Raw genomic sequence first — 45,821 nt, forward strand, 5'->3', positions numbered from 1 at the left:
CCGAGAGCGCAGAGACGCTCTTGCCGAGAGCGCAGAGACGCTCTTGCCGAGAGCGCTGAGACGCTCATACCGAGAGCGCAGAGACGCTCATACCGAGAGCGCAGAAACGCTCTTACCGAGGGCGCAGAGACGCTCTTACCGAGAGCGCAGAGACGCTCATACCGCAGGGCTGATGCATGAAATCACTATGGTGCGAGGGCAAGGTCGTGAAGGAGTATACACCGAAGATAGAAGTATCTACGTCCTAGTCTAGATAGGCCAAGTGAATACCTCCTACCTAGAAGGGTTGAGTATACACGTGTGTACACAACAGTATACCCACGTGTACACAACAGTATACACGCGTGTACACTACCTCGCTCTAAGTATATCCTCTGTAGGGCTCGCTTGTATGTCTATTCCTTGGGGATAATGCCTAGGATCTTTAGTGATGGGCTAAGGCTCTCTGGGATATGAAATAATATTCCTGAAGATCCAAAGGTAGGAGTGTACGAGCGAGATCATGCGTCGGCCCTGGCTCTTACTGAGAGTGCTGAGACGCTCATACCGAGAGCGCAGGTGCACTCCTATAAAGGACGTCCTCGTCACCTATGCTTAGGTGACGAGGACGTCCTTTATAGGGGTGCTGGAGGGATAATTTCCGCTGCGTGAAGGGGTACCTAGTGGGTGCGCTACCTTGGGGCTCATACTCCCGTGTCTAGTACTAGCCCCGAGAGAGCACCCGTCAGTCCCTCGCCTACCTAGGAGAGGAATAGTGGAGTAGGGCTAAGAAAAGTATACGAGAGAGCGCTTGAGGTACGAAAAAGAGGGCCCCCCCAGCCCACGATACACCGAGGTGTAGGGTGAGGGTGGGGGGCTCTACTAGAGGATGGTAGCTAAGGAGTGGATAGCTAGGGGGAGAGGACTAGAAGTCAGCCTCTCCGTCCTGTCCATCGATCTCCCATCCCTCGAACTCTCCCTCGATAGAGAGCTGGAGAAGGAGTGAGAGCGGTGCTGAGAGCTCCAGAGACTCTATGGCGGGGCGGCGATATGTTTCTTTCTTCATGATGCTATATTTTGTCTGAGGGTGAGGAACTAGTCTTGGTCAGGGCGATACTTCTGCTTGAAGAGTACGAGTTCACCCCTCGGTGTGGGGAGCCCACTCGGGACGGGAGCACCAGCGTACCACGACCAGGCGTGCCCCGCCTGCGTACCGAGGGCAAAGAGGGAGATCGTAGCGGGTGTCCCCGTCGCTGTGACCGCAGACTCGGAGAGCCCCGTGACTGGGAAGGCGAGGGTGCGTCTGTCCGCAGCACGCTGCGCCCATCGGCCATGGACATAGTCCACCTGCGAGGAGAGGTCTAGGCTGATCGGGTAGCGAGCGTAGATACCGAGTAGCTTCGGACGCTCCATGATCTCCCCAGCAGCGTACATCTGGGCGAAGTCACGCATCTTCTGCTCATCACCCATCAGAGGCTGATGATTGCCGAGGTAGATGGCTGAGACCTGCACCCTCTGCCTATCGGGCTGGATCTCGAAGACGTAGGCGGTGGTCATGGAGTGGTTCAGCACGGGGTGCCAGGTATTCTCGGCCTGCTTGAGGTAGCTATTCAGCGGATAGTCTGCCTTGTTGGTCTGCTCGGGATAGGACTTCTTGCTCGCCCCTGTGGGGTTCTTACCCCGCTGCTCCGTCTCCCCAGAGGCGAGCATATAGCCCTGCCCTCGGAAGCGGATTAGGAAGAAGTAGAGCTTGCCTGCATTGCTCCCACTACCTGCGATGAGCTCGGAGCGCCAGGGAGCATCGAAGCGATAGAGACGCCCGTCGAACTCGACATAGTCCTTCCCGTCGTTGCTTAGTCCCGTATAGGGGAGGAGTGCCCCTAGCTGGTAGGGAGTGGGGAGTGCCCAGCGGTTGCTCGAGGTGATGTTCTGGATCGTACGGTCCTGATCGAAGAAGGTCGTATTGCGCTGATTGAAGGTAACCAGATGGTCCAGATAGCTGACCTCTTCGTCGCTCGCGATACGGAGCCCGTTGGTATGGCTACCCGTCCAGTAGAGGTGCTTCTGGGTGAAGCCTACGAAGGGACTAAAGTTGTGCTCGCTACTGGGCCCCTTGTGGAAGATGGGACGGATAAGGATCGAGCCATTGATGAGTGTCCCCGGGGTGTAGCTCGTCGGAGCTTTCTTGAAGAAGAGGGAGGTATAGGCACCCCCACGGATGTAGGAGCGAGCGACAGCTCCCTCAGCTACAGGGCTGGTCTTGGTCTCATCGAACCAGAGGTAGGGGCGGTTCTCTAGCGTAGAGGCATCGGGGATCGTCGGCATCCAGATGATATAGCGCCCACGGTCGTCCTTGATCTGGTGCGAGTTCTTCTTGGGGGGGAGGGTCACCTCCTCAGAGACAAAGGGCCAATTGAAGTCCTGAGAGTCGTAGATGTAGGAGGTGAGGGGATCGGGTGCTGTGGGGGTGAGGACGGTGCCCTTGGGGATCCAGCTCTTGCCAGCTCTGAGGGTCAGCCCCTTGATGGTGAGGGTGGAGTTCTCTAGCTGGTTCTCTATGCTGAACATCGCTACGTAGCCTAGGGGCTTAAAGAGGTCTGTCGGCTTACCCTCCCTCCTATTGGAGACGAAGGTGCCATCCCCATTGTATGATACGGTGGTCTCGAGCATGTAGGGGAGGCTGACCTTCCCATCCTTGAGCTCATCCACCGTGTGGATCTTGTCTGGACGATCGAGGGTGAAGGTCGTGTGGCTGAAGTCGTGCCCCGAGACGACATTGTTCAGTGTGAAGGTATTGCCATCCCCGAGGATGAAGGCACGCAGCTTGTACTCCCCAGTGGTCTTGGGTAGGGCGGACCAGATCGTCCCCTCACCCTTGAAGGAGAGCTTCTTGGTGTCGTCATCATAGGTGAAGAGCTGGCGTTTGCCAGAGATGATGCTGTTGCCTTGGTAGATGTAGACGAAGACGTAGACGGACTCGTTGTGACGGAGCCAGGGCGTCCACTTCCTGCCCTTCATGTCGTAGCGGAGTCCGCGTGCACCCTCCCCCTCGATGATGGGCTCTTGGAAGGAGGCGGGTAGCTCTAGGTCGAAGCGTACAGCCGTAGGCTCGGTAGTCTGCCTCTCGGTAGGCTGAGGGCGTTGCTCGATGTCTCTTCCCCCCTCCTTAGTACAAGCAGCGAGGAGGGTAAGAGCAAAGAAGGATAATAAGATCTTCTTCATTCTTTAGATATAGTTTTTATTGGTTATATAGGTGCCTTCCGTCCGCTATAAAGGGGGCGGTGTGGCTTCACAGAAAGTGTGCGTGATAGTCCTTGATGAATGTGACATTCCCTAATATACAGGGGGGCATAATTCGCTTTGCAATCTCTAGGTAGTCATCCCCAACCCCAGAATATAGAGGTCTCTGAGACGCTACCACGACGCTAAGATAGGCATTAAAACTGTAAAAAGGAATACGGAGCCCCCACGTACAGAGGCCTAGGGGAGGTATCTACCCACCTCAGACTGCAAGGACCTTGCTCGAGGGAGTCTGGGCGGAGAGCACACCTCCAGCGGTGAATCTTGAGTGGGGGACAGTGTTTCCCACGAAGGGTAACATCCAGCTACCAGTGCTGACAGCCCCCGATCCCCCCATATTCCCTAATCCCTCCCTAGAAAAGATGAAGCCCCTCAGGGATACACAGACTAGGGGGGAGTGTGTCGGTGTGACCCTAAAGAGGCTTCGTGCTGGATAGCTGATGTGTTGGCGAGAGTGGGTGGGCTTAGTAAACCTGAATGATGCGGATGAGCTCGGCTTGGAGGTGGCTATTCAGCTGCTGGCGAAGGGTATTTAGCCTCAGGTTAAGCTCCTGCCGTGCGATCGGGGAGGTCGTACGGATACGCAGTACACCATCGTCGATACGGGCTTCGCCTACCCAGCGAGAGAGCGAGCCGAGGAGGATGGGGAGGTGATCCAGCGCACGGTGCTCTAGGAGCTGCTCGTACATCTCGGGGTCTTCGTCCCAGAGGTTGGCCAGTGCCTCACGGAAGTCAATGGTCTCACTTCGCTTCATCTGCTTGCTCGGCGATTAGGTGGAGTGCACCCTCGACGACCTCAAAGAGTCGGTAGTCCCTTCCCCAGCTACCGACCAGCTCGTCTAGGTGCTCTCTATTGGTGTCGGTGATAAAGATTTGCCCGAAGTCACTCCCGCCGACGAGATGAATAATTCGTGCGACACGCTCGGCATCGAGCTTGTCGAAGATGTCGTCCAGCAGGAGTAGGGGACGCTCGGGGTTGGTCTCTGAGAGGAGGGTGTATTGGGCGAACTTGAGCGCTAGGAGGTAGGTCTTGTTTTGCCCTTCGGAGCCGATACGACGTATGAGTTCCCCATCCAGGAGCATCAGCAGATCATCCCGATGTAGACCTACGCTGGTATGCCCTAGGATACGATCCCGCTCTCGGCTCTCACGCAGTAGGTCGACGATATGCCCCTCGGTGCTCTCCAGCGGAGAGAGGTAGCTGAGGCTCACCTGCTCCTGCCCACCACTGATCGCAGTATAGTAACGCTGGAAGAGAGGGACAAACTGCTCGACGAAGCGCTTTCGCCTATCGTAGATGATCGGGGAGACTTGCTCCAGCTGGAGGTCAAGTACGTCGAGTACGCTGGGTGAGGGGGTGGAGGGAGCCTTGAGGAGCGTATTGCGCTGCTCTAGGACCCGATGATACTGCGCCAAGGCTGCCATATAGACGCTATCCTGCTGGGAGAGCTGACGATCGACGAAGCGTCTGCGCTCCTCACTCCCCCCTAGGATTAGCTGGTAGTCCTGTGGGGAGGCGATCACGAGGGGGAAGGCTCCGATATGCTCGCTGAGGCGCGTGTACTCCTTGCGGTTGCGCTTGAGCACCTTCCTTGCACCCGGTCGTATCTGCAGCAGTAGGTGTCGCTCATCGCCATGATCACTCTGGTAGGTGCCCTCCAGCAGTGCTCGCTCCTGCCCACGTCTGACCGCTAGGGAGTCGGTGATAGAGAGGTGGCTCTTGGTGAAGGAGAGGTAGTGTAGGGCATCGAGCATATTGGTCTTGCCCATGCCGTTGAGACCGATGAAGCAGTTCACCTTGGGCGAGAAGTCACAGCTAGCGGTGACTATGCTCTTGAAGTCGATCAGGTGGAGTCGGGTAAGTATCACGGTGGTCGGTGCTCGTTAGTGTGAGGCTTGGGAGGCTCCCCCTGCCATCTGCTCCTTGGTGGAGAGCATCCCACAGGCGGCCGAGATGTCCTCCCCTCGGGAGGTACGTATGGTCGTTAAATAGCCCCGGGCCTCGAGCCAACCCTTGAAGCGCTCCATACCCTGAGCCGTCAGGGGCCGCAGGGGTACTCCTGGGATCTGGTGGAAGGGGATGAGATTGATCCTACACGGGATGCCACGCAGGAGCCGTGCTAGCTCCTCGGCATGCTGGAGACTATCATTGATCCCCTCAAAGACGATGTACTCAAAGGAGACACGGCGCTGCCCCGTGAAGTCTGCCTCACGGATCATACGCAGCGTGTCCTCTAGGGGCATTCCCCCCTCGGCGGGCATGAGCTCAAGGCGCCCCTCGTGGAAGGGGTTGTGCAGGCTCACGGCTAGGTGACAAGTCGTCTCGCCGAGGAACCGCTCCAGCCCACGACGCACCCCGACGGTGGACAGAGTGAGGCGCTTGGGTGACCAGCCGAGTCCCCACGAAGCCGTCATCACCGAGATGCTGGAGAGGACGTTGGTAGCATTATCCAGAGGCTCACCCATACCCATGTAGACGATGTTGGTTAGCTTGGGGGACTCCTCGACAGAGAGTACTTGGTTGATGATCTCACCTGCGGAGAGGTTGCCACGGAAGCCCTGCTTGCCCGTCATGCAGAAGAGGCAGTCCATCTTGCACCCTACCTGAGAGGAGATACAGAGCGTAGCCCGATCCTTCTCAGGGATGTAGACCGCCTCGACGAGTCCACCAGAGCGCACCCGGAAGAGATACTTACGTGTACCGTCACGGGATAGTTCGCTCGTGATCGGCAGGCTACGCCCTACCTCGAAGTGCTCCGAGAGTAGGAGGCGATTGGCCTTAGAGATGTTCGTCATCTCATCGATCTCGCTCACACGCTTGTCGTAGAGCCATCCTGCTATCTGCCGAGCAGTGAAGCGGGGCATACCGAGCTCGGCGGTGACAGTGGTAAGTTCCTCGAGAGTCAAGCCGAGTAGGATGCGCTTCTGTGGGGTTGGGGTCATCGTCCTTAGTGGGTGGGTGAAAGTGATCTTATTAAGAAAGGCTGTCCTAAGGGAATAAGCCCTAGGACAGCCTTTGTATAACTAATGTCGGAGCGAAAGAGTTCGCCCTCTAGTGAGATACCGCCTCTAGGGGCGATGTCACGGAGCGGGTAGGGCGGGACTAGTAGAAGCGAGCTCTATTGTCCTGTATCTTCAGACGCTGGATGTAGTCAGCGAAGACACGATAGCCATACTGGCGAGCGAGCCCAGCCTCCTGCTGCTGGAACTGAGCCTTGGCAGCGACCTTGTCTACTGGGGTCTTAGCTACGGGCTGTAGGACCATCACCTCGGTGTTGTTCGCTGCGAAGGGCTTGGAGAGCTGACCGACGGGCGTCGTCATCGCGATCCCGTTAAAGGTAGCTGGCTCACTGCCACGCACGACGTAGCTAACATCGACGAGGGTATCGACCTTGGACTGTAGGTCAGCAGCGTAGGCATCGAGGCTCGTGAGCTTCTTTGCCTCTAGGCTCTTGGCGAGGTGCTCAGCCTTCTTCTGCCCAGAGAGGTAGGCGAAGATCTCATCCTTGACCGCCGAGAGAGGAGCGAAGCCTGCGGGGATATGCTTCCCTACGGCTGGGATCACGAGGTAGTCAGTGCCACAGGTGTAGAGCTTGGGGCTGACCTCACCATCCTTAGCATTGATCGCCCAGCTGACGATCTGGCGAGAGCTGGGGACCTGACCGAGCATGGGGCTCTGTGTGGTCACGAGGACGTCACGAGAGACGTTGAAGCCCTCCTTCTGTGCCTTCTGTGCCATAGCTTCGAAGCCTCCGCCTTCGCCGAGGATCTTGTTCATCGCACTATACTTGGCATTGTAGGTGTCGGGGGAGAAGGTCGCAGGGATCGAGAGGAAAGCGACCTGGTACTTCTCTACAGCAGGCTGTGCATTCTCTGCCTTCACGAGGATGGAGAGAGGAGCCTGGCCGAGACGTACGACAGTGCCGACGGGTACCTGATAGAGGGTGTCAAGCTTGAGGCCAGAATTGGCACCGAGCTGATAGAGCATGTGCTCGGAGAAGGTGCTATCCTCCGTACCGAAGCGGTTGGGTATAGAGATGAGCCCGCCCCGACCTGCGGTCTGTGGGTCGATGCTGTGCTTCCGGGCTAGTTCGGCGAAGCTCGCACCCCCGTTGAGGGCACTGAGGAGGCTATCGGTCTGGGTCTTGAGGCTGTCGTTGAGGATGATCATACGGACAGAGAGCGCCGCCGTAGAGCTCTTCTTGCCGACGAGCTTAGCGATCTCGTAGCGGTCGTTGACGAGCTGTGGGTCTAGGACAGCACCGACCTCAGCGCCCTTGACGAAGGCGACCTGCTCAGCACCTAGACCTAGCTCATCGAGCTCGGCACCCGTGAGGTAGACCGGGCTGAAGTACTTGCTGGAGGTAGCGTAGGCACGTAGGGTGCTCTCGATGTTGGAGGCGGTAGCCTGACGTAGCTCTTCCACGGCCTTGGTCTTCTCCTGCTCGGCAGCCTTGTAGTCTGCCTGCGAGGGGACGACCTGCAGGCTGATGTAGCTGACCTCAGTGAGTGGGTACTGCATGCGGTAGAAGTCCTTGTGGCTATCATAGTACTTCTGTACCTCGGCATCGCTTGGCTTAGCCGTAGAGTCGGCGATCATCGCCGAGGAGGTACGTACGAGAGCTACGGTACGGGTCTCGTTGCCGAGAGCGAGCTCACGGTCTAGGTCGTTCAGCTTATAGGTACGGGAGAGCAGCGTCCCGAGCTTCTGCTGTAGACGCTGTGTGCGGATCTGCTCCTGCAGTAGGGTGAACTGCGACTGCATCGCACGTAGCTGCTGGCGCTGATCCTGAGGGGCTGCCTGGATCTGCTTGTCGGAGAGCTGGCGGATGAACTCATTGACCTGCTTCTCGTCTGTCGTCCCAAAGAACTGGGAGGCCAGCGGAGAGGGGGAGATCCCCTTGCCTACGAGTAGGGCATAGAGCTCGTCATCCGAGACGCTCAGTCCGATGGCGCCTGAGACCTTCTCTAGTGCATACTCCGAGAGGTACTGCTGTGCGAGTTGGTTATTGAGCTGCATGCGCTGCTCATCGGTTAGCTGACCTTGTGCCTCAGACTGTGCCTGGAGCTGCTCTAGGCGTGCGCTGTAGTCTTGGATCGAAATGTCCTTCCCATCGATAGATAGGGCGACCTGCTCATTCTTGCTCCAGAAGGTGCGCCCACTGGTAAAGAGGTCACCGATGACAAAGCCTGCCAAGGCTATCCCAATGATGACAACGAGCATGACCGAGTGGCTACGGATCTTCTCTAATACTGCCATTGTATCTGATTACCTATAATTATATAAGAGTGTTTATACTCAATTCTTTGAGCCACAAAGATACAAACACTCTAACGAATAGGCAAGATATGAAAAGGCAAGAGATCCTATTATGCCCCGTCCTTTGTCCGATCCCCCTATAGTCCCCTTCCGAAGCCTGCGTAGGCTGTCCTCCCAGAGAGCCGTCGTGGCGGGCATTCTGAGAGCCCATCTACGAACACGTAATGACCTCTGGTGCGGACTCGATATGTTCGCCCTCGTCACCTTACGTAGGTGACGAGGGCGAACATTATATGTCCTCTAGTGCGCTCTCGGTATGTCCTCTAGCCCCCTCTCGAGGAGCAAGATACAGAGGTCGTTAGGGGAGGGCGGTGATGCCTGCCTCCTATGGGTTGTACTCCTCCCAGATCGCCCCCCCAGACAGATCACTATAATAATAATGATACGCGCGCACGAGAGAGCAAGGGGGAGCTGTGGGAGAGGTCCGACGCATGAAATCACCCCAGTGCGAGGGCAAAGTAGTCAAGGAGCATACTCCGAAGATAGAGGTATCTGTATCCTAGCTGTATCCATACCCAGCGTATACCTACTACTTAGGAGAGGTGAGTATACACGTGTGTACACAACTGTATACCCACGTGTACACAACAGTATACACGCGTGTACACTACCTCGCTCTAAGTATGTCCCCGTAGGATCTCATATTTAGTTCTCCTCGGGACCAACGTCTAGACACTCTAGGGGATACGCCTAAGGCTCCCTAGGACATGAAATAATATCCCCAAAGAGCCAAAGAATGGAGTGTGCGAAGGAGATCATGTGTCGCCTCTAACCTACGATGGTCTTTTGATGTTCAAGATCCTACTCTTAGAGATCTGGTATGGATTGAATGACTACGAGGTTCAGGAACGCATCAACGACTTCTTGCCTTTTAGTGAATCTCTTGGTGACGACCTCGGCTAATGCTACCGACACGGTTGTATTACCCGAACCGCTATGGAGAGAAAGAGATTTACTAAATTAGCGTAGAGGTAATACCTGATGGGTTTTCCTCCTACTACAATTAATTTATATGATGATTACAAGAGATCAACTCGGTTCTTGGGCCAATACGCCAGAGTCAAAATTAAACTTTCCATATCTTATCTCAAGGCTGATAAGAGCGACTACCGCTAAGGACACTAAGGTTAATATTCCCTGGGGTAGTGCCACCTATATAGGGGGATGGGATGGTATTGTAGATAGTAAGGAGAAGACTAGATACGTCCCCGAAGGAATATCCTTGTGGGAGCTCGGTACAAATCAAGATCCTCAGAGTAAAGCAAATGCTGACTATGAGAAGCGTACAGGTGATCCTCTTGGATATAATCCTCTGGATGCTACATTCGTCTTTGTCACTCCAAGGACATGGACGAAGAAGGAAGAGTGGGTTAGTCAGAAGAAAGAGGAGAAGACGTGGAAGGATGTAATCGTCTATGATGGGATAAGCTTAGAGCAGTGGCTTGATGAAGCTCCAGCTGTATCCCGATGGTTCGCATCTCAGGGGTATGCTGATGGAATTATAACGGCAGATGAGCATTGGAAAGAGTGGTCTTGCTTAGGGCAATTGGAACTAACGCCAGATTGTGTACTTGCTGGTAGAGACACAGCAAGGGAAGCGTTGATAAAGCGATTGGAGGAGGAGCCAAGTATCATAGTGGTAAGAGCATCGACTAAGAGCGAGGCGATTGCCTTTATCCTCGCTACGATGAAGTCTAGTGATTCTGAGGTGTCCGGTCGATTCTTTTCCACAACACTTATTATCGACCAAGAGGATCGTTTCCGAAGTGTCAGCTCGTCGACGCAGCATGCTCTGAACCTGATTGTTCGCTTCGATAGCGCCGAACCTTTTGGTGTGGCTACGAGGGAAGGGCATCGTGTCTTAGTCCCATTAGGAGCAGATGTTGAGTTTAGTCAAGATCCTATCACACTGCCAGCAGTAGATAGAGAAGCCCTCATTGAAGCTTTAGAAGCAAGTGGGCTATCAAGATCCAAAGCCTCTACGCTTACGAAAGAATCGGGGCACGACATCACGATCCTTAAGAAGCTCCTGGGCTTTCCTAGCTATGGTGCAACTTGGGTGAAAACTCAAACGATTCGAGAGATAATACCAGCACTCCTCCTCGGTCGATGGGATGAGAGCTACTCTGGGGATATAGAGCTTTTAGAGAAGCTCTCTGAAACGAGCTATGCTAAATATAAGGAGGTGTTAGCCAAATGGCTTCATCTCCCAGAGTCACCTCTGAAGAGAATCGGTGAGACGTGGAGATTAACCTCACCTCTAGACTTGTGGAGGAGTATATCTGCCCACTTAGTCGATCAAGATTTCCAGCTTTTAGAAGAGTGCTTTGTTCAGGCCTATCATTCAGGGAATCCAGTCCTAGAATCCCAGCTCGATCTACCAGACTACATCACTGAAAAGAGGACGTATTCAAACTGGGTAAGAGAGGGCTTAGTTCAGTCTTTGATCCTGATGTCAATACCTCAGGTCGGAGTTAGCCGAAGTGATCTACAGAGCTGGGTAGATAAGATTATTAGAGATCTATTATCAAATGCTCGTGGTGAAATATGGGTCTCCATAAATAGGGAGCTTCCACTTATTGCCGAAGCATCTCCTCAGAGTTTCCTTCAACATGTAAGTATCTCCCTTTCCCATCAAAGTCCCGAGATTATGGATATGTTCGAGGAAAAGCCAGGGTTTGTTGTTCCCGTGGCTTCTCATACAGGTCTATTATGGGCGCTAGAAGAGCTAGCTTGGATGCCGTCGTATTTTAGGAATGCATGCCTCCTCCTATATAAACTGGCGATGCTGGATCCAGGGGGAAGTTTATCTAATAGACCCCTAAATAGCCTAACGGAAATATTTAAAGCTTGGCATTATCAAACGTTAGCTCCTTTCGCAGAGAGGGTCAAGGTGCTGAGGGAGATGCTTCCTAAGAATATCGATGTCTCATGGAAGCTCTTGAAGAGTTTGTTGCCAAGCTTTTCTTCTGAGGTAGCTTTCCCCACGTATAGGATGCGCTGGCGAATGTTCTGGGAGAAAGCAGATCTAACCTACACGGATGAAGAACGGTTTGATATGTACTCGGAAGTGGTAGATATGCTTATCGGTCTGTGTGATGGTGATGAGACCAGATTCTCTGATCTCATCGAAGCTGCACCATACTGTATGCCTTGGGATCGGGAGCGGATATTAACGTGGGCTCAAGAGACTGTGGGTAATATTGAGCATAAGAAGGGGCTAGCATGGCATATCCTACGTGGAATTTTAAATAGGCACAAGCAACATCCCGATACAGAATGGGCATTGAAGAAGGATGACTTATCGCCTTTTGAACAGCTTTATAGTCAACTATATCCTAAGGATGGGCTGGTAAGGAATGTATGGTTATTCAATGAAGATTGTCATACTCAAATGATAGATCCAGCTACCGCAGTTCCCTTGGCTGTGGATGGGCATAAAGAAATAGAGGAGCAAGTCGCTACTAGCCGAGAGCGTGCAGTGGAGGAACTCTGGGAAGAGCTAGGGTTGGAGAAGATTTTAGCGTTGAGGCTAGAGGTTAAGCATCCTTGGGATTTGGGCGAGGCCCTGGCTAAGGTGATAGAGGATGAGCAAGACCTGCAGTGTGTATGGCAGTGTCTAGAGGATGACACTCCTCATATTGCTTTTGCTCATGGATTTATCTCCCAGAAGCTACGATGTGAAGAGCTCTGCTGGATACAAACATTAGTGTACGAGCTATTGGAGAATGGATATAGTGATAGAGCTGTGGCCAATGCCCTTGTGGTAGCACGTTCGGGGCAGGAGTTGTGGCATTATATTGACTCCCTTCGCGACGGAATACAACGAGAGTATTGGCTGAGAATGAATTCCTATTTTCATGGTCTCACGGATGAAGACATTATCGTAGGAATAAATAAGTTGCTCCAGTATCGGAGGTTTAGTTTTGCTGTGGAGGTCGCTTGGTTTCATCGAACTCTTATTCCTAGTGGTATGTTAGTTGAGGTATTAAAGAGGTCGGGAACAGAAGAATCTCAAGAACCGAACTGTCAGGTTCCTTATGCGATAGAGGGTATATTTGGAGTGCTCAACAAGAGAGAGGATGTTGCAAAGGAGACTCTCCTCGAGTTAGAGACTTTATACTTGCCTCTACTTACACGTGTAGGAGCTCAAGTAGGAGTACCTCATTTGGAAGAAGAATTAGCCATCAATCCTGAGTCTTTTATTCAACTTCTAAAGTGGCTCTACAAACCCAAGGATGAAGATCGACAGCGAAAGGAACAGGAGGGCTTATCCGAGGAGCAACTACAGAATGCGGCTAGAAGAGCTGATCTGATGCTTGGGGCTTGGAAGAAGATTCCAGGCATGCAGGAAAATGGTACGATTGATGAGACTGAGCTGAGGGATTGGATTAAGGCAGCTAGGGCTTTAGCAGAGGAGTGTGATCGGCTAGAAGCCGCAGATATACATATTGGGCAACTGCTAGCAAAGTACCCTGAGGATTCACCAAACTGGCCAGCGAGGACGATATTCCAAGTGATAGAAGATATCAACACTGAACAACTAAAGAAGGGGTATTCGAACGGTATGTTCAATAAGGGAGGGGTGACTATTCGGGGAGCTTCCGATGGTGGAGGTATTGAAGGGGATCGAGCAGAATACTTTGGAGAGCTAGCTTCAAGCCTGATGTGTGACTACCCCAATGTGGCTAGGATCTTCCAGCGGTTACAAGATGAGTATCGGGCACTAGCCAATGGATATGATGAAGAAGCACACCGAAGGAAGCTAGATGCCTAGCTTGGAAAGACTCAACGTTTATATTGAAGCTTCATGATATGTCGATAGGATATTTTGCAGAATGAGGATATATTGCTACCTTTGTGGCGCATTTGGGAGGATACCCTAAGTGAAATCTGTGGAAAGGAGAGGTGCTCGAGTGGTTGAAGAGGCACGCCTGGAAAGTGTGTAAACGCCAAAAGCGTTTCGCGGGTTCGAATCCCGCCCTCTCCGCAAAGAGGCTTCAAAGTGACTGCGAAATGGTCGTCATAGAAGCCTTCAAAACAAGAGAAAATCGTTGTAAGACATGGCCTTACAACGATTTTTCTTTGTATGCAGTCCATAGACCTGACGGCTTACCCCTAGGGTCTAATCGTTACCAATCGATCAAATGCTGCTATGGAAACTGCTACACAAATCGGGGGGTAGCGATTTGTAAGTAAGTAACTTTGTAGCACGTGCTACACTAGGGAATGATGCATCATGGGACAATTGTTCAAGGTATCCTGCTACCTATGCTCCAACTACGAGAACAAAGAAGGCAAGTCGCCCGTCATGCCACGGATCTTCCACGGAGGAGCGATGAGCAATCTTGACTCCACGAAGATCCATGTAGGCAAGGCTCAGTGGGACAGCAAGACTAGCCAACAGATGGGATGCTCCTAGGATGCTCCTCAAAAGTCCTCTTTTCCTTCAGTTCTTAGAGCTATTTAATAGCCGTCTCTTCGTTAATATCTGCTAGCTGAGAGTGGATCCAACTCGCTATATCATTTGCCACGGTTCTAATACTCCCCCTTCCTCTGCGAACCAACGGAAGAACATAGTAAGCGGATCTTCATCATCTAAGAGTTTATCATAGCTCATCGTAGAGTTAAGTTTACCAGTCTTAGGCTCATAGGTTATCCTTAGACTAGAGGGAACTTCTCTTCCATCATCTTGAAAGCTTGCTTGTATTTCCTGAGCGATCGCATTACCATTAGAGTTCAATCTCCTCTGATTCTCGTCAGAGACATCAATTTGTTGTGAGGTAACATATTCATTAAGCTTAGACTTGAGTGATAGGCACCCGTTAATCTTGAAAAATACCAAGTATTGCACTGATCGTTCAAGAGAGAGGTAGATATAGATACAGTCTATATCCGAACTATATCCCGTATACTCCAATGCGTTGTGTAGAGCATCTTCTATGAGATGCGTAAAATTCTTGTCAAAGTCCTTTGTTGCCATATTGATTGTTGGGGATGCTTACCGTCTCATAGAGTCCTCCATCAATTCTCCCAGTTGGGAAGCGTTAGACTCTGCTCTCTAGGTGGCATTACTATTTGTCAGTTGCGCATAATGTCAATTTCCGATATAGGACTACCAATCTTTTCTAATGAGTGGACGGACTTACCCGTTGGTAGATGCGTACCTCATCGTAGGCGTGAGCGATCATTCGATCATCAACAATATGCACGGAGTCGATATCCCAACCACCCCAGAGGTCGTGCCAAACAAACTCTTCCGTCTGCACATCGAAGGCCGCAAGGAAGAAGATTCCCGAGACCCGTACCGAGACGTAGAAGATCCCTTCATGTAGCAAGAGGCTCGTATACTCTGCGCTATACTCCTTCCCTTCGTAGACAAAGCGATCCCTCCGTACATTACAGAGCATGCGCCCAGCCTCGAAGTCAAATACAGTATAGTAACTGTTGAATAAGGAATATCCTAGCGACCCCTTGATAAACATCTTAGGTAGTGCCTCATCTTTCCTCTCGAGCACTTTTCCCGTAGCTACATCTATACGATGTAGGTGCTCTTGGGTCGTCACCCACAGATCGGAGCCGTAGAAGTTGATGAAGTCAATTTCCCCAGGTACGACCCCATTGTACCAAAGGGAATAGCCACGACCACTCTCAGAAAAGTCTAGCCGATAGACCTCTTCCAGTCCTTGTCCGTCCTTATCTCGCATAGCAACCAACTGGCTCTGACCCTCACAAGTAAAGAAGTGGAGACCACGGTGGCTACCCTCGTGGAAGAATACTCCCTCAAGGGGGAATGGACCTAAGTCTTGACATTCATGGGCGGAAAGGTCATACCGCAGTTGGCTCTCATTGATTAGGTAGAGCCACCTCCCTGCTCGGGCGGTATAAAAGGAGTTATTGACATTCGTGATAGTTTGCTTTAGTTCTCCATCTATCGAGAAGACATTAACGATCGTCTTGTACTCGGAGTCTTCATCATAGTGGACAAACCATAGACCTTGTCGCAGATAGATCCACCACGACAGCTCACTATGGGTAAAGGGGATTATCTGCTCGACTTGCTCCTCTAGCGAGTAGGAAAAGACAGCACTATTCCTCTTATAGTCCCGGAGGTATAGCACCCCATGATCTACCCAGACTTCATTGGCTGGGAAACTTGTGATTAGCTTGTACATCAATCAATAATTTCGAATATTACATTGAGTACTTACGGCTTATCTTGTGACCACTGAGGGCCCACTTGACCCTCTTGCTCAGAATCATCACCGCTAGACCCTGTGGACAAATCTATCCGCTGGTAGATGCGTACCTCGTCGTGGGAGTGGGCGATCATTCGGTCACCGATAATATGCACGGAGTCGATATCCCAACCGCCCCAGAGGTCGTGCCAAACAAACTCCTCCGTCTGCACATCGAAGGCCGCTAGGAAGAAGATTCCCGACACCCGCACCGAGACGTAGAAGATCCCTTCGTGTAACAAGAGGCCATTAGTCTGAGCGCTATACTCCTTCCCTTCATGAGTAAACCTATCTAAGCGTCCCTCATAGAGCATCTGCCCAGCCTTGAAGTCGAATATCTTGTAGAAGCTGGCAAAGATAGAGTAGCCAAGATCCCCACAATGAGACATCTTTGGTAGTATCATCTCTTCTTGTACCTCTAAGGACTTTCCTGTCTCTATCTCTACTCGGTGCAGGCGCTCGTAGGTCGTTACCCATAAGTCTGTGCCGTAGAAGTTGATGAAGTAAATTTCTCCAGACTCTACTTTATTGCTATATATTGAATAGCATCGATCACTCTCGGCAAAGTCCAGACGATAGACTTCCTCCAGGCCTTGGCCATCCTCATCTCGCATAGCCACCAGCTGGCTCTTCCCTTGACAGGTGAAGAAGTGTAGACCACGGTAGCTTCCCTTATAGAAGAAGGGATCTTCTAGTGGAAATGAACCTAAGTCTTGATACTCATGAGTAGAGAAGTCATAGCTAATGACACGACGTTCATCTACTAAATAAAACCGAGGTTCTCCTTCGATAGCTACCTTGTCGAAGTAGCCATCTATATCTGTTATGAGCTGCTTACGTTCGCCGTCTAATGTGCAAATATCTAGCAAGGTCTCCGACGGTGTCCCCACCTCATGATAGATTAGCCATAAGCCTTGAAAAAGAACAGCTGTTCCCACATCTTCTTTGTGTGGGAATGGGAGCGCATCGCCTATTACTCCATCCAAGGAACAGGGGTGAACAGACCATCTCCCTTGAGGGATGGACTTAATTAAGAAGAGTCGCCCCTCATATACTACGACCCGAATGGCATTGAGCCGTGATATTACTTCGTACATAGTTAGATTATATCAGAGCCTTGATGACGTTCCTCTTGAGCTCTTCCCTACTCATCTTGTGACCACTGAAGACCCACTTGACCTTCTTGCTCAGAATCATCACCGCTAGACCCAGTGGTCGGACTTACCCGCTGGTAAATGCGTACCTCGTCATAGGAGTGGGCGATCATTCGGTCACCGATGATATGCACAGAGTCGATATCCCAACCGCCCCAGAGGTCGTGCCAAACAAACTCCTCCGTCTGCACATCGAAGGCCGCAAGGAAGAAGATCCCCGACACCCGCACCGAGACGTAGAAGATCCCTTCATGTAGCAAGAGGCTCGTATACTCTGCGCTATACTCCTTTCCTTCGTAGACAAAGTTATCCCTTCGCTCGTCACAGAGCATGCGCCCAGCCTCAAAGTCAAATACTGTATAGTAGCTGCCGAACAAGGAGTATCCTAGTGTCCCCTTGATAAACATCTTAGGTAGCGTCTCATCTTTCCTCTCGAGCACCTTTCCCGTAGCTACATCTATCCGATGTAAGTGCTTTTGGGTCGTCACCCACAGATCGGAGCCGTAGAAGTTGATGAAGTCAATTTCCCCAGGTACGACCCCATTGTACCAAAGGGAATAGCCACGACCACTCTCAGAAAAGTCTAGCCGATAGACCTCTTCCAGTCCTTGTCCGTCCTTATCTCGCATAGCAACCAACTGGCTCTGACCCTCACAAGTAAAGAAGTGGAGACCACGGTGGCTACCCTCGTGGAAGAATACTCCCTCAAGGGGGAATGGACCTAAGTCTTGACATTCATGGGCGGAAAGGTCATACCGCAGTTGGCTCTCATTGATTAGGTAGAGCCACCTCCCTGCTCGGGCGGTATAAAAGGAGTTATTGACATTCGTGATAGTTTGCTTTAGTTCTCCATCTATCGAGAAGACATTAACGATCGTCTTGTACTCGGAGTCTTCATCATAGTGGACAAACCATAGACCTTGTCGCAGATAGATCCACCACGACAGCTCACTATGGGTAAAGGGGATTATCTGCTCGACTTGCTCCTCTAGCGAGTAGGAAAAGACAGCACTATTCCTCTTATAGTCCCGGAGGTATAGCACCCCATGATCTACCCAGACTTCATTGGCTGGGAAACTTGTGATTAGCTTGTACATCAATCAATAATTTCGAATATTACATTGAGTACTTACGGCTTATCTTGTGACCACTGAGGGCCCACTTGACCCTCTTGCTCAGAATCATCACCGCTAGACCCTGTGGACAAATCTATCCGCTGGTAGATGCGTACCTCGTCGTGGGAGTGGGCGATCATTCGGTCACCGATAATATGCACGGAGTCGATATCCCAACCGCCCCAGAGGTCGTGCCAAACAAACTCCTCCGTCTGCACATCGAAGGCCGCAAGGAAGAAGATCCCCGACACCCGCACCGAGACGTAGAAGATCCCTTCATGTAGCAAGAGGCTCGTATACTCTGCGCTATACTCCTTCCCTTCGTAGACAAAGCGATCCCTCCGTACATTACAGAGCATGCGCCCAGCCTCGAAGTCAAATACAGTATAGTAACTGTTGAATAAGGAATATCCTAGCGACCCCTTGATAAACATCTTAGGTAGTGCCTCATCTTTCCTCTCGAGCACTTTTCCCGTAGCTACATCTATACGATGTAGGTGCTCTTGGGTCGTCACCCACAGATCGGAGCCGTAGAAGTTGATGAAGTCAATTTCCCCAGGTACGACCCCATTGTACCAAAGGGAATAGCCACGACCACTCTCAGAAAAGTCTAGCCGATAGACCTCTTCCAGTCCTTGTCCGTCCTTATCTCGCATAGCAACCAACTGGCTCTGACCCTCACAAGTAAAGAAGTGGAGACCACGGTGGCTACCCTCGTGGAAGAATACTCCCTCAAGGGGGAATGGACCTAAGTCTTGACATTCATGGGCGGAAAGGTCATACCGCAGTTGGCTCTCATTGATTAGGTAGAGCCACCTCCCTGCTCGGGCGGTATAAAAGGAGTTATTGACATTCGTGATAGTTTGCTTTAGTTCTCCATCTATCGAGAAGACATTAACGATCGTCTTGTACTCGGAGTCTTCATCATAGTGGACAAACCATAGACCTTGTCGCAGATAGATCCACCACGACAGCTCACTATGGGCGAAGGGGATTACCTGCTCGACTCGCTCCTCTAGCGAGTGGGAAAAGACGGCACTATCCCTCTTATAGTCCCGGAGGTATAGCACCCCATGATCTACCCAGACTTCATCGGCCGGGCAACTTGTAATTAGCTTGTACATCAATCAAATATCGAAGCTTACATTGAGTACTTACGGCTTACCTTGTGACCACTGAAGACCCACTTGACCCTCTTGCTCAGAATCATCACCGCTAGACCCTGTGGCCGGACTTACCCGCTGGTAGATGCGTACCTCATCGTAGGCGTGAGCGATCATTCGATCATCAACAATATGCACGGAGTCGATATCCCAACCACCCCAGAGGTCGTGCCAAACAAACTCTTCCGTCTGCACATCGAAGGCCGCAAGGAAGAAGATTCCCGAGACCCGTACCGAGACGTAGAAGATCCCTTCATGTAGCAAGAGGCTCGTATACTCTGCGCTATACTCCTTCCCTTCGTAGACAAAGCGATCCCTCCGTACATTACAGAGCATGCGCCCAGCCTCGAAGTCAAATACAGTATAGTAACTGTTGAATAAGGAATATCCTAGCGACCCCTTGATAAACATCTTAGGTAGTGCCTCATCTTTCCTCTCGAGCACTTTTCCCGTAGCTACATCTATACGATGTAGGTGCTCTTGGGTCGTCACCCACAGATCGGAGCCGTAGAAGTTGATGAAGTCAATTTCCCCAGGTACGACCCCATTGTACCAAAGGGAATAGCCACGACCACTCTCAGAAAAGTCTAGCCGATAGACCTCTTCCAGTCCTTGTCCGTCCTTATCTCGCATAGCAACCAACTGGCTCTGACCCTCACAAGTAAAGAAGTGGAGACCACGGTGGCTACCCTCGTGGAAGAATACTCCCTCAAGGGGGAATGGACCTAAGTCTTGACATTCATGGGCGGAAAGGTCATACCGCAGTTGGCTCTCATTGATTAGGTAGAGCCACCTCCCTGCTCGGGCGGTATAAAAGGAGTTATTGACATTCGTGATAGTTTGCTTTAGTTCTCCATCTATCGAGAAGACATTAACGATCGTCTTGTACTCGGAGTCTTCATCATAGTGGACAAACCATAGACCTTGTCGCAGATAGATCCACCACGACAGCTCACTATGGGCGAAGGGGATTACCTGCTCGACTCGCTCCTCTAGCGAGTGGGAAAAGACGGCACTATCCCTCTTATAGTCCCGGAGGTATAGCACCCCATGATCTACCCAGACTTCATCGGCCGGGCAACTTGTAATTAGCTTGTACATCAATCAAATATCGAAGCTTACATTGAGTACTTACGGCTTACCTTGTGACCACTGAAGACCCACTTGACCCTCTTGCTCAGAATCATCACCGCTAGACCCTGTGGCCGGACTTACCCGCTGGTAGATGCGTACCTCATCGTAGGCGTGAGCGATCATTCGATCATCAACAATATGCACGGAGTCGATATCCCAACCACCCCAGAGGTCGTGCCAAACAAACTCTTCCGTCTGCACATCGAAGGCCGCAAGGAAGAAGATTCCCGAGACCCGTACCGAGACGTAGAAGATCCCTTCATGTAGCAAGAGGCTCGTATACTCTGCGCTATACTCCTTCCCTTCGTAGACAAAGCGATCCCTCCGTACATTACAGAGCATGCGCCCAGCCTCGAAGTCAAATACAGTATAGTAACTGTTGAATAAGGAATATCCTAGCGACCCCTTGATAAACATCTTAGGTAGTGCCTCATCTTTCCTCTCGAGCACTTTTCCCGTAGCTACATCTATACGATGTAGGTGCTCTTGGGTCGTCACCCACAGATCGGAGCCGTAGAAGTTGATGAAGTCAATTTCCCCAGGTACGACCCCATTGTGCCAAAGGGAATAGCCACGACCGCTCTCGGAGAAGTCCAACCGATAGACCTCCTCTAGCCCTTGTCCGTCCTTATCTCGCATAGCAACCAGTTGGCTCTTCTTATCACTGATGAAGAAGTGAAGACCACGGTGGCTACCCTTGTAGAAGAAAGCTCTCTCAAGAGGAAAGGCACCTAAGTCTTGATACTCATGGGTGGAGAGGTTATATCTAATTAGATGCTTGTCTACCAAATAGACCCAGAAAGAATCTTCGGTTGGAAGCATATCGAAATAAGTTGCCACATCCATGATGGATTGTTTTAGCTCCCCATCGAGCGAGAATATATTCATAGTCCCCGCCAGAGGTGATTTCTTTGCATAATGGACGAACCACAGACTTTTATGTAGCTCGGGGATCTTGGCATAGGGACTATACAGGAACTGGAGCCTCTCTAGGCAGACACCATCCAAAGAGTATCAGTGGGTATTGTAAGTACGCTTTTTGTTGGTCGTCGTAATGAAAATAGAGTCCTCATAGATCTCCATCCATACGGCTCGCATTCGTTTAATTAACTGATACATCATTCTATATTATCGAAGATCGAATTAAAGACTTTAGCCTCTCAGAGAATATGACTTGGTACAGTTACTCTCGGTGGACAACACCTTGGGGTCACTCCTTGGGGTGCTGGTAGCACTCGATGTCTTGCTGGAGGTGCTCTCGGAAGGCGGGAAACTCCTTGTCCGTATACTCTAGGGTACGCTCCCGAGCCAGAAGAGGGATGCGGTCTAGGCGGATGAGCTGGTCGTACTCTCCGAACTTCGGGTAGTCCACCCAGAGCTTCTCCAGCTCCTCCGCTGAGATCGGGGGATGCTTCGTTCGGATCACCTCAGAAGTTCCATTATACTCCTCTCCTTGATAGATGACAGATGAGCACCCTCCTTCGTGGGTATATGTGAAGTCCGTACGTCGCATCTTTTCTGTCGTCCCTGGATAACATTCGAATAAGAAGATTGCTTTTAGGAACAACTTCCCCTTATGCTCGCTATCAGACCGATATTGAAAGGTCAGGAAGTCAGCATAGTTATCTTGTAGGAAGTCGAGCCCAAAGTACCCCACATTGGACTCCATCGCGCAGTAGGGACTATCATCATCGTTGAGGATCGTGGCGAAGTAGACCTCCTGATTCTCGTGGGCTTCGCGGGAGGCCAGCTCCAGCAGCCCCTCCTTCTTCTTACGACGCGAGTAGCGCGTTTTGTTGTAGCGATCCATGTTATACAAGGAATCCTCTTCACTCTGCAAGCACTCATAGGGAGCATTCCAGGCTCTTAATGTTAGTTTCATTTCTTTATACTATATATCTTTCCGTTAGTATCTCTAATCTTGATTTTCTCCTTCTCTGCATAGCGTAACACGCTTTCAGGTACAGGCTCCTTCTGCACCGGCACCTCAAGGATCATCCTTCCTTTGAGAATATTCCCTCCATTCTCTTCAAAGATTCCAACATTAGCTCCCACTCGATTGGAGGGGACATCTGCAATCACCGCTCCAGGCGAGTACTTATCCGCTAGCTCTTTTAGGTAGTGGATAGCTGTCTCTTTGGAGATTTCACTGAGCTGGGTACACTTGCGAGAGACTATTTCCCCCATTCTTGGGTTATATGAGTCTAACCGCACATACTGATACTTGGTAGAGGACTTTCCTGCAGCTCTCTTCCCCGCCTTGGGGGACTCTAGATATACTTCATTGTAGGGGTAGAAGGGTGCACGCTCCTTGTTAAAGGCGATACCCTCTAGGATTTGCTTGATCCATGCTCTCCGTTCTTTTGTGTCCTTAAGATCAAGCAACTCATCGATAAGCTCTGGATTAGCGGCTAGTTCATGCCGGAGGGCCTCATCGGCTACATCGAGTTGTTGAAGGAGCTTCTCCTGGGCAGACTCCTTGAGTGCCTTAAACCGAGGATGGCTGGATACACTTCCGTATACCTCATGTGAGCGACGCTGGAGTTGCATCAGCCTTTTCTCGGAGACGGCTTCGATGTGGGGGATGGAAGCATTTCCTCTCGCCAGCTTGAACAGCTTAGCATCTTCCCCGAGCGGTAGCTTAAGGGTTTTGATGCTGGTAGGCCCGACGAGTAGGAGTGACGCTGCGTTCAGCGAGGCATTAGTGTAATCTCCTCGTAGGGAACTGTAGAATACATTGAGGATGTCAGGTGCTGTATCTAGCCCCACAAAGCCAAGGACAACCGAGGCCAGATCAAGTGTATTATAGACTGGCTGATCTATATATCGGGCAAGGAACCAATCCGTCTTGTCCGTGAAACTATGTTCCGCCCGGAAGGTGAAACCTGATCGAACACTGGCATTCAGTCTCTCCAGCACATTCTCATAGGCGTACTGTAGTAGGTAAGCCTGGTAGTTCTTGATCCCCTTGCCATTATCCGCCTCCAGATACTGTTCTCGGTAGTGGATGGGCATACGCACTTCATGGAGCTCGTACTGCGTCAGGTCGTCAGCTTTCTTGGAGTAGGTAAGCAGTGCTGAAGCATAGTATTCCTCGAGCCATCGCTCATTCTCTGAGGAGCTAAATCCCTCAGGGATAATCCCCTCTCGCTGCCCTGTCGTACGGATCCCCTCTCGCTCATTGTATTGTTGGATGATGGTTGCCAGCGTGTCTACACCTTTCTGGAGATAGGGGATGACCGACACATTGTAGGGATAGCCACTGACAGCTTCCCCCTTGTGGTTATCGACAAAGATCGATATAGCGCGTGAGGCATTGAAGTAGCCACGATAGGTCGTCGTCTTCTTGGCCGTGTGTGTGAATAGGTCTAAGACAAAGTCCCGAACACTACGCCCCAAAGCCTCCTGCTGAGCAGGATTATGATCAGTCCGTAGCCCATGGATATTGACCGAAGCGTTTGCTCCAGTGGCCACACCGATCATGTGTAGCACGCGACCGCTCCGCCCTAGGGATTGTAGTCCAATATAGGGTACTGTGACGAGGATATCCCTATCCCCTAAGCCCGCTCGCACAAAGACCTTGAGGGCAAGCTTGTTCCACTCCTTTTGGTCTAGGGATACCGTCCCGACCTCTGTCTGCACAACAATGAAGCGAGAGGCGTTACGCTGAGCATAAGTCACTAGCTTGTCCTTTAGTACTTCGCCCAAGAAATTCTTCTCCCTCCCGAATCGAGAGACTTCATCGGTGAGTGCTCGGACGACTGGCTCCTGCTCGGATAGAGGAGTAGTATTCTGGGTAAGCGATTTCCTGGCAAAGTCTATATGCCTGAGACTCGCCTGGTCTATAGAGAAGAGCCTTCGATCAAGCACCCTCGGGGGGAGCTCCGATCCACACCCAAAGTCAGCCTCGCTGAGCTTATAGATATGTCCTCCGAGCGTGATGGTACGGACCGAAGCATCTACTTTGATGGAGAGTCGATCTCCACTAGCAGTCTGTATCGGATAGAGGATTGTATCCTGCCTAGATAGGAATCTGTAGCCTGCAAACTTGCCTCCCCGCTCTGTAGTCTGATAGTGTCGTCCCCCGATAGAGAAGGAGGCAATGCTACCATGTACGGCAGGATGTGCGGAGCTATCATCATAGAATACTCCCCGGATGACGGCACCCGCAGGTAAGCGAAACGCACTACCATCTGGCGCTGTAAGAGCCTTGCCACTCTCTATAATCAGCGTGGATAGCTCGGGGGGGATACAAGCGATTAGGCTCTTTTTATGCTTTAGCTTCTCCTCCTCGGCTTTATCTGCTGCGGTGAAGACGGCCGGATTAGAAATGACATTCCACTGGAAGGCTACAAGCTCCTTGCCTGTGGCGTAGTCCATCAGATTGCGCGTCTGACCCTGACTCTTCGACCCGCCGTACTCATCATCGAAGGTGTGCTGTAGCGTGAAGAGCCCGTGCCCGAGCTCGTGGGCGATGGTATAGCCTAGGTCGGACGTCCCCCCATTGGGGCTATTCCCCGAGAAGATGTACCCGAAGCGGCTCCGACGGGGCATCTCACCGAGCAGACTCTGAGGCTTATCCTCCAGCCCCTGCGCTGCATCGACGACGAAGAGGTAGAGGCCATCTAGCGTACCGGAGAGCTGGCTGTAGGCCTTCTTCAGGTAGTCCATCTCGGCACTCTCCTTCACCTCACGCACCCGACCGAAGAAGCTCTTGCCTACGATGCTGAGCTTGCGGTCTCCGTCCCGATCCCAACTGTAGTCCCCACGCATGCGCTCATCCACTTCGACGTCGAAGTGAATACCCACTGGGTTGTAGATACTATTCAGCTCCCGCTCTATCTGTGCCTTGTCGAGCTTGGTATCGCTGATAGGTACTAGGGTCAGCTTATGACGCTGCTGAGCATAGCTCGCCACACGGAGCTTGCCCAAGACCTCCCCCTCATAGACGGCAAAGACCTCATAGCTCTCCCCCGACGACACGGAGGGTAGGCGCACACTCCAGCGCTTGCTCGACGCATCGTAGCTAGCAGGTAGAGCCGTACTCCTCGGCTCAGAGGCAAAGCGAACCCTCTGTGGGTCGATAGCCTTACTCCCCGTGTATTCTGCCGTGACCACATCCTGCTTCCCCTCGGGGATCAGCTTCCATGGGGCAATATAGTCCTTGGCAAAAGGCTTGTAGAAGCGATCGAGCTTGACGGACTCCTGATACCAAGACACGCTCCCAGGGTCAAAGGCATACCTTCCCCCCTGCCCGCTGAAGCGTATCTGTCCATACTTCTTCGATAGGGCTTCACTATCGAAGTCGCCCATCCGCTCTACACGCTCCGACTGGAGGGTAACCTTCCCGTGGGTGGAGGACGTATCGGTTCCTTCATCTGTAGATGGTACCACAGGTTGGATCCGATAGCTATTCCCCTCCTTGTCCGTGACCAGCAGTGGGAAGACGCTCTTGTACTCCTCGCCCTCAGGGAGCTGGAGGCCTATGCGCTGAGCATTGCCTGCAGCATCCTGGACCGTCAGCGTCCCCGTCTCAGGGTCAAAGTGGAACTGTGGGCTCTCGGGTAGGGTGAAGCTAAGCTGCTTCTCTCTGAGGCGTAGGGTCGCAGGGCGCAAGTCCCTCCCTCCATCGTCGATATAGTCGGTGTTGGCTATCGTCCCTCGCTTCTCGTCATAGGAGGCTTCGACCAAGCCATCGATCTGGTACTTGTCCACATTGATGCGTAGGCGGTCGAAGCGTAGGGCTATGGGGGCATCGATGAGGGTTTTGAGGCGGGTCTTCCCCTTCCCCGAATACCAACCATCACCCAGAGCGGTGACTTCGGTAATGGTCATGGGATAGTCGCCCCCGATCGTCACGACATCACCAGCTCGGATACCCAGATGGGGCTCTCCTCGGAGATCCGTACGCACGGGCTCCTTACCACAGTCTGCTAGGAGGGCTTCGTTCTGCTTGCTCAGCGTAAACTCTCGCACGTCGGAGAAGACGGGGCGGTCGCTCGTGCAGCGAGTCCCCACACGCCACTCATACGTCCAGCCGGGCTTGAGCTGAGCCAGCGTTAGGCGCTCATCTACAGTCTCGGTGCGTGCCCATTCGTAGACGTTCAGCTTGGTCTTGGGGCGACACTCCACCACGTAGCCCGTTGTCCCCACGACCTTGCCCCAGGATAGATCGACCTTAGCATAGCGCGTCTGAGCTCGGAGTCCCCGAGGGGCATCACACTGGTCATTGAGGTAGAACCAACTGACCTCACTCAGGCCTCCGTGCTCAAACATCCCGACCTCCTCTACCCCGGAGCGCACCAAGGCACGCACCTGCCAAGCATAGCGACGATTGGGGAGGAGGGGAGGGTCAAGGTGCGTATAGCTGAGGCTCGTGCTCCGTGTATGGGTGCGGAAGATCTCTTGCCCGTAGGCGAAGGCCGACTGAGGAGCCGCGCCGTTGTCGGGGAGCTCCTTGAGGACAAACTCGTACTCTGTGCCACTGAGGCCTTGATGGCGAGGAGTCCACTGGAAGCGCAGGAAGAGGGGATCACGAAGGACGACCTCGGCATCCCGCTCGGGGAGGTTCAGGAAGGGAGGCTTCTTGACGTCGAGGTAGGCACGTGCTGTATGCCAGTCGGAGAGTGGACGCCCCGTATAGTAGTCGATGACCTGGAGCTGGAGCTCGGCATAGCCACTAGGTAGCCGTCCCTGCTCTAGCCGTCCTGTCATCTGTAGGTGCTGAGGCTGGAGATAGGGGGCGAGATCGACGCCCGTTAGGCGAAGGGGGACGCTGGTCTGTAGCTCGAGCTGAGGATAGCTGACGTCCTCTCGGCTCCTTGCTGTGAAGCTACCGGACTTGATCTGTAGGCGAAGCTTGGCATAGAGCAAGGGCTGCTGCAGGTCACGGTTTAGGAGTGTGACGATCAAGCGGTCACGACTCCCCGTGCTGTAGTCCGCTAGGTAGGGACTCTGAGGTGCTGGCCACTGAACTGTCGCATGAATAGGATAGTACTGTCCGAAGAGCCGACCACTGACACCCAAACAGACTGTCAGTAGGAGCACGAAAAGACGGAGACTATGCCTGAGACGATACATGCAACTATTGTTATTGAGCTTTATAGCCTATTGAACTGATTATGGGGAGCCGGAGATCGATCCGAGCTCTCACCCACGAGCCATCGGCTTACGAAGTGCCCACGGGCGGGGCTTTGGAGTTGCCAAAGTTAGCTCTTTCAGCGGAGATTGCGGTAGGAGCGCTGGGGAGGGAATGCGGGCTTGCTGAGGGAGGTGCATACCACTGCTCGTTCAGGGTGCGAACTGATCTTTTTCTAAAAGTACTTGTAATCATTTCTCTACGCACACTTATGCCCTTATACAAAGTTACTCATTGTCGAGCATGGTGCAGAGTACGTCCCGATGTCCAGGATACTCTCCGACCCTTGAATGGGAGGGCTTGAGGGCTCGCTTATTCCCTCCCCCATGCTTCTCCCAAATTCGTTTCCCCCCTCGTTGCCTTCGGGGAAAGGCTCCGCCTTAGCCCTGGGGAAGGTGCTCCCTAGAGAGCTCTGCCGGGGTCATACTTAGAGCGCAGTTGTGTACACGTGGGTACACAAGTGTATACACGTGGGTATACTAGAGTGTACACACGTGTACACTTTACCCTCCTAGAGAGTGGGTATATACTCGGTAGACCCACTCCTTGCGAGTGGATACTTCTCGCTTCAGTTCGTGCCCCGCGACTACTTTGCCCCCGCTGCCTAGCCACTCATTCATACGCCTACTCTGTAGCCCGTCGTAGGCTCCGCATGAGCTCCGAGGGTATTTCTTATCTTTGCACGGATATACTACACGGTACAATGAGAGTTTGACTAAAAGAAAATAGAAAGAAAGAATGTCTGAGATGCATAAGATCAAGGCTGCCGTCGTCGGCTATGGGAATATCGGTCGCTATGCCGTAGAGGCTCTGGAGGCTGCTGCCGACTTCGAGCTCGTAGGTGTCGTACGTAGAGACCCCTCGCAGGTCCCTCTGGAGCTCCGCCCCTATCCTGTGGTACGCTCTATCGAGGAGCTTGGGGCGGTCGATGTCGCCCTGCTCTGCACGCCTACACGTCTCGTCGAGCAGACGGCCCTCGGGATCTTAGCTCAGGGGATACGTACCGTAGATAGCTTCGATATCCATACCGATATCCTCTCCCTACGTCGTACGCTCGGGGAGGCTGCCCGTCAGCATGGCACCGTCTCGGTGATTGCTTCGGGGTGGGACCCCGGGAGTGACTCGGTCGTACGTACCCTCATGGAGGCTATCGTACCACGGGGGATCACGTATACCAACTTCGGCCCAGGGATGAGTATGGGACATACGGTGGCCGTCAAGGCGATCGCAGGGGTCAAGCGTGCCCTCTCGATGACTATCCCCACGGGTACAGGTATCCACCGCCGTATGGTCTATATCGAGCTGGAGAAGGGCTACCAAGCCCCCGACGTCATCGCTGCGATCAAGGCAGACGAATACTTCGCTCACGATGAGACCCACGTCACCGTCGTGGAGGACGTCGATGCCCTCATAGATATGGGGCATGGGGTAGAGATGACCCGCAAGGGGGTCTCGGGCAAGACGCAGAATCAGCTCCTCTCCTTCAACATGAAGATCAATAACCCAGCCCTGACAGCGCAGATCCTCGTAGCGGTCGCACGAGCCTCGATGCGTCAGAGCCCTGGGTGCTATACGCTACAGGAGATCCCCGTGATCGACCTCCTCCCCGGGGAGCGAGAGCAGTGGATCGGGAAGCTCTGTTAGCCGGATAAACAACATCAATCATACTAGAGACACATGACACTAGCTGCTATTACGTGGGATGTCGATCCCGTGATCTTCGAGATCTTCGGGCGAGGTATCCGTTGGTATGGGCTCTTCTTTGCCCTAGGGCTCCTGATCCTGGGGCCAATGATCGAGGGACGCATTTGGAAGCGAGAGAAGCTTAACCCCGAGTGGATGAACTCCCTCTTCGTCTATGTCGTCCTCGGGACCATCCTCGGAGCACGTCTAGGGCATGTGCTCTTCTACGATCCCTCCTACTATCTAGCGAACCCCTCCAAGATCTTCGCCGTCTGGGAAGGGGGGCTAGCGAGCCACGGGGGGACGATAGGGATCATCGTCGCCGTATGGATCTACTCGAGACGTGTCACGAAGCGCTCGATGCTCTGGACGCTTGACCGTCTAGCTGTCCCTACGGGGCTAGCAGCAGCGCTCATTCGTCTGGGGAACCTAATGAATAGTGAGATCTTCGGTAGGCCGACAGACCTTCCCTGGGGCTTTGTCTTTCCCCGAGCCTCAGAGTTTGCTGGCTATGCCGAGAAGGGGCTGACGATCCCTGCCTGTCACCCGACACAGATCTATGAGGCTGTAGCCTACCTCCTCGTCTTCGCCCTCTGTATGTACCTCTACTGGGGACGAGATGCAGCCCGTCGTTACCCGGGGCTCATCCTCGGGTACTTCCTCCTCGGGGTCTTCGGCTTCCGCCTCTTCGTCGAGAGTATCAAGAATGTCCAGGAGTCCTGGGAGATCGGCCTCGTCCAGCACTATGGGCTCAACATGGGTCAGTTCCTCAGCATCCCCTTCATCCTAGCTGGCCTAGGCTTGATCATCTACGCCTACCGCCATCCAGTAGACCCGAGCTCGACATCACACCAATGAACGAATAAGTCCCCCAGCACCGGAGTGGAGAGGGTGCTCCCTCCCTCCGTGCGCTAGGGCAATTATACCTATACAATATATATACACGCTATGTACCAAGTCCCTCAGGTCTGTGACTCCATCTACTATGTGGGTGTGAATGACCGCATGAAGGCGCTCTTTGAGAATATGTGGAGCCTGCCGAGTGGAGTCGCTTACAATTCCTATCTGATCGTCGATGAGTGCACGACGCTCATCGATACGGTGGATGTCTGCTACTCCGATATCTTCTTTCACAAGCTTGACCTTGTGCTCAAGGGGCGTCCCCTCGACTACCTCATCGTGAACCATATGGAGCCCGACCATGGTGGATCTATCGGTCTGCTCCGTAAGCGCTACCCTCAGATGCAGATCGTGGGGAACAAGAAGACCTTCGATATGCTTCGGGGCTTCCACGGGATCACGGAGGGACTCCACGAGGTCAAGAGTGGAGATGCCCTGCGTATTGGACGGCACGAGTTCTCCTTCCTCATGGCCCCTATGGTGCACTGGCCCGAGGTGATGTTCACCTACGAGCAGACGAGTCGTACGCTCTTTACAGCCGATGCCTTCGGCGCCTTTGGTGCACTGGATGGGATCCTCTTCGATAGCCAGCTGGCGGATCGTTCGGCCTACTTCAGAGAGATGCGTCGCTACTACGCCACGGTGATTGGGAAGTATGGGGGCTTCGTACAGAAGGCTCTGGCTAACATGCAGCGTCAGGGGCTAGACGTAGACTTCGTCTGTCCCACACACGGTGTCGTATGGACGAAGGAGGGCTTCGGTGAGTCGCTCGCTCTCTACGAGCGACTCTCTCGCTTCGCTAGTGAGCCAGGTGCTGTCGTCCTCTACGGCTCTATGTATGGCAATACCGAGCAGCTGGCCGATGTGATCGCCCAGAGTCTCGCGGCTCATGGTGTCGAGCAGGTCGTCTGCCACAATGTGAGTAAGTCTGATCCCTCTGTGATCCTCAGTGACATCTTCCGCTACCGAGGACTCATCATCGGGAGTCCTACCTACTGCGGGGAGCTCTTCTCCCCGATCGAACACCTCCTACAGCTCATCCGTATCCGAGACGTCAAGGATAGGCTCTATGCAGCCTTCGGCTCGTACACATGGGCTCCAGGGTCGGTTAAGCGTCTGCTCCCCTTCGCCGAGGAGATGAAGTGGGAGCTCGTCGGTGAGGCTGTCGAGCTGAAGATGTCCGACCTGGGTACGGTACTAGATGCCGGATGGAGCCTCGGGCAGGCAATGGCCGAGCGGATCAAGGCCTCAAGCTCCCCAGACAGTATATAATAGATATAGCGAATCCATAATCAACAACTATCCTCATGCGTCTTATCATCCAACCCGACTATAGTGGCATCTCTCAGTGGGCAGCCGACTACGTCGTCCAGCGTATCCTGGAGGCTCAGCCTACAGCCTCCCGTCCCTTCGTGCTAGGCCTGCCTACGGGCTCCTCGCCCCTGGGCATGTATCAGACTCTGGTCGAGGCCTACCGAGCAGGCCGTGTCTCCTTCGAGCACGTCATCACCTTCAATATGGACGAGTATGTGGGCATCCCCAAGGATCACCCCCAGAGCTACCACAGCTTCATGTGGACGAACTTCTTCTCCCATATTGACATCAAGCCCAAGCACGTGCATATCCTCAATGGCAATGCCCCCGACCTTGTGGCCGAGTGTGCCGCCTACGAGGCTGCTATAGAGGCCGTGGGGGGGATCGACCTCTTCCTCGGGGGGATCGGCCCCGATGGACACATCGCCTTCAACGAGCCTGGCTCCTCACTCTCCTCACGCACCCGCATCAAGACCCTCACGACGGATACGATCATCGCCAATAGTCGCTTCTTCGACGGGGATGTGAACCAAGTGCCTAAGACTGCCCTCACCGTAGGCGTCGGCACCGTGATGGCAGCCCGTGAGGTGCTTGTCCTCGTCAATGGTCATGGCAAGGCTCGTGCGCTCCAGCAGGCCGTAGAGGGCTCGGTGAACCAGATGTGGACGATCACTGCACTCCAGCTCCACCCCAAGGGGATCATCGTCTGCGATGAAGCCGCTTGTATCGAGCTCAAGGTGGGTACCTATAGATACTTCAAGGACATCGAGCGTCTCTAGTCCTTCGGTAGATCTGCTGACCCTCTTGTTAGCTCTTTTTTATAGAGGCTGTATCTTATTCGGGGATACAGCCTCTACTTTTAATTATTTAATAAGGTTAGGAACAAATACTTGACCACGAAATGTCAAGCTCACTTGGCATTTAACCGTCTAATACTTACCTTTGCTCTACAGCTTAGGAGATCGTCTTTCCTGAGCCCCAATAGACCTATAGACTGCACTAACGAACGGCTCTCTCACAGTATGAGACCCCTCCTGATCTCCCCCTCGGCCCTAGCTCTGCTCTCGGGCATCCTCCCGCTCCACGCACAGCAGGATGAGTCGCCCCGCCCCAACGTCCTACTCATCTATGCAGACGACCTAGGCTACGCGGACCTCGGGTGCTATGGAGCGAAGAACGTGCAGACCCCCAATATCGACCGCCTTGCTCGTCAGGGAGTGCGCTTCACCAACGCCTACGCTGCAGCTGCCACCAGTACCCCCTCCCGCTATGGGATGCTCACGGGACAGTACGCTTGGCGTAGGGAGGGGACAGATGTTGCACCCGGGAATGCAGGGATGATTATTCGTCCTGAGCAGTATACCCTAGCTGATCTCTTCCACGAGGCAGGCTATGCTACGGCGGCCTTTGGCAAGTGGCATCTGGGGCTAGGTGATAAGACGGGGACACAGGACTGGAATGGGCTCATCAGCCCTAGCCTAGGTGATCTCGGCTTCGACTACTCCTACATCATGGCGGCTACGGCGGATCGTGTCCCCTGCGTCTTCATCGAGGACGGGAGGGTCGCGAACTATGATCCGACAGCGCCGATCGAGGTCAGCTACCGCAAGCCCTTCGAAGGCGAGCCGACGGGGAAGAGTCATCCGGAGCTCCTCTACAACCTACGCTCCAGCCACGGGCACGATATGTCCATCGTCAATGGGATCGGGCGTATCGGCTATATGAAGGGTGGGGGAGGAGCCCTCTGGAGAGATGAGAACATAGCTGACTCTATCGTCACACATGCTATCACCTTCATAGAGAGGCATCAGTCCGAGCATCGAGATCAGCCCTTCTTTGTCTACCTAGCTACGAACGATATCCATGTCCCGCGCTTCCCTCATCCTCGCTTCCGAGGGCAGAGTAGGATGGGGCTCCGAGGGGATGCCATCGCCCAGCTGGACTGGACGGTGGGGGAGGTGCTCCGAGCACTAGACAGCCTAGGGCTCACGGAGCATACCCTAGTCCTCTTCTCTAGTGACAACGGCGGGGTGATCGATGATGGCTACCAAGATCAGGCCGAGGAGCTCCTGCAGGGGCATAACCCCTCGGGGATCTATCGGGGGTATAAGTACAGTGCGTTCGAGGGTGGGACACGTATCCCTGCGATCGTCCGCTGGCCGGGGCATGTACGTGGGGCACAGCCCTCGTCAGCACTGGTGAGCCAAGTGGACTGGATCGCCTCCTTCGCCGAGCTCCTGGACGTTAAGCTCCCCGAGGGAGCTGCCTCCGACAGTCGTGCACAGCTCGCCTCCTGGCTCGGACACTCATCCCAGGGACGTCCGTGGATACTCCAGCAGGCTGCCGACAAGACCCTCAGCCTACGCAACGAGCGGTGGAAGTGCATCGCCCCCTCTACCCACGGCCCGATGATCACCTGGGGACCAAAGATAGAGACGGGGTACCTACCGACCCCTCAGCTCTATGATATGAAGCGGGATCCTCGGGAGCGAACGAACGTCGCCGACCGCCATCCTGACCTCATCCACTACTTTCAGTCCCTAGAGGCGCGCATACGTGCCGGGCGGGAATAAGTAGGATACACGATACATACACGATACACCGACATATAGCAGCATACAACATACGACGCTCACTACTACTTACTACACTTCACTACTAAACTCTCACACAGTATGGATGCACTTGATATCGTCAAAGGCTTCAATGAGATCCTCTGGAACCACTTCCTGATGTACGTCCTCCTCGGCGTCGGGATCTTCTACTCTGTCTATCTGGGATTTCCCCAGATCCGTCACTTTCGCCTGGCCTTCCGCTATGCCTTTCGTCCCTCCACGGGGATGAAGGAGGTCGAGGGAGGGCCCAAGGTCAATTCTTTCCAGGCTCTAGCCACAGCCGTAGCCGCGCAGGTCGGTACGGGGAACGTAGCTGGGGTCGCTACGGCTATCGCCATGGGGGGGATGGGATCCGTCTTCTGGATGTGGATCTCTGCTTTCCTCGGCATGGGGACGATCTTCTCTGAGGCGGTGCTCGCACAGAAGTATCGTAGGGTCTACGGCTCCGACATCGTCGGGGGGCCCGCCTACTATATCCACCAAGGACTCAAGACGAAGAAGCTAGCTGTCTTCTACTCCATCGCCATGATCATCGCTACGGGCTTCATCGGGTCCATGGTGCAGGCCAATTCCATCTCACTCGCTATCACCACCGCTGTCGACGTCCAGCCCTGGATCATCGGGGGGACTATCGCCCTACTCGTCGGGCTTGTCATCATGGGGGGGCAGCAGCGTATCACCTCGGTGGCTGAGCTTGTCGTACCCTTTATGGCGGTCGCCTATATCCTTGGGTCAGTTATCATCATGGTGATGTGTGCCGATAAGCTCCCTGAGGTCTTTACTGGGATCTTCTCCGAGGCCTTCTCGACCAAGGCTGCTGCTGGGGGAGCTGTAGGTACGGTGATGAAGTACGCTATCCGCTATGGGGTCGCTCGTGGGCTCTTCTCCAACGAGGCCGGTATGGGTACTACCCCACACGCACATGCCCTGGCAGAGGTCAAGGACCCCTCGGTACAGGGCTTCGTCGCCATGTCTGGGGTCTTCATCACGCTCCTCATCTGTACCTCTACAGCACTTGTGATCCTACTCACAGGAGCCTTCGCAGATACGAGCCTTCAGTCGGTAGAAATTACGCAGACGGCCTTTAACCAGACCTTCGGCAAGGCTGGGGTGATCTTCCTCGCTGTCTGTCTGCTCTTCTTCGCCTTCACGACGATCATCGGATGGTACATCTTCGGAGAGATGAACATCAAGTATCTCTTTGGAAAGAAGGGGGTCTATCCCTTCCGTGCCATCGTCCTCTGCTTCGTCTTCATGGGGTCGCTCTTCGCTGCGAACCTAGTGTGGGAGCTAGCAGATACCTTCAATGGGTTCATGATCATCCCTAATATCATCGCTATCGTATACCTCTCACCACAGGTCAAGAAGACCTACAAGGAGTTCCTACGTAAGCGTAAGGCTGGCCAGCTCTAGCCCCGTATCGCTCAAAAGTAGATAGGCGCACTATCCGGATGATGGATGGTGCGCCTATCTATATTTAGATGCTTCGCAAGGAGGGGGCGAGACTGAGTGTCTCCTGCTACCCAGTGAGGGTTGCTAGTCCACCTCGAACTGATCTAGGTAGAGGTTCGTCCCGTCCCAGACGGCATAGGAATTGTACTGTAGCCAGTCGCCTAGGATGAGGATGCGCTTATCTCCCTTGAGTGCTAGATCTAGGAGTAGATGTCTGTGCCCGAAGAGGTAGTAATCGACCTCAGGGTGTCGCTCGGAGTGATACTTGGCAAAGCGTACGAGGAGCTCTTGCTCGACCCCGAAGTAGTCATTGTGGTAGGCATGGGGAATCCTCCCGTGGGTACGCCGAGCCATCCCTCTACGGCGGCTACGTAGGGAGCAGCTGAGGGCAAAGCCCACAGTCCAGCGTGGGTGGATCGCTCCATAGAGTAGGCGAGCTAGGGGATTGCGAAAGAGCTTGTAGAGGAACTTATTGGAGAACTTCTGCGCACAGTACTCCTTGTCACCATGGGCTAGGCGAAAGGTCTTGCCTAGGAGCTCCACTGTGAGTGCATCATGGTGGATGATCGCCCCGACTTCCTGAGCGAGGTAGTCCCTGAACCACACATCGTGGTTGCCCGCGAAGAAGTGAATCTCCACCCCTCGGTCGTGCATCAGAGCGACTTGCCCGAGGAAGCGTACGTGCCCCTGGGGGACTACAGCCTTGTACTCAAACCAGTAGTCAAACATATCGCCCAGGAAGTATACCGCCCTAGCCTCTGGCTCTATACTCTGTAGCCAGCGGACTAGTCGGCACTCCACGGCTCGGGGATCTTCGTGATACCCTGATCCTAGGTGTGCATCGCTAGTGAAGAAGATCTTAGTGCGCTCCATCTCTCTGCTTATGCTACAGGAAGCCAAGCTCTAGCATGGCCTCCTCACTCATCATATCCTTGTTCCACTCAGGGTCGAAGGTTAGCTGTATATCCACGCCCGTTACCCCCTCGACATCCTCCACCTTGAGTCGCACATCCTCTAGGATGAAGTCAGCCGCAGGGCAGTTGGGGGCGGTAAGGGTCATCGTGATGGTCACATGCTTGTCGTCGGTGAGCTCGACGCAGTAGATGAGCCCCAGATCATAGACATTCACTGGGATCTCGGGGTCGTACACCGTACGCAGGACGGAGACTATATCTTCCTCTATACGGAGGTATTCGTTTTCGTCGGACATATATCTAGTAGTATTGATACGTTTTATCTATAGGTAACTATTGAGTGGGGCTAATGGTTGAGCCCGAAAGTCCTGAGCGGGCCGAGTCACAGGACAGGTTAGTCGGGAGGGGGCTACCGATGGGGATCTCGGCCACTAGCCTCTGTGGGGACTGAGCTCGTCAGAAGTGAGCCGACTTCGTACTAATAGCAGGGATTTAGATATATTTAGGTATCTTTGTCTTGCAGGAATGCGTAGAACAATATAAATAGAAACAATATTCTATAAGATATGAAGAAGCTAGGTTTTATCTTGAGCGCACTACTCCTCTTCGTCGGAGTCGTCATCGCTCAGAACGGAAAGGGTGCTGTGATTACCTCCTCAGCCCCAGAGTTCGACTTTGGAATTATCAAGGAAGCTAATGGCAAGGTCTCCCATACCTTCGTCATCCGTAATACAGGGGATGCCCCCTTGGTCATCACGCGTGTCGCTACTCCCTGTGCCTGCACGACACCCGAGTACAGCCGTGAGCCGATCGCTCCGGGTAAGGACGGGAAGATCACGGTGACCTACAATCCCGCAGGTCGCCCAGGTCCCTTCTACAAGAACATCGCTATCTATAGCAACGGGAAGGACGGCGCATTCACCCTCCGCATCAAGGGAACGGTCGAGTAGCCCCGCTCCTCCTGTCCTTACTCTACCGGGGTAAGTGATTAAGGGAGACAGCTCTAGCCTATGTGCTGGAGCTGTCTCCCTTTTTGTTAGGTCGGTGGCTAAGCAAAATACCTATGGATAGGTAGTGTGTTTCTAGGTAAATAGCTGTACTTTTGTATACTAAATCTTTTAAAGAAGTCAATGAGTAGTATTCCTTTCGATCTGACTAAGATCAAGGCGTTTGTCCTAGACATGGATGGCGTAGTCAGCGCCACAGTCAGTCCTATAGGACCAGACGGGATGCCGATGCGTACCGTCAATGTCAAGGACGGCTATGCGATGCAGTACGCCGTCAAGCAGGGCTATACCATCGCTATCATCTCGGGGGGAGCAAGCGAGGCGATGGAGCGACGCTTCCGACAGCTCGGTGTAGCCTATATCTACATGCGTATCTCGGACAAGGCTGCTCAGCTCGACGTCCTCTGCCAGGAGTCTGGCCTCTCCCCCGACGAGATCGCCTACATCGGGGACGACATCCCTGATATCACGATCATGCAGCGTGTGGCTCTGCCCTGTGCCCCTGCCGACGCGGCTCCTGAGGTGAAGTCCGTAGCACGCTACATCTCCCTCTGTGACGGGGGCTATGGGGTGGTGCGGGACGTCATTGAGCAGACTCTTCGGGCAAATGGTCGCTGGTCACTCTCAGCAGGCTTCGGTTGGTAAGTCAAGGGAAGGAATACAATATCGCTAGATCTAGGTATATAAGGTATGTGGGAGCACCTAGCACACTATAGGATCATCCTGGGGTCTCAGTCCCCTCGGAGGGTAGAGCTCCTACGAGGGCTAGACCTAGACTTCGAGCAGCATAGTCTGCCCGACATTGACGAGTCCTACCCCGAGGGACTCCCTCTGCAGGAGATCCCCCGCTACATCGCCACAAGGAAGGCCGAGGCCTACTATACCTCCCTACGTGAGGATACCCTGCTCATCACGGCCGACACCCTCGTCTTCGCAGAGGGTGAGGTGCTCGGCAAGCCTAAGACGCAGGAGGAGGCAGCTGCGATGCTCCACCGCCTCTCTGGCCGAAGGCACTACGTCACGACCGGGGTCTCTATCCGCACCTCGCAGCACGACCTATCCTTTGCTGATACGGCAGCAGTCGATTTCCTTCCCCTCTCATCGCAGGAGATCGATTACTACGTCCAGCGCTACTCGCCTCTGGACAAGGCGGGTGCCTATGGGATACAGGAGTGGATCGGCTACGTGGCCATCTCTCGCATCGAGGGCTCGTTCTACACCGTGATGGGACTGCCCGTACACTTAGTCAGCAAATACCTCAAGACATTATAGATAATTACAGATACATGTTTACACAGATAGTAGGAGGACGCATCTACACGCCCTCAGGATGGATCGATGGGGGCTCAGTCCTCATCGAGGGAACGAAGATACGGGCTATCCTCAACTCTGATATTCCTATCGAGGATGCTTATCGGATCGATGCCCGTGGATCCTATATTATACCGGGGGGAGTCGAGACACACGTCCACGGGGCTGCTGGTGCGGACTTTATGGATGGTACTATAGACGCCTTCCGCACAGCTGCCGACTACCACCTACAGAATGGTACTACGACGATCTTCCCCACACTCTCTACCTCCAGCTACGAGACGATCATGAAGGGGATCGAGTGTACCGAGGCACTCATGCCCGACCCAGAGTCCTCCGTCGAAGGGCTACACCTAGAGGGTCCCTACTTCTCCGTCAAGATGGCTGGGGCGCAGCTCCCCGAGCTCATCCGCATAGCACGTCCAGAGGAGTATACCAAGATCATGGCACGAGGGCAGGGGATCATCCGGCGCTGGGATGCAGCCCCCGAGATAGAGGGCACGCTGGAGTTTGGTCGCTACGTCCGTGAGCGTGGTGTCGTGACCGCCATAGCCCATACCGAGGCTGGGGAGAAGGAGATCAAGGAGGCCTGGGAGCATGGCTATACCCTCGCTACCCACTTCTATAATGCGATGAAGGTCTCCCACAAGAAAGGGGTCTACAAGATGCCTGGTGCCGTGGAGACAATCCTAGATATGCCCGACTTCGATATCGAGGTCATCTGCGACGGGATCCATGTGCCCCCACTGATGGTGCACCTAGCCTACGCTACCAAGGGGCGTGAACGGATGGCTCTGACGACAGATGCGCTCCTCTATACAGGGACGCCCCCAGACTTCAAGGATCCGACAGGACATGCGATCGTAGAGGATGGCGTGTGCAAGCTCTCCGACCATTCGGCTCTAGCTGGGAGCATTGCGACGATGGATCTCCTCATCCGCACGGCGGTCAAGCGGGCTCGTATTCCCCTGATCGATGCTGTCTATATGGCTTCGGCGACACCTGCTCGTATTATGGGTATTCAGGATACGAAGGGTGCCCTAGAGGCTGGAAAGGATGCCGATATTCTCTTCCTCGACGAAGACCTAGAGCTACGCTTCGTGATGCATCGTGGGCGTGTCGTGCGTGGCGAGGAATATCTCTCCTAGCCTTCCCGTCAGAGACTCACAATAATATAGTTCTTACTAGGGGCTACACTACAGGCTTAGCTGTAGTGTAGCCCCTAGCGTATATATAGGGTTAGAGTCTGGGACTACTCTGATGATGAGACCATTGCGCAAGCTGACCTCTTTACTGCTTGCGCAATGGTCTCTTCTTGTTGAGTAGTGTGCGAATACCTCGCCAGTCAACGCAAGCGCTGATCTGTCGAAGGAACGAGTGCTTCATGCGGTCGCGACGCACCTGCGTATAAACTTGCAGGAAGCTCGGAGCGGATTCGGTTTGTTTGGTAGGTATAGCTTTCGACTATTTCAGTCATGAAAATACTAAAGATCACTGGTATACGAAATAGCCAAAATCCTAAACTCCCTTGAAATGCCGTACAATGGTCTCAAGTAGAACAACTAAGCTATGAGGATCTTGAAAGAGAAATAGATCTGAGCGTATCATATATACTTTCCTTTCCTACTAATGATATCATTGTCTATTCTGATAAAAAGCACCTCCTCAAAGAGCCCCTTTGCTGATAGAACAACATTAGGCAACAATGATTTCAACGGGTTACACGGCACCTTTAGCCTGATACTTCTCCCAATGAGAGGAGTTCCTGAATGTCACTATATCCCCTGCAAACAGGATCTTTCCTCCATGTTTACCCTTTCCTGGTCCAAGCTCCAAGACATAATCTACCCCTGATAGCCCTAGTACGGAATGCTCAACCAAGATGATCGTGGCTCCTTGGTCTGAGATCTTGCGAAACAAGCGCATCAAGCTCACCGCATCAGCTCTGCCAAGTCCCTTGAGCGGTTCATCAAAAATAAAGGTCCTCCCCTTCATCTTTTTATTTAATGCCTTAATAAGCTTCAAACGTTGGGACTCTCCTCCAGATAGTGTGTCTGTTGTACGAGACAGGCTTAGATAGCCCAGACCAAGAGATACTATACACTCTAGCACGGCTTGGACTTTAGGGTGATTCTGAAATATTCCTAACTCTATCAACTGATGCACTGGAAGCGTGAGCAAGTCACGAAAATTTAACCCTCGATATTCTAGTGATAGAGTTTCCTCATTATATCTCATCCCAGAACAATCCTCACAGATGACATCTACAATCGTTGTCGAGAAATCTAGGCTATATCGAATAACTCCCTTACCTCCGCATCTTTGACATTGGCATTCTGGGTTGGACAAGCTCAAGGGGCGAGATAAGGAATTACTTTTCGCATAAATCTGGCGTAGCTCTGTAGAGACTTCACTATAGGAGGCTAGAGTAGAAGCCTTAGTTCCTCGTAATACCTTCTGCGAAATATACTCTGTTTTCTCTCTAAGCTGAGAAAGCTGACGAGAAAGCGTCGTCTTACCCGATCCAGAGACACCATAAATGCCCGTAATACGTCCCTCTGGAATATCAACAGAGACATCTATAAGGTTATTTGCTGATATATGACTATAAGTCGTATAAGAATTACAGGCTCGCAGTCCAAACTCAACATCACAAGAATAGTTGGGTAAAGCATCCACAAGATTACCCCCATAAGCCCCAGCTCCAGGTCCCAAATAAATCGTCCGGTCTGTCTGTTCCAAGAAGTAAGGATTATGCTCAACCATAAGAATCGTATTACCCCGTTGCTGCAGCTCTTTGAGATCCTGAAGGACTGAATCATACTCCGAAACATGCAAGCTAGCAGAGGGCTCATCAACTATATAGAGGATATCACTAAGCTTAGCCGATATAATCCGAGTAAGTTGCACTCGCTGTAACTCACCGCCTGATAGCGTCGGGATACTACGATTTAGGCTAAGGTAGCCTAAATCACTCTTCACAAGTCGCTGTGCCACTTCTTGAATTCTATGAAGTAGGCGACGTAGTTCAGGGATAGTCTCCGAGAGTAATGATTTCGCTAAAAATTCAGATAGTTCATCCAGTTCAAGTGCATAAAGATCCCCTATAGAAAAACCTCGATAACGATAGCTCAGCACTTTCTCTGAAAAGCGCTTTCCTTGACAATGTGAACAAGGCAAAAGAATCTGTACCGATTCCAACTTCTTGGCTGAAGATATGTGGGCATGATCCCTCTCCAAGGATTGAACTTGTTCAAGATACCCCACATAGTAAAAGGAGTGCGTACGCATCTTACCGCCAAGCTTATAGCGTACCTGATACTTTTGATCTGATTGACCATGTAAAAGCTGGTTTTTCTGTGCTGGAGCAAGTTCTCTGAAGGGTATATCACAGGGGATGCCACTTATTTCCGCATACTTGAGTAGCAAAGCCTGATCATGTGGACTAGAAAGTAAAACAAATGGTCGCTCAAGCAAAGTACGCGTCTCATCGATTAGAGCCTTGGGATCTATTTGTCTCACTACCCCAAGTCCTTCACAAAAGGGACAGGAATTACCTGGGTTATTGATTGTAAATAGACTAGGGCTCATCTCTGATATAATAGAGTACAACAGGCGAAACTCTCGATCTACATGCAGGAAACTAGCAAGCAAGGAACGGGGATTGACATTCTGGTTATCTTGCTTTAAGGCAATCGTAGGCTTGATATGTTCATAACTTTCAATTTCATAGTCCTTATAGATGCCTTGATTTTGGTTATTTATTTTCCCCCACTCTTCCTGGGCGATAGCGTACACTGTCCCATAGGCAAGCGAAGTCTTACCAGAGCCACTAGGACCTGACACACCGACAAAGCTATGTTCTTCAAGGAGAAGATCTATCCCTTTAAGATTATGGGTTTGTATCCCCTGGTAGCTGATAATATTGTCCTTCTGTGCCACAGTATATACAGTTTCGACATCGTTTAAACGGGATAGTCGTAAAGTTCATCTCTCTAAGAGTAAACTCAGTTCGATTGTTCGCCATACAATAGTGTCCTATCCCAGATAAAAACTTGAAAGCTTCATTACTTGTGATAGATGCTGAGAGGGCTGATAATGGAGGGAAGCTACCGATCTTACGTTTTGGATTATCTAAACGTGTAATATTACTCGTATCAATTACATTTAGCTCTTCTAGTTCCATTCGGAAGCATTCTACACAAGCCGTTTCTCCAGGAATAATAATCTGTCCAATGAGCGTTTGGTGTAGATTATATCCTCCCCCGACACAATGCGCTATACCATGAGCCATAGCATAGTCACCCACAATCCTACTCGTCTCATCAACTGTAGGGTGATCTGCACAGTTAATGATCAGATCAACTACAACAGGATGACGGTCAAAGAACCCTTCATCAAGGACATCTTTTACGACCTCAATATCAAGTGTCTGATCTTTAGTCCAAAGGTAATCTCGGAAAGCTTCAACCTTGGAGCAACCCACATCTTCATAGCCAAATCCAATTTGCCGATGAAGATTTGAAAGTTCCACAAGGTCTGGATCGACAAGGGTAAAGTGCCTTACTCCTGACATCATCAGCGACTGAGTGACCCAGGTACCTACAGCCCCTAAGCCAATAATCAACACATGTGATGAGGACAGGCGATCAAAAGCCTGAATCACCTGGCTAGTTGAAGATACATAGTTTTCCAAGAAAGCATACACACGCTTATGTCTGAGATAGGACTCAGGATAGGTACAATCTACTTCTATCAAGATATGCTCTCTCTTCAATAGAGAAAATAGCTCCAAGATGGGGGCTAAATTAGACTCTTTCAATCCCTCATGCTCCATCCATTCCTCCACGGTCTTTAGACCATCGAGCGAAAAAAGCAATGGGCTAATCTCTGGATGGATCTTTAAGCTAAGTGCAGTCCTAATATCCGAACGAAAGAACTCTGTACGCTCCTCCGTCGTCACAACAGCCACCGTAGGGCGAAGCTTGAGCTTGCTATAGCGATCCACAGCTAGGGCAAGTGGGGTTTCTTGGGACATTAAGGTAATTAATCTTTAACGATTCAAATAGGCACTCACCTCTACCATAAGAGTGGGCTTGATCAGGGGCAGCTAAATAGTCTAGGATGGTTATTACAGCATAGCTAATAGAGAATAAGGCCATAGAAGCTAATCCCCCGACCTCGTAATCTTCCAGAGATGTCTGGGACCCAAGTGAAGCTGGTGCACTAGCCACATTGTAGCGAGGCTTCCATCCCTCAAGGCTTGCACTGAAATAACTCAAATAGCAATCCACGCAAGGAGTCTTACCAGGAATGATTAGCTCTCCGGTGCTCATTAAATGTGCATCAAAACCTCCAGCTACAAAGAGGGGGATATTGAGAGCCAAGCACCTACGCCCTACAGTAGCACTCGTATAGCCAATATAAGGCTCATCCATGGTATTTACCACTAAGTCACAACCTTGAAGAAAAGTGCCGATATCTGTATCATAGGACACCTGAGCCACATGACATTCAACCCGTAGTGAGGGATCTATCTCAAGTAGGTGATCCGCTAAAGCGTCCACCTTACTTTTACCTATATCTGAGTTAGCATAGGTATAATGACGCTCAACATTATAGGCCTGCACATAAGTATGATCCACCAAGACGAGACTACGTACACCTGCCATAGCTAACTGAAGTGCAATACCGCTACCAATAGCTCCAACTCCGAAGATTGCTACTCGGCTAGATTGTAGCTTTTTCTGAGTAAGGTATCCTCCATCCGAATAGGATGACCCAAAGAATGCGATTTGTCTGTCATATCGCACCTTGTCTTCCGAAGCTAATAGATTCTCAGATGAGACAACTTGAGCAATATCTTGGAGAATACGCCGGTCATAGAGATAGTTTACAAAAGGTTGAAGATTGGCAGCCTCTATTCCGAGTCGAATAGCCAGCTCATTAACACTAGAAATGCCATCTACAGAAGCAACAAAACGTATCAGGAGACCTGATACGTTTATGATGACACGCTGGCGTGTGGTAACAAAATAGAATTCGAGTCTGTGGTCTCCTATCTTGTATATATCGACAGAGGGATTGAGTCGGTAAATAGTGCTTGCATTATGCTCCATGAAGCCTAGTACTGCACCACACCGGCATTGAGCTCAAGGAAGGCGCCCCATTGCTCAACATTAGCGGGTTCATTATTACGTGTACACACACGCGTGCAACAGTCACTACGATTGCCACTACAGCCACCCGTGTAAGCTAGGAGCATTTCATCCGAGATCACCTCGAAACTAAAGTCTAGAGTGTTGTTCATTTGTTTATAATTTTAGCTTGTGAATTTTGAGCCTTATCTGATTACCAGTTGCCCTGATCTTCTATTTCCTGTGCATACTCATTCATCCAATAGGATTGCTCTTGGGCATCCTCTTTTAGGTCGGATTCCAATTGCCATTCGCCATCTACAAAATACTCCATTTCATCTTCTTCCTCATTATAGCGAGAGTCGCTATAAGGGAAACCATAAATTTCTTTCTCGTCCATGCTTATTATCTATTTATTAGTAAGACTTTTATTGTATTGAGACCTACTCTGAATACAGGTCAAAGTTACAATATTCTCTGTATATTCCAACTCCCGCATAAAATTGCCCTGAGCCTTGCTCTATAGCAAATTACACACTACAATGGGAGCATTGCGCAAATGGTAGCAAGCTTTTCGCATTGAGAGGCGGTCCATCCGTCCTCCTCGAAGATAGGTGATCAAGGATAAAAGAGACCATTGCACGGCATTTCAAGGGAGTTCGGGATTTTGGCTATTTCGTATACCAGTGATCTTTAGTATCTTCATGACTGAAATAGTCGAAAGCTATGCCTGCCAAACAAACCGAATCCGCTCCGAGCTTCCTGCAAGTTTATACGCAGGTGCTTCGCGACCGCATGAAGCACTCGTTCCTTCGACAGATCAGCGCTTGCCTTGACTGGCGAGGTATTCGCACACTACTCAACAAGAAGTATACAAAGACCCAGAACGCCACAGGTAATCCAGCCTATGATGCCTTGATGATGTTCAAGATCCTACTGCTTCAGAC

35 protein-coding genes, 1 tRNA gene and 1 pseudogene are annotated in these 45,821 nt (G+C 52.1%); 15 read left to right on the forward strand and 22 right to left on the reverse strand.

Features of this window, described 5'->3' with window-relative positions:
- Positions 1-253: hypothetical protein (locus QZ170_RS04680; protein WP_297177863.1), on the forward strand; the 253-nt coding region annotated here is incomplete at its 5' end.
- A 651-nt stretch (positions 254-904) separates the two neighbouring features.
- Here the strand turns inward: QZ170_RS04680 and QZ170_RS04685 are convergent.
- From QZ170_RS04685 to QZ170_RS04710, 6 genes are all read right to left on the reverse strand, one after another.
- Positions 905-1,045, reverse strand: coding sequence for a hypothetical protein (locus QZ170_RS04685; protein ID WP_297177866.1), 141 nt, complete (start codon positions 1,043-1,045; stop codon positions 905-907).
- Positions 1,046-1,074: 29 nt separating this feature from the next.
- On the reverse strand, positions 1,075-3,201 hold the full coding sequence (locus QZ170_RS04690) for a hypothetical protein (RefSeq protein ID WP_297177869.1): 2,127 nt from the start codon (positions 3,199-3,201) through the stop codon (positions 1,075-1,077).
- A 542-nt stretch (positions 3,202-3,743) separates the two neighbouring features.
- Complete coding sequence (locus QZ170_RS04695) at positions 3,744-4,034, reverse strand: DciA family protein (RefSeq protein ID WP_297177872.1); 291 nt, start codon at positions 4,032-4,034, stop codon at positions 3,744-3,746.
- Positions 4,021-5,148 carry a DNA replication/repair protein RecF gene (locus QZ170_RS04700; RefSeq protein WP_297177875.1) on the reverse strand — a complete coding sequence of 376 codons (1,128 nt, stop codon included), beginning with the start codon at positions 5,146-5,148 and terminating at the stop codon, positions 4,021-4,023. Before QZ170_RS04700 ends, QZ170_RS04695 begins: the two co-directional genes overlap by 14 nt.
- 15 nt (positions 5,149-5,163) lie before the next feature.
- Complete coding sequence (gene rlmN / locus QZ170_RS04705) at positions 5,164-6,222, reverse strand: 23S rRNA (adenine(2503)-C(2))-methyltransferase RlmN (RefSeq protein WP_297177878.1); 1,059 nt, start codon at positions 6,220-6,222, stop codon at positions 5,164-5,166.
- Between the two features lie 160 nt (positions 6,223-6,382).
- Positions 6,383-8,539 carry a peptidylprolyl isomerase gene (locus tag QZ170_RS04710; protein WP_297177882.1) on the reverse strand — a complete coding sequence of 719 codons (2,157 nt, stop codon included), beginning with the start codon at positions 8,537-8,539 and terminating at the stop codon, positions 6,383-6,385.
- A 1,072-nt stretch (positions 8,540-9,611) separates the two neighbouring features.
- Between QZ170_RS04710 and QZ170_RS04715 the strand changes: the two genes are divergently transcribed.
- The 3 genes from QZ170_RS04715 (at position 9,612) to QZ170_RS04725 (ending at position 14,021) form a co-directional block, all read left to right on the forward strand.
- A complete protein-coding gene (locus tag QZ170_RS04715) occupies positions 9,612-13,376 on the forward strand; it encodes a hypothetical protein (RefSeq protein ID WP_297177885.1) in 3,765 nt (1,254 codons plus the stop codon).
- Positions 13,377-13,501: 125 nt separating this feature from the next.
- Positions 13,502-13,589: transfer RNA gene (locus QZ170_RS04720), tRNA-Ser, on the forward strand.
- A 249-nt stretch (positions 13,590-13,838) separates the two neighbouring features.
- Entirely contained in the window at positions 13,839-14,021 is a 183-nt protein-coding gene (locus QZ170_RS04725) for a hypothetical protein (protein WP_297177888.1), read from the forward strand.
- Between the two features lie 96 nt (positions 14,022-14,117).
- Here QZ170_RS04725 and QZ170_RS04730 read toward each other — a convergent pair whose 3' ends face one another.
- The 9 genes from QZ170_RS04730 to QZ170_RS04770 all read right to left on the reverse strand — a co-directional run bounded on the left by QZ170_RS04730 (position 14,118) and on the right by QZ170_RS04770 (position 27,483).
- Positions 14,118-14,582, reverse strand: a complete 465-nt coding sequence (locus tag QZ170_RS04730) for a hypothetical protein (protein ID WP_297177891.1) — start codon at positions 14,580-14,582, stop codon at positions 14,118-14,120.
- Positions 14,583-14,727: 145 nt separating this feature from the next.
- Positions 14,728-15,774 (reverse strand): hypothetical protein, encoded by a 1,047-nt coding sequence (locus QZ170_RS04735; RefSeq protein ID WP_297177894.1) that lies wholly within the window; start codon positions 15,772-15,774, stop codon positions 14,728-14,730.
- A 32-nt stretch (positions 15,775-15,806) separates the two neighbouring features.
- Positions 15,807-16,706 carry a hypothetical protein gene (locus tag QZ170_RS04740; RefSeq protein WP_297177897.1) on the reverse strand — a complete coding sequence of 300 codons (900 nt, stop codon included), beginning with the start codon at positions 16,704-16,706 and terminating at the stop codon, positions 15,807-15,809.
- A 275-nt stretch (positions 16,707-16,981) separates the two neighbouring features.
- The gene (locus tag QZ170_RS04745; RefSeq protein WP_297177900.1) at positions 16,982-18,088 is read right to left on the reverse strand and encodes a hypothetical protein; all 1,107 of its coding nucleotides are present in this window, start codon (positions 18,086-18,088) and stop codon (positions 16,982-16,984) included.
- 32 nt (positions 18,089-18,120) lie between these two features.
- Positions 18,121-19,230 (reverse strand): hypothetical protein, encoded by a 1,110-nt coding sequence (locus tag QZ170_RS04750; RefSeq protein ID WP_297177903.1) that lies wholly within the window; start codon positions 19,228-19,230, stop codon positions 18,121-18,123.
- Positions 19,231-19,260: 30 nt separating this feature from the next.
- Complete coding sequence (locus QZ170_RS04755) at positions 19,261-20,370, reverse strand: hypothetical protein (protein WP_297177906.1); 1,110 nt, start codon at positions 20,368-20,370, stop codon at positions 19,261-19,263.
- A 30-nt stretch (positions 20,371-20,400) separates the two neighbouring features.
- Positions 20,401-21,225 carry a hypothetical protein gene (locus QZ170_RS04760; protein ID WP_297177909.1) on the reverse strand — a complete coding sequence of 275 codons (825 nt, stop codon included), beginning with the start codon at positions 21,223-21,225 and terminating at the stop codon, positions 20,401-20,403.
- A gap of 388 nt (positions 21,226-21,613) precedes the next feature.
- Positions 21,614-22,285 carry a hypothetical protein gene (locus QZ170_RS04765; RefSeq protein WP_297177912.1) on the reverse strand — a complete coding sequence of 224 codons (672 nt, stop codon included), beginning with the start codon at positions 22,283-22,285 and terminating at the stop codon, positions 21,614-21,616.
- Positions 22,282-27,483 (reverse strand): hypothetical protein, encoded by a 5,202-nt coding sequence (locus tag QZ170_RS04770; RefSeq protein WP_297177915.1) that lies wholly within the window; start codon positions 27,481-27,483, stop codon positions 22,282-22,284. The genes QZ170_RS04765 and QZ170_RS04770 overlap by 4 nt, the downstream gene beginning before the upstream one ends.
- 805 nt (positions 27,484-28,288) lie before the next feature.
- On the opposite strand from QZ170_RS04770, the gene QZ170_RS04775 reads away from it, so the two are divergent.
- The 6 genes from QZ170_RS04775 (at position 28,289) to QZ170_RS04800 (ending at position 35,466) form a co-directional block, all read left to right on the forward strand.
- Positions 28,289-29,185 (forward strand): diaminopimelate dehydrogenase, encoded by an 897-nt coding sequence (locus QZ170_RS04775; protein WP_297177965.1) that lies wholly within the window; start codon positions 28,289-28,291, stop codon positions 29,183-29,185.
- Positions 29,186-29,218: 33 nt separating this feature from the next.
- Positions 29,219-30,082 carry a prolipoprotein diacylglyceryl transferase gene (gene lgt, locus QZ170_RS04780; RefSeq protein ID WP_297177918.1) on the forward strand — a complete coding sequence of 288 codons (864 nt, stop codon included), beginning with the start codon at positions 29,219-29,221 and terminating at the stop codon, positions 30,080-30,082.
- 90 nt (positions 30,083-30,172) lie between these two features.
- Positions 30,173-31,396 carry an FprA family A-type flavoprotein gene (locus tag QZ170_RS04785; protein WP_297177921.1) on the forward strand — a complete coding sequence of 408 codons (1,224 nt, stop codon included), beginning with the start codon at positions 30,173-30,175 and terminating at the stop codon, positions 31,394-31,396.
- 35 nt (positions 31,397-31,431) lie between these two features.
- Complete coding sequence (nagB, locus tag QZ170_RS04790; RefSeq protein WP_297177924.1) at positions 31,432-32,217, forward strand: glucosamine-6-phosphate deaminase; 786 nt, start codon at positions 31,432-31,434, stop codon at positions 32,215-32,217.
- A gap of 243 nt (positions 32,218-32,460) precedes the next feature.
- Complete coding sequence (locus tag QZ170_RS04795; RefSeq protein ID WP_297177927.1) at positions 32,461-34,011, forward strand: arylsulfatase; 1,551 nt, start codon at positions 32,461-32,463, stop codon at positions 34,009-34,011.
- 102 nt (positions 34,012-34,113) lie between these two features.
- On the forward strand, positions 34,114-35,466 hold the full coding sequence (locus tag QZ170_RS04800; RefSeq protein ID WP_297177930.1) for a sodium:alanine symporter family protein: 1,353 nt from the start codon (positions 34,114-34,116) through the stop codon (positions 35,464-35,466).
- Between the two features lie 123 nt (positions 35,467-35,589).
- On the opposite strand, the gene QZ170_RS04805 is transcribed toward QZ170_RS04800, so the two are convergent.
- On the reverse strand, positions 35,590-36,378 hold the full coding sequence (locus QZ170_RS04805; protein ID WP_297177933.1) for a UDP-2,3-diacylglucosamine diphosphatase: 789 nt from the start codon (positions 36,376-36,378) through the stop codon (positions 35,590-35,592).
- Between the two features lie 13 nt (positions 36,379-36,391).
- Positions 36,392-36,715 (reverse strand): iron-sulfur cluster assembly protein, encoded by a 324-nt coding sequence (locus QZ170_RS04810; protein ID WP_297177936.1) that lies wholly within the window; start codon positions 36,713-36,715, stop codon positions 36,392-36,394.
- A 270-nt stretch (positions 36,716-36,985) separates the two neighbouring features.
- Between QZ170_RS04810 and QZ170_RS04815 the strand changes: the two genes are divergently transcribed.
- The 4 genes from QZ170_RS04815 (at position 36,986) to nagA (ending at position 39,885) form a co-directional block, all read left to right on the forward strand.
- Positions 36,986-37,369, forward strand: a complete 384-nt coding sequence (locus QZ170_RS04815; protein WP_297177939.1) for a DUF1573 domain-containing protein — start codon at positions 36,986-36,988, stop codon at positions 37,367-37,369.
- A gap of 180 nt (positions 37,370-37,549) precedes the next feature.
- The gene (locus tag QZ170_RS04820; protein WP_297177941.1) at positions 37,550-38,071 is read left to right on the forward strand and encodes an HAD hydrolase family protein; all 522 of its coding nucleotides are present in this window, start codon (positions 37,550-37,552) and stop codon (positions 38,069-38,071) included.
- A 45-nt stretch (positions 38,072-38,116) separates the two neighbouring features.
- On the forward strand, positions 38,117-38,698 hold the full coding sequence (locus tag QZ170_RS04825; RefSeq protein WP_297177946.1) for a Maf family nucleotide pyrophosphatase: 582 nt from the start codon (positions 38,117-38,119) through the stop codon (positions 38,696-38,698).
- Positions 38,699-38,712: 14 nt separating this feature from the next.
- Complete coding sequence (gene nagA, locus QZ170_RS04830) at positions 38,713-39,885, forward strand: N-acetylglucosamine-6-phosphate deacetylase (protein ID WP_297177949.1); 1,173 nt, start codon at positions 38,713-38,715, stop codon at positions 39,883-39,885.
- A gap of 571 nt (positions 39,886-40,456) precedes the next feature.
- On the opposite strand, the gene QZ170_RS04835 is transcribed toward nagA, so the two are convergent.
- The 5 genes from QZ170_RS04835 to QZ170_RS04855 are packed head-to-tail and all read right to left on the reverse strand — an operon-like array spanning position 40,457 to position 45,274.
- Entirely contained in the window at positions 40,457-42,679 is a 2,223-nt protein-coding gene (locus QZ170_RS04835; protein WP_297177952.1) for an ATP-binding cassette domain-containing protein, read from the reverse strand.
- Positions 42,630-43,775: a ThiF family adenylyltransferase gene (locus QZ170_RS04840; protein WP_297177953.1), complete on the reverse strand. Its 1,146-nt coding sequence runs from the start codon at positions 43,773-43,775 to the stop codon at positions 42,630-42,632. Before QZ170_RS04840 ends, QZ170_RS04835 begins: the two co-directional genes overlap by 50 nt.
- On the reverse strand, positions 43,732-44,856 hold the full coding sequence (locus QZ170_RS04845; protein WP_297177956.1) for a ThiF family adenylyltransferase: 1,125 nt from the start codon (positions 44,854-44,856) through the stop codon (positions 43,732-43,734). Before QZ170_RS04845 ends, QZ170_RS04840 begins: the two co-directional genes overlap by 44 nt.
- A gap of 5 nt (positions 44,857-44,861) precedes the next feature.
- Complete coding sequence (locus QZ170_RS04850; protein WP_297177959.1) at positions 44,862-45,047, reverse strand: hypothetical protein; 186 nt, start codon at positions 45,045-45,047, stop codon at positions 44,862-44,864.
- A 41-nt stretch (positions 45,048-45,088) separates the two neighbouring features.
- Positions 45,089-45,274, reverse strand: coding sequence for a hypothetical protein (locus QZ170_RS04855; RefSeq protein ID WP_297177962.1), 186 nt, complete (start codon positions 45,272-45,274; stop codon positions 45,089-45,091).
- A 326-nt stretch (positions 45,275-45,600) separates the two neighbouring features.
- Here QZ170_RS04855 and QZ170_RS04860 point away from each other — a divergent pair.
- Positions 45,601-45,821 (forward strand): annotated as a pseudogene (locus tag QZ170_RS04860) (IS5/IS1182 family transposase); the annotation flags it as partial.

This window comes from uncultured Porphyromonas sp., assembly GCF_905372525.1.
Lineage (GTDB): Bacteria > Bacteroidota > Bacteroidia > Bacteroidales > Porphyromonadaceae > Porphyromonas.

What these genes read in the sequence shown, in the direction of transcription:
- QZ170_RS04685 (WP_297177866.1), bottom strand. Translation starts at nt 1,045, where the DNA reads ATGAAGAAAGAAACATATCGCCGCCCCGCCATAGAGTCTCTGGAGCTC.
- QZ170_RS04690 (WP_297177869.1), bottom strand. Translation starts at nt 3,201, where the DNA reads ATGAAGAAGATCTTATTATCCTTCTTTGCTCTTACCCTCCTCGCTGCT.
- QZ170_RS04695 (WP_297177872.1), bottom strand. Translation starts at nt 4,034, where the DNA reads ATGAAGCGAAGTGAGACCATTGACTTCCGTGAGGCACTGGCCAACCTC.
- rlmN (WP_297177878.1), bottom strand. Translation starts at nt 6,222, where the DNA reads ATGACCCCAACCCCACAGAAGCGCATCCTACTCGGCTTGACTCTCGAG.
- QZ170_RS04710 (WP_297177882.1), bottom strand. Translation starts at nt 8,539, where the DNA reads ATGGCAGTATTAGAGAAGATCCGTAGCCACTCGGTCATGCTCGTTGTC.
- QZ170_RS04715 (WP_297177885.1), top strand. Translation starts at nt 9,612, where the DNA reads ATGATGATTACAAGAGATCAACTCGGTTCTTGGGCCAATACGCCAGAG.
- QZ170_RS04725 (WP_297177888.1), top strand. Translation starts at nt 13,839, where the DNA reads ATGGGACAATTGTTCAAGGTATCCTGCTACCTATGCTCCAACTACGAG.
- QZ170_RS04730 (WP_297177891.1), bottom strand. Translation starts at nt 14,582, where the DNA reads ATGGCAACAAAGGACTTTGACAAGAATTTTACGCATCTCATAGAAGAT.
- QZ170_RS04735 (WP_297177894.1), bottom strand. Translation starts at nt 15,774, where the DNA reads ATGTACAAGCTAATCACAAGTTTCCCAGCCAATGAAGTCTGGGTAGAT.
- QZ170_RS04745 (WP_297177900.1), bottom strand. Translation starts at nt 18,088, where the DNA reads ATGTACAAGCTAATCACAAGTTTCCCAGCCAATGAAGTCTGGGTAGAT.
- QZ170_RS04750 (WP_297177903.1), bottom strand. Translation starts at nt 19,230, where the DNA reads ATGTACAAGCTAATTACAAGTTGCCCGGCCGATGAAGTCTGGGTAGAT.
- QZ170_RS04755 (WP_297177906.1), bottom strand. Translation starts at nt 20,370, where the DNA reads ATGTACAAGCTAATTACAAGTTGCCCGGCCGATGAAGTCTGGGTAGAT.
- QZ170_RS04760 (WP_297177909.1), bottom strand. Translation starts at nt 21,225, where the DNA reads ATGCTTCCAACCGAAGATTCTTTCTGGGTCTATTTGGTAGACAAGCAT.
- QZ170_RS04765 (WP_297177912.1), bottom strand. Translation starts at nt 22,285, where the DNA reads ATGAAACTAACATTAAGAGCCTGGAATGCTCCCTATGAGTGCTTGCAG.
- QZ170_RS04770 (WP_297177915.1), bottom strand. Translation starts at nt 27,483, where the DNA reads ATGTATCGTCTCAGGCATAGTCTCCGTCTTTTCGTGCTCCTACTGACA.
- QZ170_RS04775 (WP_297177965.1), top strand. Translation starts at nt 28,289, where the DNA reads ATGCATAAGATCAAGGCTGCCGTCGTCGGCTATGGGAATATCGGTCGC.
- lgt (WP_297177918.1), top strand. Translation starts at nt 29,219, where the DNA reads ATGACACTAGCTGCTATTACGTGGGATGTCGATCCCGTGATCTTCGAG.
- QZ170_RS04785 (WP_297177921.1), top strand. Translation starts at nt 30,173, where the DNA reads ATGTACCAAGTCCCTCAGGTCTGTGACTCCATCTACTATGTGGGTGTG.
- nagB (WP_297177924.1), top strand. Translation starts at nt 31,432, where the DNA reads ATGCGTCTTATCATCCAACCCGACTATAGTGGCATCTCTCAGTGGGCA.
- QZ170_RS04795 (WP_297177927.1), top strand. Translation starts at nt 32,461, where the DNA reads ATGAGACCCCTCCTGATCTCCCCCTCGGCCCTAGCTCTGCTCTCGGGC.
- QZ170_RS04800 (WP_297177930.1), top strand. Translation starts at nt 34,114, where the DNA reads ATGGATGCACTTGATATCGTCAAAGGCTTCAATGAGATCCTCTGGAAC.
- QZ170_RS04805 (WP_297177933.1), bottom strand. Translation starts at nt 36,378, where the DNA reads ATGGAGCGCACTAAGATCTTCTTCACTAGCGATGCACACCTAGGATCA.
- QZ170_RS04810 (WP_297177936.1), bottom strand. Translation starts at nt 36,715, where the DNA reads ATGTCCGACGAAAACGAATACCTCCGTATAGAGGAAGATATAGTCTCC.
- QZ170_RS04815 (WP_297177939.1), top strand. Translation starts at nt 36,986, where the DNA reads ATGAAGAAGCTAGGTTTTATCTTGAGCGCACTACTCCTCTTCGTCGGA.
- QZ170_RS04820 (WP_297177941.1), top strand. Translation starts at nt 37,550, where the DNA reads ATGAGTAGTATTCCTTTCGATCTGACTAAGATCAAGGCGTTTGTCCTA.
- QZ170_RS04825 (WP_297177946.1), top strand. Translation starts at nt 38,117, where the DNA reads ATGTGGGAGCACCTAGCACACTATAGGATCATCCTGGGGTCTCAGTCC.
- nagA (WP_297177949.1), top strand. Translation starts at nt 38,713, where the DNA reads ATGTTTACACAGATAGTAGGAGGACGCATCTACACGCCCTCAGGATGG.
- QZ170_RS04840 (WP_297177953.1), bottom strand. Translation starts at nt 43,775, where the DNA reads ATGTCCCAAGAAACCCCACTTGCCCTAGCTGTGGATCGCTATAGCAAG.
- QZ170_RS04845 (WP_297177956.1), bottom strand. Translation starts at nt 44,856, where the DNA reads ATGGAGCATAATGCAAGCACTATTTACCGACTCAATCCCTCTGTCGAT.
- QZ170_RS04850 (WP_297177959.1), bottom strand. Translation starts at nt 45,047, where the DNA reads ATGAACAACACTCTAGACTTTAGTTTCGAGGTGATCTCGGATGAAATG.
- QZ170_RS04855 (WP_297177962.1), bottom strand. Translation starts at nt 45,274, where the DNA reads ATGGACGAGAAAGAAATTTATGGTTTCCCTTATAGCGACTCTCGCTAT.